The 55,899-nt window shown below is 70.3% G+C and carries 60 protein-coding genes and 1 pseudogene (2 of these 61 only partly in view); 17 read left to right on the forward strand and 44 right to left on the reverse strand.

The annotated features are described in order from the left end of the window. Positions 1 to 148, reverse strand: partial view of a DUF4229 domain-containing protein gene (locus FKO37_RS00595; RefSeq protein WP_037818858.1) — the 5' portion only. 143 nt of this gene lie to the left of the window's left edge; 148 of the gene's 291 nt are visible here — the first part of the coding sequence; its start codon is at positions 146 to 148; its stop codon lies beyond the left edge, outside the window. A gap of 11 nt (positions 149 to 159) precedes the next feature. Then, entirely contained in the window at positions 160 to 633 is a 474-nt protein-coding gene (locus tag FKO37_RS00600) for an Lrp/AsnC family transcriptional regulator (RefSeq protein ID WP_009072012.1), read from the reverse strand. Between the two features lie 362 nt (positions 634 to 995). Here FKO37_RS00600 and FKO37_RS00605 point away from each other — a divergent pair, with 362 nt between their 5' ends. Continuing rightward, positions 996 to 1,208 (forward strand): BldC family transcriptional regulator, encoded by a 213-nt coding sequence (locus tag FKO37_RS00605; RefSeq protein ID WP_009072010.1) that lies wholly within the window; start codon positions 996 to 998, stop codon positions 1,206 to 1,208. Positions 1,209 to 1,380: 172 nt separating this feature from the next. After that, the gene (locus tag FKO37_RS00610) at positions 1,381 to 1,563 is read left to right on the forward strand and encodes a hypothetical protein (protein ID WP_037818857.1); all 183 of its coding nucleotides are present in this window, start codon (positions 1,381 to 1,383) and stop codon (positions 1,561 to 1,563) included. Positions 1,564 to 1,706: 143 nt separating this feature from the next. Here the strand turns inward: FKO37_RS00610 and FKO37_RS00615 are convergent, their stop codons facing one another. The 7 genes from FKO37_RS00615 to hemL form a co-directional block, all read right to left on the reverse strand. Then, positions 1,707 to 2,984, reverse strand: coding sequence for a MinD/ParA family protein (locus FKO37_RS00615; RefSeq protein ID WP_134663681.1), 1,278 nt, complete (start codon positions 2,982 to 2,984; stop codon positions 1,707 to 1,709). Positions 2,985 to 3,069: 85 nt separating this feature from the next. Further along, positions 3,070 to 4,062 carry a c-type cytochrome biogenesis protein CcsB gene (gene ccsB, locus FKO37_RS00620; protein ID WP_037818853.1) on the reverse strand — a complete coding sequence of 331 codons (993 nt, stop codon included), beginning with the start codon at positions 4,060 to 4,062 and terminating at the stop codon, positions 3,070 to 3,072. A gap of 3 nt (positions 4,063 to 4,065) precedes the next feature. Beyond that, entirely contained in the window at positions 4,066 to 5,670 is a 1,605-nt protein-coding gene (locus tag FKO37_RS00625; protein WP_238603459.1) for a cytochrome c biogenesis protein ResB, read from the reverse strand. Then, on the reverse strand, positions 5,667 to 6,440 hold the full coding sequence (locus FKO37_RS00630; RefSeq protein ID WP_134663678.1) for a cytochrome c biogenesis CcdA family protein: 774 nt from the start codon (positions 6,438 to 6,440) through the stop codon (positions 5,667 to 5,669). The genes FKO37_RS00625 and FKO37_RS00630 overlap by 4 nt, the downstream gene beginning before the upstream one ends. Positions 6,441 to 7,042: 602 nt before the next feature. Continuing rightward, the gene (locus FKO37_RS00635; RefSeq protein WP_037818850.1) at positions 7,043 to 7,624 is read right to left on the reverse strand and encodes a TlpA disulfide reductase family protein; all 582 of its coding nucleotides are present in this window, start codon (positions 7,622 to 7,624) and stop codon (positions 7,043 to 7,045) included. Then, positions 7,621 to 8,247, reverse strand: a complete 627-nt coding sequence (locus tag FKO37_RS00640; protein WP_009071997.1) for a histidine phosphatase family protein — start codon at positions 8,245 to 8,247, stop codon at positions 7,621 to 7,623. Before FKO37_RS00640 ends, FKO37_RS00635 begins: the two co-directional genes overlap by 4 nt. Then, positions 8,244 to 9,548 carry a glutamate-1-semialdehyde 2,1-aminomutase gene (gene hemL, locus FKO37_RS00645; protein ID WP_037818849.1) on the reverse strand — a complete coding sequence of 435 codons (1,305 nt, stop codon included), beginning with the start codon at positions 9,546 to 9,548 and terminating at the stop codon, positions 8,244 to 8,246. The genes FKO37_RS00640 and hemL overlap by 4 nt, the downstream gene beginning before the upstream one ends. Positions 9,549 to 9,678: 130 nt before the next feature. Here hemL and FKO37_RS00650 point away from each other — a divergent pair, with 130 nt between their 5' ends. Next, a complete protein-coding gene (locus FKO37_RS00650; RefSeq protein WP_370318148.1) occupies positions 9,679 to 10,164 on the forward strand; it encodes a TspO/MBR family protein in 486 nt (161 codons plus the stop codon). On the opposite strand, the gene FKO37_RS00655 is transcribed toward FKO37_RS00650, so the two are convergent. From FKO37_RS00655 to FKO37_RS00710, 12 genes are all read right to left on the reverse strand, one after another. Continuing rightward, complete coding sequence (locus FKO37_RS00655) at positions 10,161 to 10,694, reverse strand: DUF5666 domain-containing protein (protein ID WP_037818848.1); 534 nt, start codon at positions 10,692 to 10,694, stop codon at positions 10,161 to 10,163. The two genes, FKO37_RS00650 and FKO37_RS00655, sit on opposite strands and share 4 nt — an antisense overlap. A gap of 7 nt (positions 10,695 to 10,701) precedes the next feature. Next, positions 10,702 to 11,904, reverse strand: coding sequence for an ABC transporter permease (locus FKO37_RS00660; RefSeq protein WP_037818847.1), 1,203 nt, complete (start codon positions 11,902 to 11,904; stop codon positions 10,702 to 10,704). After that, complete coding sequence (locus FKO37_RS00665; RefSeq protein WP_037818846.1) at positions 11,901 to 12,599, reverse strand: ABC transporter ATP-binding protein; 699 nt, start codon at positions 12,597 to 12,599, stop codon at positions 11,901 to 11,903. Before FKO37_RS00665 ends, FKO37_RS00660 begins: the two co-directional genes overlap by 4 nt. Then, on the reverse strand, positions 12,596 to 13,843 hold the full coding sequence (locus FKO37_RS00670; protein ID WP_134734118.1) for an efflux RND transporter periplasmic adaptor subunit: 1,248 nt from the start codon (positions 13,841 to 13,843) through the stop codon (positions 12,596 to 12,598). The genes FKO37_RS00665 and FKO37_RS00670 overlap by 4 nt, the downstream gene beginning before the upstream one ends. 64 nt (positions 13,844 to 13,907) lie before the next feature. After that, positions 13,908 to 14,246, reverse strand: coding sequence for a hypothetical protein (locus FKO37_RS00675; RefSeq protein WP_037818917.1), 339 nt, complete (start codon positions 14,244 to 14,246; stop codon positions 13,908 to 13,910). 49 nt (positions 14,247 to 14,295) lie between these two features. Further along, the gene (locus tag FKO37_RS00680; protein WP_037818844.1) at positions 14,296 to 14,766 is read right to left on the reverse strand and encodes a hypothetical protein; all 471 of its coding nucleotides are present in this window, start codon (positions 14,764 to 14,766) and stop codon (positions 14,296 to 14,298) included. Further along, positions 14,766 to 15,335 (reverse strand): hypothetical protein, encoded by a 570-nt coding sequence (locus tag FKO37_RS00685; RefSeq protein WP_238603460.1) that lies wholly within the window; start codon positions 15,333 to 15,335, stop codon positions 14,766 to 14,768. The genes FKO37_RS00680 and FKO37_RS00685 overlap by 1 nt, the downstream gene beginning before the upstream one ends. Positions 15,336 to 15,355: 20 nt before the next feature. Next, positions 15,356 to 16,327: a porphobilinogen synthase gene (hemB, locus tag FKO37_RS00690; protein WP_078870729.1), complete on the reverse strand. Its 972-nt coding sequence runs from the start codon at positions 16,325 to 16,327 to the stop codon at positions 15,356 to 15,358. 93 nt (positions 16,328 to 16,420) lie between these two features. After that, positions 16,421 to 17,953, reverse strand: coding sequence for a bifunctional uroporphyrinogen-III C-methyltransferase/uroporphyrinogen-III synthase (locus FKO37_RS00695; RefSeq protein WP_037818842.1), 1,533 nt, complete (start codon positions 17,951 to 17,953; stop codon positions 16,421 to 16,423). 82 nt (positions 17,954 to 18,035) lie between these two features. Next, on the reverse strand, positions 18,036 to 18,983 hold the full coding sequence (hemC, locus tag FKO37_RS00700; RefSeq protein WP_238603461.1) for a hydroxymethylbilane synthase: 948 nt from the start codon (positions 18,981 to 18,983) through the stop codon (positions 18,036 to 18,038). Continuing rightward, entirely contained in the window at positions 18,984 to 20,297 is a 1,314-nt protein-coding gene (locus FKO37_RS00705) for a glutamyl-tRNA reductase (RefSeq protein WP_238603462.1), read from the reverse strand. Then, positions 20,298 to 21,086: a redox-sensing transcriptional repressor Rex gene (locus FKO37_RS00710; protein WP_037818914.1), complete on the reverse strand. Its 789-nt coding sequence runs from the start codon at positions 21,084 to 21,086 to the stop codon at positions 20,298 to 20,300. 893 nt (positions 21,087 to 21,979) lie between these two features. Here FKO37_RS00710 and FKO37_RS00715 point away from each other — a divergent pair. Further along, positions 21,980 to 22,630, forward strand: a complete 651-nt coding sequence (locus FKO37_RS00715) for a hypothetical protein (protein ID WP_037818839.1) — start codon at positions 21,980 to 21,982, stop codon at positions 22,628 to 22,630. 48 nt (positions 22,631 to 22,678) lie between these two features. Here FKO37_RS00715 and FKO37_RS00720 read toward each other — a convergent pair whose 3' ends face one another. Genes FKO37_RS00720 through FKO37_RS00730 form a run of 3 tightly spaced genes read right to left on the reverse strand, consistent with a single transcriptional unit; the run spans position 22,679 to position 26,037 of the window. Continuing rightward, a complete protein-coding gene (locus tag FKO37_RS00720) occupies positions 22,679 to 24,235 on the reverse strand; it encodes a molybdopterin-dependent oxidoreductase (RefSeq protein ID WP_051729647.1) in 1,557 nt (518 codons plus the stop codon). Positions 24,236 to 24,293: 58 nt separating this feature from the next. Then, complete coding sequence (locus FKO37_RS00725) at positions 24,294 to 24,509, reverse strand: glutaredoxin family protein (RefSeq protein WP_037818910.1); 216 nt, start codon at positions 24,507 to 24,509, stop codon at positions 24,294 to 24,296. 22 nt (positions 24,510 to 24,531) lie between these two features. Beyond that, complete coding sequence (locus FKO37_RS00730) at positions 24,532 to 26,037, reverse strand: AMP-binding protein (protein WP_037818838.1); 1,506 nt, start codon at positions 26,035 to 26,037, stop codon at positions 24,532 to 24,534. Positions 26,038 to 26,318: 281 nt separating this feature from the next. On the opposite strand from FKO37_RS00730, the gene FKO37_RS00735 reads away from it, so the two are divergent. The 3 genes from FKO37_RS00735 to FKO37_RS00745 all read left to right on the forward strand — a co-directional run bounded on the left by FKO37_RS00735 (position 26,319) and on the right by FKO37_RS00745 (position 29,264). Further along, positions 26,319 to 27,029 (forward strand): sigma-70 family RNA polymerase sigma factor, encoded by a 711-nt coding sequence (locus FKO37_RS00735; protein WP_199818095.1) that lies wholly within the window; start codon positions 26,319 to 26,321, stop codon positions 27,027 to 27,029. Between the two features lie 97 nt (positions 27,030 to 27,126). Beyond that, positions 27,127 to 28,215, forward strand: a complete 1,089-nt coding sequence (locus FKO37_RS00740) for a DUF5667 domain-containing protein (RefSeq protein ID WP_238603463.1) — start codon at positions 27,127 to 27,129, stop codon at positions 28,213 to 28,215. A 140-nt stretch (positions 28,216 to 28,355) separates the two neighbouring features. Further along, positions 28,356 to 29,264 (forward strand): HAD family phosphatase, encoded by a 909-nt coding sequence (locus FKO37_RS00745; RefSeq protein WP_051729659.1) that lies wholly within the window; start codon positions 28,356 to 28,358, stop codon positions 29,262 to 29,264. 7 nt (positions 29,265 to 29,271) lie between these two features. On the opposite strand, the gene FKO37_RS00750 is transcribed toward FKO37_RS00745, so the two are convergent. Further along, entirely contained in the window at positions 29,272 to 29,679 is a 408-nt protein-coding gene (locus FKO37_RS00750) for a RidA family protein (protein WP_037818834.1), read from the reverse strand. 61 nt (positions 29,680 to 29,740) lie between these two features. Here FKO37_RS00750 and FKO37_RS00755 point away from each other — a divergent pair, with 61 nt between their 5' ends. Then, complete coding sequence (locus FKO37_RS00755) at positions 29,741 to 30,352, forward strand: TetR/AcrR family transcriptional regulator (RefSeq protein WP_238603464.1); 612 nt, start codon at positions 29,741 to 29,743, stop codon at positions 30,350 to 30,352. Between the two features lie 3 nt (positions 30,353 to 30,355). On the opposite strand, the gene FKO37_RS00760 is transcribed toward FKO37_RS00755, so the two are convergent. The 4 genes from FKO37_RS00760 to FKO37_RS00775 form a co-directional block, all read right to left on the reverse strand. After that, positions 30,356 to 31,384: a lysophospholipid acyltransferase family protein gene (locus tag FKO37_RS00760; RefSeq protein WP_134734534.1), complete on the reverse strand. Its 1,029-nt coding sequence runs from the start codon at positions 31,382 to 31,384 to the stop codon at positions 30,356 to 30,358. After that, the gene (locus tag FKO37_RS00765) at positions 31,381 to 32,427 is read right to left on the reverse strand and encodes an NAD-dependent epimerase/dehydratase family protein (protein WP_134734535.1); all 1,047 of its coding nucleotides are present in this window, start codon (positions 32,425 to 32,427) and stop codon (positions 31,381 to 31,383) included. Before FKO37_RS00765 ends, FKO37_RS00760 begins: the two co-directional genes overlap by 4 nt. A gap of 261 nt (positions 32,428 to 32,688) precedes the next feature. Continuing rightward, positions 32,689 to 32,790 (reverse strand): 30S ribosomal protein bS22, encoded by a 102-nt coding sequence (locus FKO37_RS00770; RefSeq protein WP_007030867.1) that lies wholly within the window; start codon positions 32,788 to 32,790, stop codon positions 32,689 to 32,691. Between the two features lie 143 nt (positions 32,791 to 32,933). Further along, positions 32,934 to 33,149: a helix-turn-helix domain-containing protein gene (locus FKO37_RS00775; RefSeq protein WP_033291067.1), complete on the reverse strand. Its 216-nt coding sequence runs from the start codon at positions 33,147 to 33,149 to the stop codon at positions 32,934 to 32,936. Positions 33,150 to 34,006: 857 nt separating this feature from the next. Here FKO37_RS00775 and FKO37_RS00780 point away from each other — a divergent pair. Next, positions 34,007 to 34,849: a transposase family protein gene (locus tag FKO37_RS00780; protein WP_238603465.1), complete on the forward strand. Its 843-nt coding sequence runs from the start codon at positions 34,007 to 34,009 to the stop codon at positions 34,847 to 34,849. 46 nt (positions 34,850 to 34,895) lie between these two features. Here the strand turns inward: FKO37_RS00780 and proC are convergent, their stop codons facing one another. The 8 genes from proC to FKO37_RS00820 all read right to left on the reverse strand — a co-directional run bounded on the left by proC (position 34,896) and on the right by FKO37_RS00820 (position 43,584). Beyond that, positions 34,896 to 35,708 carry a pyrroline-5-carboxylate reductase gene (gene proC / locus FKO37_RS00785; RefSeq protein ID WP_037818829.1) on the reverse strand — a complete coding sequence of 271 codons (813 nt, stop codon included), beginning with the start codon at positions 35,706 to 35,708 and terminating at the stop codon, positions 34,896 to 34,898. 24 nt (positions 35,709 to 35,732) lie between these two features. Continuing rightward, entirely contained in the window at positions 35,733 to 36,563 is an 831-nt protein-coding gene (locus FKO37_RS00790; RefSeq protein ID WP_134663664.1) for a thioesterase family protein, read from the reverse strand. Positions 36,564 to 36,724: 161 nt separating this feature from the next. Continuing rightward, entirely contained in the window at positions 36,725 to 37,528 is an 804-nt protein-coding gene (locus FKO37_RS00795) for a sugar phosphate isomerase/epimerase (RefSeq protein WP_238603466.1), read from the reverse strand. Positions 37,529 to 37,562: 34 nt separating this feature from the next. Then, positions 37,563 to 39,278, reverse strand: a complete 1,716-nt coding sequence (locus tag FKO37_RS00800) for a phage holin family protein (RefSeq protein WP_238603467.1) — start codon at positions 39,276 to 39,278, stop codon at positions 37,563 to 37,565. Between the two features lie 148 nt (positions 39,279 to 39,426). Then, positions 39,427 to 40,410 carry a Ppx/GppA phosphatase family protein gene (locus tag FKO37_RS00805; RefSeq protein WP_238603468.1) on the reverse strand — a complete coding sequence of 328 codons (984 nt, stop codon included), beginning with the start codon at positions 40,408 to 40,410 and terminating at the stop codon, positions 39,427 to 39,429. A 211-nt stretch (positions 40,411 to 40,621) separates the two neighbouring features. Then, positions 40,622 to 41,311: a response regulator transcription factor gene (locus tag FKO37_RS00810; protein ID WP_009071942.1), complete on the reverse strand. Its 690-nt coding sequence runs from the start codon at positions 41,309 to 41,311 to the stop codon at positions 40,622 to 40,624. Then, positions 41,308 to 42,546, reverse strand: a complete 1,239-nt coding sequence (locus FKO37_RS00815) for a cell wall metabolism sensor histidine kinase WalK (protein WP_037818823.1) — start codon at positions 42,544 to 42,546, stop codon at positions 41,308 to 41,310. The genes FKO37_RS00810 and FKO37_RS00815 overlap by 4 nt, the downstream gene beginning before the upstream one ends. Before the next feature lie 150 nt (positions 42,547 to 42,696). Next, positions 42,697 to 43,584 (reverse strand): oxidoreductase, encoded by an 888-nt coding sequence (locus FKO37_RS00820; RefSeq protein ID WP_238603469.1) that lies wholly within the window; start codon positions 43,582 to 43,584, stop codon positions 42,697 to 42,699. Between the two features lie 75 nt (positions 43,585 to 43,659). Here FKO37_RS00820 and FKO37_RS00825 point away from each other — a divergent pair, with 75 nt between their 5' ends. Both FKO37_RS00825 and FKO37_RS00830 read left to right on the forward strand, forming a co-directional pair. Continuing rightward, positions 43,660 to 44,286: a response regulator transcription factor gene (locus FKO37_RS00825; protein WP_134733643.1), complete on the forward strand. Its 627-nt coding sequence runs from the start codon at positions 43,660 to 43,662 to the stop codon at positions 44,284 to 44,286. Then, entirely contained in the window at positions 44,283 to 45,188 is a 906-nt protein-coding gene (locus FKO37_RS00830; RefSeq protein ID WP_238603470.1) for a hypothetical protein, read from the forward strand. Before FKO37_RS00825 ends, FKO37_RS00830 begins: the two co-directional genes overlap by 4 nt. 99 nt (positions 45,189 to 45,287) lie before the next feature. Here FKO37_RS00830 and FKO37_RS00835 read toward each other — a convergent pair whose 3' ends face one another. The 7 genes from FKO37_RS00835 to FKO37_RS00865 form a co-directional block, all read right to left on the reverse strand. Continuing rightward, positions 45,288 to 46,037, reverse strand: a complete 750-nt coding sequence (locus FKO37_RS00835; RefSeq protein ID WP_037818901.1) for a phosphoglyceromutase — start codon at positions 46,035 to 46,037, stop codon at positions 45,288 to 45,290. A gap of 421 nt (positions 46,038 to 46,458) precedes the next feature. Beyond that, complete coding sequence (locus FKO37_RS00840) at positions 46,459 to 47,289, reverse strand: DUF4349 domain-containing protein (protein WP_037818820.1); 831 nt, start codon at positions 47,287 to 47,289, stop codon at positions 46,459 to 46,461. 66 nt (positions 47,290 to 47,355) lie between these two features. Then, positions 47,356 to 47,868: a YbjN domain-containing protein gene (locus tag FKO37_RS00845; RefSeq protein ID WP_037818819.1), complete on the reverse strand. Its 513-nt coding sequence runs from the start codon at positions 47,866 to 47,868 to the stop codon at positions 47,356 to 47,358. After that, entirely contained in the window at positions 47,865 to 49,163 is a 1,299-nt protein-coding gene (gene mshA, locus FKO37_RS00850; RefSeq protein ID WP_051729643.1) for a D-inositol-3-phosphate glycosyltransferase, read from the reverse strand. The genes FKO37_RS00845 and mshA overlap by 4 nt, the downstream gene beginning before the upstream one ends. A gap of 13 nt (positions 49,164 to 49,176) precedes the next feature. Further along, a complete protein-coding gene (locus FKO37_RS00855; RefSeq protein ID WP_238603471.1) occupies positions 49,177 to 49,998 on the reverse strand; it encodes an alpha/beta fold hydrolase in 822 nt (273 codons plus the stop codon). Between the two features lie 28 nt (positions 49,999 to 50,026). Next, on the reverse strand, positions 50,027 to 51,214 hold the full coding sequence (locus FKO37_RS00860; protein ID WP_037818816.1) for an Ig-like domain-containing protein: 1,188 nt from the start codon (positions 51,212 to 51,214) through the stop codon (positions 50,027 to 50,029). Between the two features lie 174 nt (positions 51,215 to 51,388). After that, positions 51,389 to 52,444: a UDP-N-acetylmuramate dehydrogenase gene (locus FKO37_RS00865; RefSeq protein WP_238603472.1), complete on the reverse strand. Its 1,056-nt coding sequence runs from the start codon at positions 52,442 to 52,444 to the stop codon at positions 51,389 to 51,391. Positions 52,445 to 52,848: 404 nt separating this feature from the next. On the opposite strand from FKO37_RS00865, the gene FKO37_RS00870 reads away from it, so the two are divergent. The 6 genes and pseudogenes from FKO37_RS00870 to purU form a co-directional block, all read left to right on the forward strand. Beyond that, positions 52,849 to 53,349 carry a DUF2505 domain-containing protein gene (locus FKO37_RS00870; protein WP_037807589.1) on the forward strand — a complete coding sequence of 167 codons (501 nt, stop codon included), beginning with the start codon at positions 52,849 to 52,851 and terminating at the stop codon, positions 53,347 to 53,349. Beyond that, complete coding sequence (locus FKO37_RS00875; RefSeq protein ID WP_134733629.1) at positions 53,328 to 54,128, forward strand: class I SAM-dependent methyltransferase; 801 nt, start codon at positions 53,328 to 53,330, stop codon at positions 54,126 to 54,128. The genes FKO37_RS00870 and FKO37_RS00875 overlap by 22 nt, the downstream gene beginning before the upstream one ends. A 69-nt stretch (positions 54,129 to 54,197) precedes the next feature. Continuing rightward, on the forward strand, positions 54,198 to 54,995 hold the full coding sequence (locus FKO37_RS00880) for a DedA family protein (protein ID WP_037807583.1): 798 nt from the start codon (positions 54,198 to 54,200) through the stop codon (positions 54,993 to 54,995). Continuing rightward, a pseudogene (locus tag FKO37_RS00885) lies at positions 54,892 to 55,125 on the forward strand (maleylpyruvate isomerase N-terminal domain-containing protein); the annotation flags it as partial. The gene FKO37_RS00880 and the pseudogene FKO37_RS00885, both read left to right, overlap by 104 nt. A gap of 69 nt (positions 55,126 to 55,194) precedes the next feature. After that, positions 55,195 to 55,503, forward strand: coding sequence for a hypothetical protein (locus tag FKO37_RS00890; RefSeq protein ID WP_255807074.1), 309 nt, complete (start codon positions 55,195 to 55,197; stop codon positions 55,501 to 55,503). A 45-nt stretch (positions 55,504 to 55,548) separates the two neighbouring features. Then, positions 55,549 to 55,899: the 5' end (the start) of a formyltetrahydrofolate deformylase gene (gene purU / locus FKO37_RS00895; RefSeq protein WP_238608199.1), read on the forward strand. Its footprint extends 501 nt past the window's final position; only the first 351 of its 852 coding nucleotides appear in the window; the start codon lies at positions 55,549 to 55,551; its stop codon lies beyond the right edge, outside the window.

A 55,899-nucleotide genomic window follows, 5' to 3' on the forward strand; every position in this document is an offset into this window, starting at 1 on the left:
GAAGGCCGACGACGAGCCCGATCAGCAAAGAGACCAGCAGCGGCACGCCGACCAGCGAAAGCACGACCGCGACCACCGCGACGAGCGCGAACCGCGCGATCAAGTACACCGTCAGGTCACGGGGAAGGTGGTCCGGTGTCTCGCTCACACCGAAACAGGCTACGCCCCGCTTGCCGGGTCCTCGTCCAGGCCCGCGTTGTTGGGGCGGCCCTCGAACCGGGTGGAGAGCACCACTGTCGTGTTGGTGCGGCCGACGCCGGGGATGCGGCGCAGCCTGCCGAGGGTGAGCTCCAGCTCGTCGACCGTCGAAACCCGCACCTTTACTACGAAGGCCTCGTCGCCCGCGACCGCGTAACAGCTTTCGACCTCGGGCAGTTCGCCGAGCGAAGCGGCGACGTCCTCGTCGGTGGCGGTGTCGGTGGGATGGATGCCGACCAGCGCGGTGACGCCGAGTCCGACCGTGTTCGGGTCGACCATCGCGTGGTACCCGGTGATCACGCCCGCCGCCTCGAGCTTCCCGACGCGTTCGTGCACCGACGACGCGGAGAGCCCCACCGTCCGGCCGAGGTCGGCGTAGGTAGCGCGGCCGTTGGCCCGCAGCTCGGCGATGATCTTCCGGTCCAGCTGATCCACCGGCTCATTATGCGGCGCGCCCGCGCGGGAGGCGCATCCCGGTAGGCCCCGGATTGTCTCCTGCGTCACAGCAACCTCGGCACCGGACGCCGCCCAGACGCGGCCTTTGCTCAGTCTTTACCCGAATCTCGGCGCAGCTGGTCAGAAAATGCCTGGTCAGCGAGGCGCGAACGGGCGCTGAGCGATCCTGAGAATCTGCTGAGTTATGTCCCTTTTGCACTTTAAGGGCTCTTTACCCAAGGACAACCGTTCGAGTACCCGACGGGTGAAGTGCCACGATTGCCGCGTTGGCCACCCGGGCGCGACGGGCGAAATCGCCCGATGCCCCCGGTATAGCAAGTTGGGCGTTAAGGAGGCGGAAAATGACCGCAACCATGGGCGGACGGTTGCTCACCCCGGGTGAGGTGGCCGCTCTGTTCCGGGTGGACCCGAAGACCGTGACCCGCTGGGCCACCGCGGGCCGCATCGGCTCGATCCGGACGCCGGGCGGACACCGCAGGTTCCGCGAGTCCGAGGTGAACGACCTTCTGGCCGAGCTCACCACGGACGCGAGCGAGCCGACCCGCAAGATCTGATCCGCGGGTCTCGAACACGCCGAAGGGTCGTGACTGGCAAGGGGTGCCTCCCGCATCGCTTGCCGGTCACGACCCTTCGCCGCGTTCCGGGCCGGGTCCGCGCGCGCACCGTCCCCCGGTCCGGCCCGTTTGCGGCTAATCTGGGTGGCCAGCACGACGGAAGGACCCGGGCATGATCCCTTTGCTCGCAGCGGTGGGCGCGATCACCATCGCCGTTCTGTTGTGGCGGGCACTCGGCGCGCAGCGGATCAGCGTCCCGCAGCGCCGCCCGGCCGTCGCTCCCGACGACGATCCCGAATTCCTGCGCAAGCTCTCCGAACAGCAGCGCAAACGCCCGGACGAAACCGACTCCTGAGCGTGTTTGATTGCCCCGGCTCCGCCGGGGCGCCGAGATCGCTGGGAAGCCGGTTTCGTCCCTCCCGATTTCAGTCCAGAAACCGGCGCGATCTCGGGTTGTGGTTGCGGAGCCCGCACGGTCAATCAAGCGCAGCCGCTTGGTTAAGCCCTGCCGTTAAAACCGTCCGCCACGGTCGCCGCCAGTTCCAGCAGCGCCAGCCGGGTGTCCCCGCCGAGACGCTCCAGTTCGATTTCCGCGCCCTCTTCCAGGTGCGCGTCGAACGGGATCCGGCACACCGAACGCACCTTCGCGCCGAAGTGCGCGGCCAGCTTGTCCAGGTCGACCGAACTGCCCTTCGGGCGCACCGAGTTGATCACCACGACCGAGCGTTTCACCAGGTCGCCGTAACCGTGCGCCTCGAGCCAGTCCAGCGTCGCCGAGGCGCTGCGGGCCCCGTCGACCGAACCTGAGGACACCACCACCAGCGAGTCCGCGACGTCGAGGACGCCCTTCATCGCCGAGTGCATCAAACCGGTGCCGCAGTCGGTGAGGACGATGTTGTAGAAGTGCTCGAGCAGGTTCACCGTGCGCCGGTAGTCGTTCTCGGAGAACGCCTCCGACACCGCCGGATCCTGTTCGCTGGCCAGGATTTCCAGCCGGCTCGACCCCTGCGACGTGTACGACCGGACGTCGCTGTAGCGCGTGATCTTGTCCGCGTCGCGCAGCAGGTGCCGCACGGTCGCGGTGGTTTCGATGGCGATCTTCTGCGACAGCGTCCCGCGGTCCGGGTTCGCGTCCACCGCCACCACGCGGTCGCCGCGCAGGGACGCGAACGTCGCGCCGAGCGTGGTCGTGGTCGTGGTCTTGCCGACGCCGCCCTTGAGGCTCAGCATCGCGATCTTGTAGCACCCGCGCAGCGGCTGGTTGACCCGGGCGATCAGCTCGCGCCGGCGCGTGTCCGCCGGGCTTTCCCCCGGGTTGAGCAGCTTGCCGCTGCCCAGGTACACCGCCTTGCGCCAGCCGGACTGCGGCGTGCGCTTCTGCTGTTTGACCAGGTGCGCGGTGGCCAGCTCGTCCGCGCTGGACGCCGGTTGCGGCAGCCCCTGCGCCGGAGCGCCCGGCACGGGAGCCACGCCCGGCGGAGCGACGGGCTGCTGCTGGTACCCCGGCGGGGCGGCGTGCTGCGGCTGGTGCTGCTGCGCGGGAGGCTGCAGCGGCGGCAGGTTCTGGTCGTAGTGCGGCTGGTAGCCGCCCGGCTGCGGCAGCGGCTGGTACGCGCCCTGCGGCGGCGGGTCGACGACCTGCGTCGGCTGCGCGTCGTACGGCCCGGTGCCGGGGTGCGGCGTCGAGTCGGTGCGTTCCTCGGAGAACATGGCAGCCGGTTCCTGGGCCTGCTCGGACTGCTGTTCGCCGGCAGTCTCTTCACTGGGTCCGGTCACCGTTGCCAACCTCCCGGGTACGTCGAAGGGCCCCTGGCGACGACGGTAGTCGCCCGAGGCCCGGTCCGGGCGGTGGACCCCCGGCTCAACTCACTCCGGCGTAGGAATGCAGTCCGGCGGTAACCAGGTTGACGAAGAACAGGTTGAAGATCGTCACCGAGAACCCGACGATGTTGATCACCGCCGCGCGCGTCCCGCGCCAGCCCGCGGTGGCGCGGGAGTGCAGGTATGCCGCGTAAACGACCCACGCGATGAACGCGACGGTCTCCTTCGGGTCCCAGCCCCAGAACCGGCCCCACGCGGCCTCGGCCCACACCGCGCCGCACAGCACGCCGAAAGTGAAGATCGGGAACGCCACGATCGTGGCGCGGTAGGCGATGCGGTCGAGGACGTCGGCGGAGGGCAGCTTCGGGCCGAAACCGGCGAACTTGGCCGGGTTGCGGTCGTGCGCGGTGCGGAAGAGGTACAGCACGCTCGCCACGCCCGGCACCAGGAACACGCCGGAGCCGATGATCGCGGCGGACACGTGGATGTAAAGCCAGTACGACTGCAGCGCGGGCACGACCGGCGCGGCGACCGTGTAGAGCATCGTGCCGTTGATGAACATCAGGATCACGACGGGCAGCAGCAGGAACCCGGTGAGGTGGCGGACCGGGAACTTCTTGATCACCACGAGCCACGCGACGACAGTGATGAAGGTGACCGCCATGCCGTACTCGTACATGTTGCCCCACGGCGCGCGGTGCACCGCGAGTCCGCGCAGCACGATCGCCGACAACTGCAGCAGCGCGCCCAGCACCAGCAGCGCCGCGCCCATCCGGCCGATCCGCTCCGCGCGGCCGACCGCACGCGGGGCCTCGGGCTCGGCCGGGACGTCGCCGTTTTCGATCGCGGCGTCGTCGGAGTCGGGTCCGCCCGCGCCGACCAGCACGCGCTTGCGGCTGCGCTCGGCGGCGAGACGGCCCTTCGCGCCGAACGCCTGCTCGAAGAGCGTGAACAGCAGCGCCAGCACGTAAATCGCCACTGTCGTCGTGTACAGCAGGTCGCTGTACTGCGAGAGAGTCTCGTTGATTTCCATGCCTCAGCTGCCCTTCCGGCCCGTGACCAGCCGTTCGCTGATCCGCTGGAATTCCTCGCCGTATCCGGCTTGATCCGTGCGCGCGAGCCCCGCGACCTCGATCACGGTACTCGCGCTCTCGTCCTTGCCCGGCCGCACCCGCACCCACACGCGACGCCGCTTGACCAGCAGCGACGCCCCGAGTCCGGCGAACATCACGATCGCGAAGCCGAGCACGTAGCCCTGCGTCGGATCGTGCGAGATCTGCAGGTTGACCCACTTGTTGACGCCGTCGAAGCGGACCTTGGTGCCGTCGTCGAGCGTCAGTTCCTGGCCGACCGCGAGGTTCTTGCGGGCGACCCGCTTGAGCCTGCCGTCCTGGACGCGGGACTGGTCGACCGAGAACACCGACTGGCCGCGGCCCGCGTCGAGACCGAGGTCGCCGCGCAGCACGTCGACGGCGACCATCGGGTTGTCCAGCTGCGGCGCGGTCGAGGTGAGGACGCCGCCGTGGATGAACGAGGACGGCGCGAAGAGGCCGGTGATCGCGAGCTGCTTGGTGCGTCGCTGGACCTCGTCGGTGACGCCGGGCTGGTCGAACTTCGTCGCGCCCTCGGACAGCATCGTCCCCGGGTTGGTGAACATCCACTGGGTGTTCTGGGTGCGCTTCTCGCCGTTCGGGAAGGTCACCGTGAACTGCGGCGAATAACCGTTGCCCAGCAGGTAAACCCGGTCGCCGACGGTGCGCAGCGGCTCGTTGACCTCGAGGTCGTACGGCTTCCACGTGCCGGTCTGCAGGTCCTGGCCGGACTGGTACTCGATGTGCGAGTGGTAGTAGTCGGCCTGGTTGGTGGCGGTGTAGCGGGCGGTGAAGTCGTTGACCTTCACGCAGAACGGGTCGAGGTCGGTGCCGTCGACGCGCAGGCCCGCCTCGAACGAGTCGTAGTTGTAGATGCCCGAATTGCAGAACTGGCCGCCGTTGGCCTGCACGATGACCTGGCCCTCGTAGCTGTAGAGCTTGCCGAGTGCGAAGAAAATGATCAGGCCGAGCATGCCGAAGTGGAAGAGCAGGTTGCCGGTCTCGCGCAGGTAGCCGCGTTCGGCCGAGACGCTGAACCCGCCGCCGTCCTCCTCGCGCTCGACGCGCCGCCAGCCGGACAGCTGCTTGCGCACGTCCTCGCGGATCGTCTCCGGCGTGCGCGCGGTGCGGGCGATCCGGTGGTGCGGCATGCGCGCGAGATTGCGCGGCGTCAGCACCGGCTTCGCGCGCATCTGCTTGAGATACTCGAAGCTGCGCGGCGTGAGACAGCCGATCAGCGAGATCATCAGCAGGATGTAGATCGCGGAGAACCAGACGCTGGAGTAGACGTCGTAGAACTCCAGCTTGTCGAGCAGCGATCCCCACCAGCCGTGCGCGCTGATGTACTCGTCGACCTTCGGCGCGTTCAGCCGCCGCTGCGGCAGCAACGCGCCGGGCAGCGCGGCGAGCGCCAGCAGGAACAGCAGCACCAGCGCGGTGCGCATGGACGTCAGGCCGCGCCAGGTGTTGCGCAGGAAAGCCAGGAACTGCTTGGCCGCGGACGGCCGGTACGGCTGAGGGTTCTTCGGGGGCGCTTCGGTAGTGGTCACAGCGGCAGCTCGAGATCGGAGGCGACGGAGTTGCGGAGCCAGCCCATGACGTCCCCCCACAGCCCGGTGACCAGCAGGATGCCGACCACCATCAGCAGCACCCCGCCGAAAATCTGCACGCGGCGGCCGTTGCGGCGAAGCCAGTCGGTGGCGCGCACGGCCCAGCGGGCGCCGAGCGCGATCAGCAGGAACGGGACGCCGAGGCCGAGGCAGTAAACGAGCACCAGCACGTACCCGCGGACCGCGGCCCCGCCGGTGGCGCTGGCGAGACTGGTGACGGCCGAGAGCGTCGGCCCGATGCAGGGCGTCCAGCCGAGCCCGAACACCGCGCCGAGCACCGGCGCGCCCCACAGCCCGCCGCCGGGCACGCGGTGCGAGCGGACCTCGCGCTGCAGCCCCGGGATCCAGCCGATGAAGACCAGGCTCATGAGGATGGTGAGGATGCCGCCGATGCGCTGCAGCAGATCCTCGTTGACCAGCAAGGTGTTCGCGAGCCAGACCAGCGTGCCCATGGTCGCGACGAACACCACGGTGAACCCGAGCACGAACAGCCCCGCCGCGCCCAGCACGGCGTAGCGGCCTTTCTTGCGCTCCTCGCCGTCGCGCACCGCCGGGGCGTCTGCGCCGACGAGAGCCGCGAGGTAGGCGAGATACCCGGGCACGAGCGGCACCACGCACGGCGACGCGAACGAGATGGCCCCGGCCACCAGCGCGACACCCGCGGCGAGCAGCAGCGGCCCGGAGAGCGCCAGCTCGGACACGGAGTTCACGCACTTGAGAGTAGGCAGTGAGCTGGACGTGAGGCGGGCGGGGCCCGCTCACAGGACCTACGCCACAGCGCGGGTGGGACCTTGGTCCTGTGCTCGTGAGCGGCTCAGCCGGTGAGAACCGGCGTAGGCACTCACGAGGAGGCCAGGCCGCAGAAGAACGCGCGACGCCGGGTTGGCAACGGCCTCCTGCACGGCTCGGCTCGGAGACCCCCAATGCCACTTTGGGTGCGTCGGACGCACCGAACGCCACATTGGGTGCGTCACATGCACCCAAAGTGGCATTGGGGACTTCTCTGCGACGCAGCCCGCGCCGCGGCAGGACCGAGAGGTCGTGAGGGTTCCCCTCACGGAATCTGATTCCGTCAGGGTTCCCCTCACGGACCTCCCCGGCGCGGAGCGAGCACCCGGCGGAGCGGGCCCCAGGCCGAGCGGAGCGCCCTCTCGCACGCGGAGCGTGCGGCGGAGCGAGCGCCCGGCGGAGCGAGCGCCCGGCGGAGCGGGCGCCGGGCCGAGTGGAGTGCGCCGGGCGGAGCGGAGCGCGCCCCCGGCCGAGCAGAGCGCGGGGTTCGGCGAGCGCTACTTCTCCGCGCTACTTCCCCCCGCTACTTCTCCGCACTGAGCCGCTGCACCACGGGAACCAGGTCCGAGGCCAGCACCTGCCGCAGGAACACCGCGGCCACCCGGTGCTGTTTGTCCAGCACCAGCGTCGACGGGATGATGTTGCGCGGATACCCGGCCAGCTGCAGCAGCACGCGGCCGGACGGGTCCCAGATCGACGGGTACGTCAGGCCGCGGTCGCGGACGAAGTCCTGTGCGACGTCGCGGGCCGGGTCGCGGACGTCGAGGCCGATGACCTGGGCGCCGAGCGGGGCGATCTGCTTGCTCGCGGTCTCCAGCTCGGGCGCTTCGGCGCGGCACGGGCCGCACCACTGGCCCCACAGGTTGATCACCAGCGCCTTGCCCGGGAAGTCCTCGATCGAGAGCTGTTTGCCCTCGTGCATGAGGTCGTCGCCGGCCAGCGTCGGGGCCTTCTGCCGTTCGTTCTCCGGGTAGCTGATGTCGACCTTGCCGCCGGGCGAGACGAAGGTGAAGGTGCCGCCCGAGACGACCGCGTCCTTGCCGGTCGAGCAGCCCGTCACGACCAGCGCGGCGGCCATCAGCATCCCGAGCAGCCGCCGTTTCATGCGCCGGTCACCTTGGGGTCGGTGGTGCCCGCGGGTTCGCTGTAGACGATCTCCAGCAGCTCTTCACCGTCGAAGACCAGGCTGGTGAGCGACGCGAGCGAGCACTGCCGCTGCCGCGGGTCGTGCCACAGTCGCTTCGCTTCCAAGAAGCGGCGAAGCGTCCAGATCGGCAGCTGGTGCGACACGCACAGCGCTTCGCGCCCTTCGGCCTTTACGCGCGCACGGTGCACCGCGCCGAGCATGCGGTGTGCGATCTCGACGTACGGCTCGCCCCACGACGGCTTGAACGGGTTCACCAGGTGCGGCCACGCTTTCGGCTGCCGCAATGCGCCGTCGCCCACGGCTACGCGCTGGCCCTCGAAGACGTTCGCCGCTTCGATGAGGCCTTCGTCAGTGGCGATGTCGAGACGGTGCGCGCCCGCGATGGGCGCCGCCGTCTCCTGCGCGCGCTGAAGCGGCGAAGCGACGACGTACGCGAGGTCGTGCCCGGCCACCGCTTCGGCGACAGTGAGCGCCTGACGCTGCCCGCGCTCCGACAGCCGGAAGTTCGGCAGCCGCCCGTAGAGGATCTTCTCCGGGTTATGGACTTCACCGTGCCGCAGCATGTGGACGACGGTGGTCATGGGCGAACCGCCTCAGCCGCCGCGCGCGCCGCCGCGGGCAACGCAGCTTCGATCACAGCGAACGCTTCGTCGTCCATCGCGGCGTTCACGAACCACGCCTCGTACGCGCTCGGCGGCGGGTACACGCCCGCTTCGAGGAGCGCGTGGAAGAACGCCGGGAAGCGCCACGTCTCAGTGGCCTGCGCGTCCGCGTAGTTGCGTACGGGCTTGTCGGTGAAGAAGACGCTCACCAGGTTGCCCGCGAACTGCACTGTGTGCGTGACGCCCGCTTCGCTGAGCGCCTTGTCGAAAAGCCCGCCGAGACGCTTCGCGTTGGCGTCGAGCTTCGCGTACACAGCGTCGTCCGCTTCGCGCAGCGCGGTGAGACCGGCGGCGACCGCCACCGGGTTCCCGGACAGCGTGCCTGCCTGATAGACGGGACCGCCGGGGGCGAGCTTCGCCATGATGTCCGCGCGACCGCCGAACGCCGCGGCGGGCAGTCCGCCCGACATCACCTTGCCGAACGTGTACAGGTCGCCAGCCACGCCTTCGAGGCCGAACCAGCCAGCGCGCGAAACGCGGAAGCCGGTCATCACTTCGTCCATGATCAGCAGCGCGCCGTTTTCGTGCGCGATGTCCCGCAACGCGGCGTTGAAGCCAGCGTCCGGCGGCACCGCGCCCATGTTGCCCGCGGCCGCTTCGGTGATCACCGCGGCGATCTGGCCCTCGTTCTCCGCGAAGGACTTCCGCAGCGCGTCAAGATCGTTGTACGGCAAGACAATCGTGTCCGCGGCCTGCGCGCCGGTGACGCCCGGCGAGGTCGGCAGGCCGAGCGTCGCGACGCCGGAACCCGCTTCGGCGAGCAGCGCGTCGACGTGCCCGTGGTAGCAACCGGCGAACTTGACGATCTTGGCGCGGCCGGTGAAACCGCGGGCGAGCCGGATGGCGCTCATCGTGGCTTCGGTGCCGGAGTTGACCAGCCGGACCTGCTCGACCGGGCCGACCCGGCCGATGATCTCCTCGGCGAGTTCGACCTCGCCGATCGTCGGCGTGCCGAAGGACAGCCCGTGCTCCGCGGCCGCGCGGGCGGCGGCCACCACCTTCGGGTGCGCGTGCCCGAGGATCATCGGGCCCCACGAGGAGACGAGGTCGACGTAGCGGTTGCCGTCGGCGTCCCACAGATACGGGCCCTCGCCGCGGACCATGAACCGCGGCGTGCCGCCGACCGAGTTGAAGGCGCGCACCGGCGAGTTCACCCCGCCCGGAACGGCCGCCTTGGCGCGTGCGAACCATGCTTTGGACTGCTCGGTGCCAGTGCTCACCGTCCCAGTCTTGCAAATCCTCCATCCGGGTGTCGGCGGCGCCCAAGCTGCCACCCGATTGCCACCCGGCACACCAGCGCAACCCCTCTTAAGATGGGCGCGCATGGACGGGGCGAGCCATGGAGGAGACGTGACGGCGCCCACACACCGCCGGAACCCGTGGCTGATGCTCGCGGTGTTCTTCGGGCTGGTCGGCGTCATCGCACTGGTCGGCGCGCTGGCGGCGACGACCGCGCCGGACGCCTACAACCGGTACGTGCTGCCGGAGTGGGCCCCGCCCTCGTCGCTGTTCAGTCCGGTGTGGACGGTCCTGTACATCGTGCTCGCCGTCGCGGGCTGGACTTATTGGCGCACCGACGGCGAGAACCAGGGCTTCGCCGCGTACGGCATCGGCCTGCTGTTCAACCTGATGTGGATCTCGCTGTTCTTCGCGGGCGGCTCCACGCAGGTCGCGTGCGTGGACATCGTGCTGCTCGATTTCACCGTGATCGTGACGATCGCGTTGTTCTACCGTCGCTCCCGCGTCGCCGCACTGCTGCTCGTGCCGTATCTGGCGTGGCTGCTGTACACGACGGCGCTGAACGTCGCGATCATCGCGCTCAACGACGTCCCCTAGCGGGCCGGCTGCGCCACGATCGCCTGCGCGGTCACCGAACCGTCCGTTCCGGTGCGCCCCTGGACAGTCACCGTCTGTCCCGGTTTGAGGTCGCTGAGCTTGCCGGGCTGAGTCACCCCGACCGTAGTACTGTCCGAAGTGGACACTGTGACTTCGCTGCCCTGCACGGTCTTCACCGTGACCGTGCTGCCGTCGACCTTCTCCACGGTGCCGACCGTCCCGCGACCTCCTCCCGCGCGTCCGCCGAAGCCGCCGCCCTGCTGCTGTCCTTCCGCCGGAGCGGTACGGGCGCTGGATGAACCGCTCGACGAGCCGAACGCCGCGTGCGTCCAAGCGCCGCCGGCGAACGCCAGCGCCAGCACGAGCAACCCCGCGAGCACCAGCGTCGGCTTGCCGAACGGCCGTGCGACCTGCTTCAACTCGGCGGTGAGATCGCCCTGGACGGCGGGCTCGGCGATGAGGTCTTCCGGACGCGACGCGGCGGGTTCCTCCGGCGGGGTCGGGATGGGCTGGGTGGTCGACGCGGACATGACGCTCCTACTCGTGCCGGAGGGCGTCGATCGGCCGCAGCCGCGAAGCCCGGTTCGCCGGGAAACTGCCGAAGAAAAGCCCGATCAGGGCGGACACCGCGAACGCGAGCGCGATCGACGACGGCACCACGACCGGCTGGATGCCCGCGATGCTGAACCGGCTGCCGACCACGCCGATCAGCACGCCGAGCAACCCGCCGAACAGGCTGAGCATGGTCGCCTCGGCGAGGAACTGGCCGAGGATCGCCGAGCGCGGCGCGCCGATCGCCTTGCGGATGCCGATTTCGCGGATCCGCTCGGTGACCGTGACGAGCATGATGTTCGTGACGCCGATCCCGCCGACCAGCAGCGAGATCGCCGCGACCGCGCCGAGCAGCACGGTAAACGTCTGGATCGCCGACGTCCGGGTCTGCAGCAGCTGCGCGGAGTTCTGGATCTGGAAGTCCGGATTGGCCGAGGCCTGGATGCCGTGCCGGGCGTCGAGGATCGCGGTGACCTCGGCCTGCGCCAGCCCGATCGCGTCGGCATTGGTCGCCTGCACGGCGATCTGATTCAGCCCGCCGTAGCCGGCGAGCGAGTTCTGCACCGCGCTGATCGGGGCGATCGCGACGTCGTCGGCGTTCTGCAGCCCGGTGCTGCCCTTCGTTTGCAGCACGCCGATCACGGTGAACTGGATGCTGTTGATCAGCACGTTCTTCCCGACCGGCTCGGCGGTGCCGAAGATCGACTGCGCGGTCGTCGGCCCGAGCACGACGACCTTGCGCGCCTGTGTCACGTCCTCGGCGCTGAACAGCTGACCGTCGGCGATCTGCCGGTTCGTGGTGGTGAAGTAGCTGGGTTCGGTGCCGACGACGCTCGACACGTCGTAGGAGGTCTGCCCGTACGTCGCGGTCGCGCTGGTGTTCACCACCGGAGCCGCCGCCTTGACGTCCGGCGCACCCACCGGGTCGACCAGCGCGTGCGCGTCCTGCACGGTGAGCGGCCGGACCTGGCTGGACTGCCCGCCGCCCCGAAGCGGCGACACGTTGACCACGTCGGTGCCGAGTCCCTGAATGCTCGCGGTGATCGCCGCCGAAGCACCGTTTCCCACTGCCACCAACAAGATCACCGACGCGACCCCGATGGTGATGCCGAGCGTGGTGAGCACCGAACGCAGTTTGTTCGACGCGAGACCGCGCACCGCGAACCGCATGATCTCCACGAAGTTCACGCGACCACCCCGGTGCGGACCTCGTCCGACACGATCCGTCCGTCGCTGACCCGCACGACGCGGTGCGCGTGCCGCGCGACCTCGTCCTCGTGCGTGATCACCACGACCGTGCGGCCGAGCGCGTTGAGCCGGTCGAACACGCCGAGGACGTCGACAGTGCTTGCGTGGTCGAGGTTTCCGGTCGGTTCGTCGGCGAGCAGCAACGCCGGTCCGCCGACCAGCGCCCGTGCCACCGCGACGCGCTGCTGCTGTCCGCCGGACAGTTCGTTCGGCAGATGTTTGGCCCGATCGGTCAGCCCGACCATCTCCAGCGCGGCGAGCGCGCGGCGGCGGCGCTCCCCTCGTTTGAGTCCGCTGTAGACCATCGGCAATTCCACATTGGACAACGCACTGGTGCGCGGCACGAGGTTGAAGGACTGGAAGATGAAGCCGATCTTTCGGTTGCGCAGCAAGGCAAGCTGGCGTTCGTTCAGATCGGCGACGGAGAACCCGTCCAGCAGGTAACGGCCGGAAGTGGGCGTGTCGAGGCAGCCGAGCATGTTCAGCAGCGTCGACTTCCCGGATCCGGACGCGCCCATGATCGCCACGTACTCGCCCGGCCACACCTGCAGATCGACCCCGCGCAACGCGTGCACCGCGGTTTCCCCGCTGCCGTAAGTCTTGCGCAGTCCGGAGACCGCGATCACCGGCTTCATCCCCGGCCCCCGCCGCCGACGCCGCCCTGGCGTCCACCGCCGAATCCGCCCTGCTGACCGCCGCCGAACCCGCCGAGACCGCCCGTCCGCTGCTGGCCGTTGGAGCCGCTCGACGTCGTCGGCGACGCGGCGGTGAGCACCACGCTGTCGCCCTCATTGAGCCCGGACTTGATCTCCACAGTGGACTCTCCGCGCACGCCGACCTCGACCTGACGCGAAACCGGCTGCCCGTTCTGCTCCACGGTGACCACGTTCGTCGTCCCGCTGGTCCGCACCGCCGCGGCCGGGACGCTCAGCACGCCGTCGGCTTCCGCGACCGTGATCACGACGCTCGCCGACTGTCCGGGCCGCAGCCCCGACGGCGGATTCGCCAACGTCAGCTTCGCGCCGTAACTGACGACGTTGCTGCTCGTGGTCGGCGTGAGGTCAATGCTGGAAACGGTCGCCTGCAACGGTTGATCCGGCGTCGCATTCAAAGTCACGGTGGCTTTCTGCCCGGTTTTCACCTTGCTCACGTCAATTTCCGCCACCGAAGTATTGACGACAAGACTGCCCATGTCGGTGATGTCGATAAAGCCCGTGCTGCTGCTGGACGAGGATTGCTGCCCGGACTGCCCGCCAGAGCCGGAACTGGAGCTGGAACTCGACGACGCCGCCGCCGAACTGTTGCTGGAATTGGACCCGCTGCCCGTTTGCTGCCCGACCGTCCCGTTGATCGCGGTCACCGTCCCCGCACCAGGCGCGGTCAAGGTCGTGGCGGCGAGCGCTGATTCCGCGTTGTCGACGTCCAGCTGCGCTTGATCCACTTTGGCCTGCAGCGACGTGGTGCTGCTCTGCGCCTGCGTCGCGGTCTGGTTCGCGGGCGGGTTGTCCTCCGCCGTCGTGAGGTTGTCCTCGGCGACCGCGAGATTGGCCTTAGCGACCTGAAGTTGTTTGCTCGCCTGGGAAGAGTCGATGGTGGCGAGCTTCTGCCCGGCGCTCACGACGTCGCCGACCTTCACGTCGATGCTCGTGACCTTGCCGGACGTCGTGAAGTTCGCGGCACCGGTGTACGTGCTCGCGATCGTGCCCGCCGCCGAAACGGTCTGGGAGACGTTCGCGCGCCGGACCGGCGTGGTCCGGGTTTGTGCCTGCGCGGTCGAACTGGCCGGCGAAAAGGCTTGGTAAATCCCGAAAGCCGCGCCGCCGAGCAGCACGACAAGGACTCCGTTGACCACCCAGGTTCGTGTGCGCAGCCGCGTCATGGCCGCAAGATTGCGGGGCCCGCTTAGCAGTGAGCTGTTGGTTCCCTGTGGGACAGCTGTGTAATCAGTCCTTCTTCTTTTTGTGCCGCGCCCGCACCGCGAGCAGCAATTGGCGGACCGCGTCCACCACCAAGACCGCGGACAGCGTGCCGAGCCCGAGCGCCCCGGCGATATGTCCGCCGAAGTACCGTTCCGAGGCCAATCGCGTGCCGTCGCCCGCCGTGGTGACGACCGTGACGACCCCGGCGTGCCACAGCGCGAACGCCGCCCACAGCGCCAATCCGGCCACCACGACCTCGCCGAGCGCGACGAACGCGCGCCACGGCTGGTTGAGCTTCGCCTGCGGCTGGGTTTCCTCCGGCGGCCAAAGCCCGGCTCCGGTCGGCTGGGGTAGGTCGATCACGGGATCCAGCCTTTCAGGTTCGCCGTCGTCGCGCGTCCCTCGTGCGGGTTCAGTTCCGGGAGTCATCGGCCTGCTCCTCGGGTTGGTTCTTCGCGGCCAGCTCCGCGAGCGCGGTTTTCAGCGCTTCGACGTCGCGGGCCCAGGCGAGCACCACCGTGCCGTCGTCCAGCTCGACCGGCAACTCGTCGTACTTGCGCGGCACCGACCAGCCGCCGCCGAGCACGCGCGTCCCGACCGGCGCGCCGACGTCGGTCACCGAGGCGATCCGCTCGGCGGCCACCGTCTCGCGGCCTTGCCGCAGCCCCTCGGTGGTGACCTCCAGCGAAAGGAACCGGCGCCGCGCGTAAACCCAGGGCAGGGTCAGCGCGACCAGCGCGACGCCGATCAGCACCCAGCCGACGACGTGCGTCGGCCCGCCGGTGGCCAGTTCGGCGAGCGCGCCCAGCAGCGCGAACAGCGGGCCCCAGATCAGCGCCGACCAGCCGACGCCCGGCTCGGAGTACAGCGTCCTGGCCGCCATTACAGCTTCTTGCCGACTTTCGGGAAGTAGTCCGCGACCTTCGGCAGGTACAGCAGGATCAGCATGACGACCAGCGTCAGCGACGACGCGAGCGCGTAGACATTGCGGGGCACCCCGAGTTCGAACACGATGGCGAGCACCGCCAGCAGCGCTGCGATGGTGCGCGCCGAACGCGTACCCTCGCGGGCCTTCCAGGCGAACAGCACAAGCAGGGCGCTGTAACACAGCGCGCCGATCAGCATGGCCCACACGAAGAAATTCGCGGTGGACTGAGCCTGCTCGAGGGTGATCGCTTGGCCAGGCTGCTGCTGCTTCATGATCGCGTCGGCGAACTGCTGCTTGACCGCGACGAGGACTACTTGACCGACCACGATGATGAGCGCCGCCACGATGGCGAGCACGAACGCGGCGTGCACCTCCAGCGGCGGCTTGGCCTTCGGCGCGGTCTCCCCCGGCAGCACCGGATCCGGCGCGCGCCCGCGTTTGCGGCGCTCGTCGTCGGTGAGCCCGGAAAGATCGTCCGAGGTCACGCTGGCTGGCTTCGGGGTGTTCTCGTCCTTCTCGGCCACCCGAAAGACCCTACCCGGGCTCAGTCCAGCCAGGCCGCGGCCTCGGCCGCCCAGTAGGTGAGGATCAGGTCCGCACCCGCGCGGCGGATGGAGGTGAGCACCTCGAGCACCGTGCGCTCGCGCTCGATCCAGCCGTTCGCCGCGGCCGCCTCGACCATCGCGTACTCGCCGGAGATGTTGTACGCCGCGACGGGAACCGGCGAAATGTCGGCGGCCGCCTTGATGATGTCCAAATAGGACAGTGCAGGCTTGACCATGACCATGTCCGCGCCCTCGGCCAGGTCGAGTTCGAGCTCGCGCATCGCCTCGCGGGCGTTGCCGAGGTCCTGCTGGTAGGTCTTGCGGTCGCCCTTGAGCTGGGAGTCGACGGCCTCGCGGAAGGGACCGTAGAACGCGCTGGCGTACTTGATCGAATAGGCGAGAATGGCGGTCTCGCTGTGCCCGACCTCGTCGAGCGCCCGGCGGATCACGCCGACCTGCCCGTCCATCATCCCGCTCGGCCCGAGCACGTGCGCGCCCGCTTCCGCCTGCGCGACCCCCATTTCGGCGTACAGCCGGAGCGTGGCGTCGTTGTCGACCACGCCGTCCGCGTCGAGAACGCCGCAGTGCCCGTGGTCGGTGAACTCGTCCAGGCAGGTGTCGGCCATCAGCACGGTGGAGTCGCCGAGTTCGCTGCGCAGATCCCGCAACGCGACGTTGAGGATGCCGTTCTCGTCGACCGCGCCGGACCCCTGCGCGTCCCGCTTCTCCGGAACGCCGAAGAGCATGATCCCGCCGACGCCGGCGTTGACCGCCTCGACCGCAGCCTTGCGAAGAGTGTCGCGAGTGTGCTGAACGACGCCCGGCATGCTGGCAATCGGCCGCGGTGCGTCAAGACCCTCGGCCACGAACATCGGCAGGATCAACTGCCGTGGCCGCAACGTGGTCTCACTGACCATCCTGCGCATTGCCGGAGTAGTACGAAGCCTGCGGGGTCGCTGCTCAGGGAACACGCATCCAAGGTACTCCCGCACTCATCCCGAAAGCCGTGAAGGGCTCCTTGAGGGAATCTGATTCCCTCAAGGAGCCCTTCACGGACCGAAACCTCAGCTGCGCCGAGTCCGCTTGGCCTTGCGCGGCGGCGGCAGCGCGCCCTCCGCCCGCAACCGAGCCGCGTGCTCGGCCAGCGCGTCCACCAGATGCGGCACATCAGCCTTCTCCGGCTGCACATCCACCCGCAGACCGAACTCCACCGCGGTCTCGGCGGTCTTCGGCCCAATGCACGCCACCAGCGTGCGCGTGTGCGGCTTCCCGGCAATCCCGACCAGGTTCCGCACGGTCGACGACGAGGTGAAACAGACCGCGTCGAACCCGCCGGTCTTGATCATCTCGCGGGTCTCGGCTGGCGGCGGCGCGGCCCGCACGGTCCGGTAAGCCGTGACGTCATCGACTTCCCAGCCCCGCTCGACCAGACCGGCCGACAGGATCTCGGTGGCGATGTCCGCGCGCGGCAGCAGGACGCGGTTGACCGGGTCCAGCACGTCGTCGTACGGCGGGAACTCGGCCAGCAGGCCCTCGGACGACTGCTCGCCGGTCGGGACCAGTTCCGGGATGATGCCGAACGAACGCACCTTCGCCGCGGTCGATTCGCCGACGCAGGCGATCTTCACGCCGGAGAACGCGCGCGCGTCGAGACCGAACTCCTCGAACTTCTCCCACACCGCGCGCACCGCGTTGGTGGAGGTGAAGACGATCCACTGGTAGCGGCCGTCGACCAGGCCCTTGACCGAGCGCTCCATCTGCGCCGGGCTGCGGGGCGGCTCGACCGAAATCGTCGGGACCTCGTGCGAGGTCGCGCCGTGGCCGCGCAGCCGCTCGGCCATCTCGCCAGCCTGCTCCTTGGTGCGCGGCACCAGGACCTTCCAGCCGTACAGCGCCCGCGACTCCCACCAGGACAGCTTCGACCGCTGCCCGGCGGCCTGCCCGACCGTCACGACCAGCGGGCCGACCAGCTCGCCCGCGTCGTTCGCGACCGAGGCCAGCGTGGTGTCCAGCGTGCGCTGGGTGTTGATGGTGCCGTTCGCGGTGACCGCGACCGGGGTGGTCGGGGGCAGCCCCTTCTCGGTGAGCTGGCTCGCCGCCTCGGCCAGGTGCGCCGAGGTCGCGTGCAGCACGATCGGGCCGGGGACCGCGGCCAGCGCGCCCCAGTCGACCTCGCCGCGGACGTCCGCCTCGGTGTAGGTGCCGCCGAGCGCGACCCCCGCGTACGCGGGCACCGCGGTGCCCGGCGCGACGCCCGGGATGACGTCGAACACGGCCGAGGTGCGGGCGACGGCCTGGACCTCGGCCACGACGGCCGGGCTGGTCAGCGGGTCGCCGGAGACCAGCCGCAGCGCGAGCCGGCCTGCCTTGGCCTCGGCGGTCAGGTCCTTCGCGACGTCGGACGGTTCGCCGACGGCGGGGCGGACCTCGGCGCCGGGGGCGGCGAAGGCGAGCACGCTGGCGGGCACGTCCGGGTCGGTCACCACGACCTCGGCCTTGGCCAGGAGTTCCTGGGCGCGGACGGTGAGCAGCCCGGCGTCCCCGGGGCCCGAGCCCACGAAGGCGACGCGCCCGGCGGTCTTGCGAGCAGGGGTCATCGTTGGTGTTCTTCTCCTCTTGGGCGGCCGGTGCTCCGGCCGCTGGTGTCGGGCAGGTCGTGCGGGTCGGTGACGGCTGGCGTCACAGCGCGGGGCCGAGCAGCGCCCCGGCTCCCAGGTCAAGCAGTTCGGCGGCCAGTTCCCGGCCGAGCTTCTCCGCCTCGCCGATCCCGGCGATCGCGGACGCCCGCACCACGTCGACGCCGCCGTTCTCGCCTTCGACGGCAGCGGTGCCGCGCAGCGAGATGCGTTCCACCACCGCGCCCTCGTCGTCGAGGTCCTCGACGATCTCGGCGAGCGCGCCCACCGGCGCGCTGCACCCGGCTTCGAGCGCGGCGAGCAGAGCCCGTTCGGCCGTCACCGCGACCCGCGTGCTCTCGTCGTCCACCGCGGACGCGAGCAGGTGCTCGATGTCCACGTCGGCGGCCCGGCACTCCAGCGCCAGCGCCCCCTGCGCGGGGGCGGGCAGCATCTGGATCGGGTCGAGGGTTTCGGTGATCTCGTCCACCCGGCCGACCCTGGCCAGTCCGGCACGCGCGAGCACCACGGCATCCAGCTCGCCGTCGGTCACCTTGCGCATGCGGGTATCGATATTGCCTCGGATCGGCACGATTTCCAAACCGAGACCCAGCGCGCGCAGCTGCGCCATCCGCCGGGCCGCGCCGGTGCCGACCTTCGCGCCCGGCGGAAGCTCGCCGAGGGTGAGGCCGTCGCGCGCGATCAGCGCGTCGCGCGGGTCCTCGCGCGGCGGCACCGCGGCCAGCACGAGGCCGTCCTCGGGCGCGGTGGGCAGGTCCTTGTACGAGTGCACGGCGACGTCGATCTCGTTGCGCAGCAACGCTTCCCGCAGCGCCGAGGTGAACACGCCGACCCCGATCTGCGAGATCGGGGCGCTGGAGAGGTCGCCGGGGGTGGTGACGGTGACGATCTCCACCTCCGCCCCGGTGGCGCGGATGGTGTCGGCGACGATGCCGGTCTGCGCGAGGGCGAGCTTGCTGCCCCGCGTGCCGATGCGAATGACTCTGGTCACTTACCGCTTCTTCTCGGATTCCGGCGCTGTCGGGCTCGCCACGGCCGCAGGAGCCTGCGGGTCGAGGCAGAACAGTTCCCGCAACGCGTTGGCGTAGTCGGTGTCGGCCGTCTCGGCGGCCAGCTGCTTGACCCGCACCGTCGGCGCGTGCAGCAGCTTGTCGACCACGCGGCGAACCGTGCGGCCGACCTCTTCGCGAACCTGGCTGTCGAGTTCCGGCAGCCGGTTGTCCAGGCGGAGCAGCTCCGCGTCCACGACCTCGGCCGCGCGCCTGCGCAGCGCGGTGACCGTGGGCGTGACCTCGGCACTGCGCTGTCCGGCGAGGTACTCGCGCACCTCGTCGAGCACGATGCCGTTGGCTTTGGCGGTCTGCCGCTCGGTGGTCGGGGCTCCGGCGTCGCGCATGCGGCGCTGGATCGTCTCCAGGTCGACCACGGTGACGTCGGCGAGTTCGGCGACCGCGGAGTCGACGTCCTTGGGCAGCCCGAGGTCGCAGACGACCAGCCGCCGGCCGGCGCGCGCGGGCACGTGCCCGGCGAGGAAGACCGCGTCCTGCGCACCGGTGCACGCCACGACGAGATCGGCCAGTTCGACCGCGTCCGCGAGTTCAGTCAGCGGCACCGAACGAGCCGGGATCCCCTCCGCGACGACCTTCTCGGCCAGCCGGGCGGCGTTGGCTTCGGTGCGGTTGGCCACGGTGATCTCGGCGATCCCGGCCTTGCGCAGCTGGGCGGCGGCGAGCGCGCCCATCGAACCGGCCCCGACGATCAGCGCGTGCTTGCCCGCGATGTCCCCCGCGGCGGCCAGCGCCTCGGACACGACGGACGCGCCGAGCTGGTCGAGCCCGGTCTCGGAGTGCACGCGCTTGCCGACGCGCAGCGTGGTCTGGATCAGCTCGTGCAGTGTGCGGCCGACGGTGCCGGCGTCGCGCGCGGTCGCGTACGAGGACCGGACCTGGCCGAGGATCTGCGTCTCGCCGACCACCATCGAGTCGAGGCCCGAGGCGACGGAGAACAGGTGCTCGACGGCCGCGCCCGCGTAGTGCACGTACAGGCTGTCGTACAGCTCGGCGGGCTCCATCCCGGCCTTGCGGGAGAGCACCTCCGAGACGTCGTTGACGCCGCCGTGGAACGTCTCGACCACGGCGTAGACCTCGATGCGGTTGCACGTCGAGACGAGCATGACCTCGCTGATGTGCTCCGCCTGCTGCAGGTCGTGCAGGACCTTGGTCAGCTCGTCCGCGGGGATCGCCGCGCGCTCGAGCGTGCCGAGATCCGCACTGCGATGGGAGAGCCCGACCGCCAACACGCTCATTCAGCGCACCACCATTCCGAGACCGCCGTCCGTACCGGCGCCGTTTCGTCCGCTCCCATTGTCGGCGGGCCCGCCGGCGCCGGGTAACCCGGTATTCCCCCGGTTTTCCCCGGCGGATGCCGCGCTGTCGGCGCGCCGAGCCACGTGGAACGAGAGGATCTGCAGCTCGACGGCCAGGTCGACCTTGCGGACCTCGACGTGTGCCGGCACCTGGAGCACTACCGGCGCGAAGTTGAGGATGCACTGGACGCCGCCTGCTACCAGCCTGTCGCACACCGACTGCGCGGCGGTAGGAGGTGTGGCGATGATCCCCACGGAAATCTCCCTTTCGGAGCAAACGCGAGGAATGTCGTCCATGTGGGAGACCGGGAGACCCCCTACGGGAACGCCGATCAGATCGGGGTCGAGGTCGAAGAGCGCTTCGACCGGGAAGCCGCGGCCGGGGAAGCCGCCGTAGTTGGCGAGCGCGTGGCCGAGGTTGCCGATCCCGACCACCGCGACCCGGTGCTGCCGGGTGAGGCCGAGGATCCGCTCGATCTGGCTGACGAGCACCTGCACCTCGTAGCCGACGCCGCGGGTGCCGTACGAGCCCAGGTAGGAGAGGTCTTTGCGGAGCTTGGCGGAGTTCACGCCCGCCGCGGCGGAGAGTTCCTCGCTGGAGACGGTGGTCGCGCCCTGTTCGGCCAATCCGGAGAGGATCCGCAGGTAGACGGCCAGCCGGGCGACGGCGGCCTCCGGAATCTGCTTCGCGCGGACCGCGGTGTCCTCCGCATCGGAGACGGCGGGCATCTCGGCGGTAGGCGCGTTGTCGGCGTCCGGGGCGGGGCGGGAGGTGCGGGCGGCGCGACGGGTGCGGGGTTTGGCGTCGCTCTCCGCTTCGGCCTGGGTTTCGGCGGCGGCCCGGGTGCTCGCCCGACTGGCGCGGCCGTTGCTCTCGGAATGCTCGCCAGCGGATGCTCGGCTAGCGCGGCCGTTGCCATTGCTGGACCCGGCCCGGCCGTTCCCGGAGACGCGGCCGTTGCCAGCGGCGTGCTCGCCACCGCCAGCGACCTGGTCGTCCCCGTTCTCCGCACCAGTCGCCGAGTTTCCGTTGCGCGCCAAACCATTCTCGCTCACCGTGGCCCGACGGCGGCTGCCCGCGGCGTGCCGTCCACCGGACCGGCGCGCGGTCGGCGGAGCGGATTCGGCGGCGTCGGATTCGTCGCGGGGAGGCGTGGCCGGCGGTTCGGCACCGCTGCGCCCGCCCCGCTGTGTCACCACGCTGACTTCTCCTCAATCCGGCTTCGTGCCCGCGCTGTCCCCCACCTGCCTTGACCGGCAGTGGAAAACCAACCCTTGACCCCACGGCTTCCGTCCGGTTCGATGCCGGTCCTCGCGGGGACGGGTTCCTACGGTAGTCCACTTGTGAACGCATGCACAAAGTCACTGGTCATCCGCATGACCAGAAGCACAACGAAGCCTGCGGTCCGCCTGTAAGCGCACTTCCGATGACGATCTTCAGTTGCCTCGCCATCGGCCCGCCGAACGGCCAGCACCAACCTGCTGCGAGGCAGACTCAGCAGCCGCAAGCTGCGGCACGCCCGCACCCCGCGTTAAGACGCAACCCCTTCGGGTAGCGGCTAAGTTATCCAGTCGTTGCCGGGATAACAGCCACCAACCATCACCTTATTCGGGAGCAACTCGTGAGTCAGTGGCTGCTAGGCATCCCTTCCGTAGTTTTGATCGGCGGTTACGCGTACTGGTACTTCCGCAACTACCGCAAACGCCGCGACCAGTACGCCGCCGCGGCGGCCGAGCATGGTTGGGCCTACCAAGAGCGGGACCGCGACCTTCTCGGCCGTTGTCACGGGTATCCGTTCAACGATGGGCGGCGTCCTCGGGCTTGGCACGTCGTCACCGGAACGAACGGCGATCGCGAATTCACGTCGTTCGAGTACAGCGCCGTCTTTGGCCATGACGACGCTGAGTCAAGCGATCGCGCCGAGCGGCAGTTCACTCAGGTCTTCGCCCTCCAGTTACCTGGGGCGGCACCAGACCTGACCGTCCGGCCGCGCGGCATGCTCGGGCAGTTGGCCCATGGCCTCAAGACCAGCTCCAGCGGCGGTTCCGACTTCGATCGGAGTTGGGCGGTCGATGGGGCGCCTGCCGACCTCACCCCGCAGGTCCGGAGCTGGGTCACCACACACCGCCAGCCGTTCCGGCTTGTCGCGGGCCAGTTGTGGACGTGGGCAGACGGTCGCATGGACCTCGCCCGCATCGAACCGGCTCTCAATGACCTACACCAGCTCGCCGACGCGCTCAGCCGCCAACTGCCTCCGCCCCGCATCAGCTAGCGGCGGGCACCACGTCTGAGGCTGTCCCGGCTCTTCGCAGGTCTGGGTTCACACCGCGGTGAACGGCACCTTGTGCCATCCGGTCGCACCGTCCGGCACTGGGTCCGCAGGATGGTCGGTCTGCGTGTACCCGGACTGGTCCGTCGCCCGCACCGTCACCGTGTGGCTGCCCGGCGGCACCGGCACCTCGGCCCACCACATCCGCCACGTGTCCTTGTTGACCTCGGCCGAAAGCGTCGCCGGGACCCACGCGCCCTGGTCCACGCGTACTTCGACCTTCGCGATCCCGACGTGCTGCGCCCACGCCGTCCCCGCGACGCGGACCTTGCCCGCGCGCACCGACGTGCCGTCGCCCGGTGCGTCGATCCGCGATTCGGTCTTGATCGGGGCCTGTTCCGCCCAGCCGCGCTGCAGCCAGTACGCCTGCCGCGCGTCCCAGGTCGTGAACTCCAGGTCAGTGACCCATTTGGTCGCCGAGACGTAGCCGTACAGCCCGGGGATCACGATCCGCGCCGGGAAACCGTGCTCGACCGGCAGCGGCTCGCCGTTCATGCCGATCGCGAGCATCGCGCCGCGCGCCGGGTCGAGCGCGACGTTGGCCGGGGTGCCGCAGGTGAACCCGTCGACGCTGGTCGCGTACATCTGCTGCGCGCCCGCTTGCACGCCCGCCGCGTCCAGCAGGTCGACCAGGTCGACGCCGATGAAGTTCGCGGTGGAGATCAGGTCGCCGCCGACCTCGTTGGAGACGCAGGTGAGCGTCACCGTCCGCTCGATCAGCGGCCGGTTCCGGATGTCCGCGTAGGAGAAGCTCACCTCGCGGTCGACCATGCCGTGGATCTTGAGAGTCCAGTCCTCGGCCCGCACCTGCGGCACGACGAACGCGGTGTCGATCCGGTAGAAACTCCCGTTCGGCGTGATGAACGGCGGCGAGCCGAGCTTGTGGAAATCCGCGTCCGGCGGCAGCGGCGGGGCCTTCTTCGCGGCGACCAGCGGACCGATCGACGCGCGCGAACCGGTCGCGCTGCTGGTGGTGGACACGACCTCGCCGACGATCGCCGCCACCCCGGCGCCGGCCGCGATTCCCGCGCCGCGCTGCAGGACCTGGCGACGACTGAGCCCTTGCCGCGGTTCGGTTTCCGCAGGCAGCGCGCGTTTGTGCAGCCAGCTGAACACCAGCAGCGAAGCGCCCAGCGCCAGCACCGGAGACAGCAACGCGAGCTGTCCGACGTCCGTGCGCTCGAACACCGCGAAAATCCCGAACGCGCCGACCAGGACCACCAGCAACTGGCCAGGCAGCGCACGGCGGCGCGAAAGCTGTCCGGCAAGCACCGCGAACGCCAGCAGCACCACGGCCAGGCCGATCTTGAGCACGGTCTTGTCGGCGGTCCCGATCGTCTGCTCCGCCCACACCACGACGGCGTGCGGGCTGTGCGCGATGACGAAGTCCGCGACCGCGACGAACGGCGACGCGTTGTACCCGACAAATCCGGCAATCAGATGCCCCGCGCCCAGCGCGACGGCCAGCGAGACCAGCCCGATAAAGGTCGCGATGCCCAGCGACAGGCGCGGCCGGACGGTCGGCGGGGCTTCTTTCAACGCACTCACCCCACCATCTTCGGCGGGTCCGGGCGGGTCCGGCCCGTTCAAAGCGCTTACGGGTTGCTTACCGCAGTGCCGCGCGCAGCCGTTCTTCCTCGACGCGCCAGTACCCGTGCTCGACCCCGTCGATGAGGATCACCGGCACCTGGTCGCCGTATTCGGCCCGCCATTCCGGGTCGCTGTCGACGTCCGCGGTCTCCCACGGCACACCCAGCTCGCCGCAGATCCGCGCGACGTCCGCCTCGGCCACGTCGCACAGGTGACATCCTTCGCGGCTCATCACGGTCACTTTGTGCACAGGATCAGCGTAGCTTCAGCCGGCGCAGCTTCCCGGTCGCCGAATGCGGCAGCGTCTCGGCGAACTCGACGGTGTGCGGCACCTTGTACCCGGCGAGATGCGCGGTGCACTGGTCCACCACCTGCTGCTCCGACAACGCCGCGCCCTCGGCAGGCACCACGACCGCCTTCACCGCTTCGCCGCTGCGCTCGTCGACCACGCCCACGATGGCCGCCTCAGCCACCCCGGGCAGCTGCGAGATCACTTCCTCGACCTCGTGCGGGAAGACGTTGAAGCCGTTGACGATGATCAAGTCGTTGGCCCGGTCGACCAGGTGCAGATCGCCGTCGGAGTCGAGGTAGCCGACATCGCCGGTCCGGAACCAGCCCTCGGCGTCCGGGCCGTGCGCACCGTCCGGCCAGTACCCGGAGAACAGGTTCGCCCCGCGCACCGACACCAGCCCGGTGCTGCCGCCCGCCTCGAACACGTCGTCCGGCTCCTCCGGATCGAGCGGCAACTCGTCCGCGGACCCGTCCGACTCCACCAGCCGCAGTTCGATCCCGGGCAGCGGCCGTCCGACCGATCCGGGCTTCGGATAGCCGGTGACCAGCGTCGACGTCACCACCGGCGCGCATTCGGTGAGCCCGTAGCCCTCGTACACGTCGACCCCGGCGGCCTCCCGGATCGCGGCGAGCACCTTGGGGTGCAACGGCGCGGCACCGGACGTCAGCCGTTTCACGGTCGCCAGACCGTGCGCCAGTTCTTCGGGGTCGAGCGCGGCGAATTCGTTGTACATAGCGGGCACGCCGGTGATCGCCGTGACGCCATGCTCGGCGCAGTCCTGGAGCGTCCGCCGGGCTTCGAAGCGCTCGGACAGCACCAGCGTCGCGCCGACTGCCGTGGCCATGAGCAGGCCGGGGCCGAGGCCGTAGACGTGGAAGAGCGGGATCGACACCAGCACCCGGTCGTCGTGCTCGGTCACGCCGTCCACTTGGGACAGCTGATCGAGGTTCGCCAGCAACGCGCGGTGCGACAGCAGCACTCCGCGCGGCGGACCGGTCGTGCCGGAGGTGTACGAGATGACCGCGATGTCCTCGCCGGAACGGCCGAGGTCGACCGGGTCGCCCGGCTCGTCGCCGCGCGGCGGCAGTCCGGCGATGCCGTCGGGCAACTCCGACTCGTCGCGCTGCACCACGCGTTTCGCACCGCAGTGCTCCAGCAGCCGTTCCAGTTCGGGCGCGGGGGCTTGCGGAGAGAGCGGCACGGCGATCGCGCCCGCGCGCAGCACCGCGAACAGGGCGACCGCGAAGTCAGCCGACGTCGGGAGCCGCAGCACCACCGGGTCGCCCGGCGCGACGCCGGCGGACACCAGCCGGCGTGCTTGCGCGTGCGCCGCTTCGTCGAGCTCTCGCCAGGTCAGCGTGGCACCCGTGCCCGTCTCGATGATCGCTGTGCGATCCGGCCAGCGGCTGGCCGCTTCGGCGAGCAGGCCGGCGACGCCGTGGGCGGTGCTGATCCGGTCCACCCCCACCCCTCTCGTTCCGTTGCGGATTCGTCATCTTGTCACCCGTAATGGGGATGCTGCGCGATCGTCGCACCTCTGCCTGACCGGGACACTACCTACTTCGCGGTAACAACACGTATGCTGCACTGCGTCGCCGGGTGGCGTTGATCACTACCGGGTGACCCGAGCAAGGGAGTCGTCGTGCCGAAGCCGCCGGTCCACGAGGGTGTGGGACACGCGCCGAGGCACGCCCGCACGCCCTCGGGTACGCGCCCGGCCGCACCAGGGACCGCCGGAGGTGCCGCCCGATGAGCCGTCCGATCACCCTGTCCGCCGCACCGCACCGCGGTCCGGTCTCGATGTTCGCCGACCGCGTGTTCGGCTCGCCCGCGGCCGCCGTGCCGCTGCCCAAGGCCGACGCCGAACCGGATCCCGCCGAGGTCGCGAAGGCCGAGGCGTGGGAACTGGTGCGGGCCGCGCAAGCGGGCGAGTCCTCCGCGTTCGGCCAGCTGTACGACCGGTACGTCGACGTCGTCTACCGCTACGCGCTCTTCCGCCTCGGCGACCGCGACCTGGCCGAGGACGTCACCAGCGAGACCTTCCTGCGCGCGCTGCGCCGGATCACGTCGGTCAGCTACCAGGGCCGCGACGTCGGCGCGTGGTTCGTCACCATCGCCCGCAACCTGATCCTCGACCACGTGAAGTCCAGCCGGTTCCGGCTCGAGGTCGTCACCGACGAGGTCGCCGAACCGGGCGGCGTGCCCGGCGGACCGGTCGGCCCGGTCGCCCAGGCAGGGCCCGAACAGCAGGCGATCGCGGGCGCGACCAGGGCCGAACTGCTGCGCTGCGTCGCCGAACTGGGCGAGGACCAGCGCGAATGCATCGTGCTGCGGTTCCTCCAGGGGCTGTCGGTCGCGGAGACCGCGCAGATCATGGACCGCAACGAGGGCGCGGTGAAGGCACTGCAGCACCGGGCGGTCCGGCGGCTCGCGCAGCTGCTGCCCACCGGCTTGCGTTGATCGTTCAACGAACAGCCGTAACTTTTTCGGCTTCTTAATCGTTTCTCACCCAGACCGGCGGTCAGGGCCGGGCGTTGGGTGGAGACGGAGCAGCACCGTGGGCGTGCCCGGGTGGTTTTCGCGTGGTCGGACCGAGAGCGAACGGTTCGACGACGCGATCGATGCTTCCCCCGGACAGCGGCCGGAAGAATTCGCCGAAGAGCTGGCACTGGTCGGCGCCCTGCGCGAACTGGGCCAGGCAGGCGCCCCCGATCCCGCCACCCGAGCCCGGATCCGCGCCGAGATCGAAGGCCGCATCGGCGAACCGCTCCCCCGCCGTCGATGGCGGCCGCGAATGGCCGACCTCGCCGCCGCGGGCATCGCGCTGATCCTCGGCCTTGGCGGGCTCACGCTGCTGCTTTCGCGAGACGCCTTGCCCGGAGACGCGCTGTACAGCGTGAAGCGAGCCGGCGAAGTCACGTCGCTCGGCCTGACCTTCGGCGACGAAGCCAAGGCCGAGAAACACCTGAAGTTCGCCGCGAACCGCGTCACCGAACTGGGCCGGATGAGCGACGCCAGCCCGTCGGCGTACCAAACCGCGCTGCACGATTTCAGCAGCGACGTCCGCGCGGGCGTGTCCGAACTCACCGAGCTGGCGACGACGAGCGGCAACCGCACGCGGCTGACGTCACTGGAATCGTGGGCGCAGAGCCAGTCGCGGCAACTGGAGTCGGAGCAGGCCGACGTCCCGGCGTCCGCCCTCGCGGATCTCCAGCAGGCACGCCTCCTGCTCGACCGGGTACAGCAGCGGACTTCCGCGCTGGGCTCGCGGCTGAGCTGCTACCAGATCACCACCGGCACCACGGACGAACTCGGCCTCCTCCCGGCGCGCGGCGCGTGCACCCAGCAACCGCTGTCGCCCGGCGGCTCCACGCCGACCAGCCCGCCGCCTGCTGCCGGGACGAGCGTCCCGCCGACGGACTCCCCGCTGCCGGTGCGCTCGGTCTCGTCGCCGACGCTGAGCGACCCGAGCACGCCGACCCCGACGCCGACGTCGCCCCAGATCCCGCACCCGCCGGTCCCGCCGAGCGTCCCGCCGCCGATCACCGCCCCGACCACACCCCGGATCCCGACCCGACCCGCACCCCCGCCAGTCGTCTCGATCCCGCCGCTGCTCCCCGGGCTCCCGCCGATCGTCATCGGCTGACGCCAAGGTCAGCGACATGCGTCACCCCGGAACGCAACCCCTGTCCGAGGCGCGGGCCACATCTCCAACGGGTGAGTCGCACGGTCGCTACCCTGTGCTGCAGGACCCGGTCGGCGTCGTCCGCCGGGACGTGCCCGAACCTGGAGGCGGTGTGCGTGTCAGCTTGGCGTGGCAAGGATAAGAGTCAGGAACTGGAGCGGCTCGCCACGCTCGCCGGAGAAGCGTCGGCGGAGGCCGCGTCCTCCTCGGCGCAGCTGGCGACGACGGTTCCGCCCGCGCCGCCGGACCTCACCGCGGGCGCCTTCTTCGACGTGGACAACACGATGATGATGGGCGCGTCGATCTTCTACTTCGCCCGCGGGCTCGCCGCGCGCAAGTTCTTCACCTCGGCCGACCTCGCCGGTTTCGTGTGGGACCAGGTCAAGTTCCGCATCGGCGGGCGCGAGAACAAGGCCGACATCAAGACCCACCGCGAGCGCGCGCTGTCCTTTGTGGCCGGTCGCACGGTCGAGGAGCTCACCACGATGAGCGAGGAGATCTACGACGAGCTGATGGCGGACAAGATCTGGTCCGGCACCCGCGCGCTCGCGCAGATGCACCTCGACGCGGGCCAGCGCGTGTGGCTCGTCACGGCGACCCCGATCGAACTCGCCGCGATCATCTCCCGCCGCCTCGGCCTCACCGGCGCGCTCGGCACGGTCGCGGAAACCAAGGACGGCGTCTACACCGGACGGTTGGTCGGCGACATGCTGCACGGCCGCGCGAAGGCCCACGCGGTCCGCGCGCTCGCGTCGCGGGAGGGCCTGAACCTCAAGCGCTGCACGGCTTATTCGGATTCGCAGAACGACGTGCCGATGCTGTCGGTCGTCGGCACCGCGGTCGCGGTGAACCCGGACAGCGGCCTGCGCGACGTCGCCCGCGCCCGCGGCTGGGAGATCCGCGACTTCCGCACCGGCCGCAAAGCCGCCCGCATCGGCGTCCCGTCCGTGCTCGGCGCGGGCGCGGTCGCGGGGGCGGTCGCCGCGGGGATGGCGTACCGCCGCCGCTGAAACCGGATCAGTCCAGCACCGCGGTCGCCTCGACCTCGACCAGCAGGTCCGGTTCGGCCAGGAACGCCACGCCGATCCCGGTCAACGGGGCCTGAATGCTGACGCCCAGCTTCTTCTCCGCCCGCTGCACGCCCTCGACGAACTCGCCCATCTTCTCCGGCGACCACTCGACGAAATACACGGTCAGCCGCGCGACATCCGCGAACGTGGCGCCCACCTCGGCCAGCGCCGCGGCCACGTTCAGGTAAGCCTGCTCGACCTGCGCGGCCAGGTCCCCTTCCCCGACGTGCCCGCCGTCCGCGGTTCGCGCGACCTGCCCGGCGAGGTACACCGTCCGCGAGCCGGTCGCGACGGACACCTGCCGGTAGAGGCCGACCTGCGGCAGCGAAGCGGGATTGACCAGGGTGACGGCCATGTTTCCTCCTGAAGATCCTCGGTCTTCAAAACATAGCATTGCAATGCTATAGAATGCCGCCATGGCGAGGGCGAAAGATCCGGCAGTGCGCACCTTGCTGCTCGAACGGGCAGCGCAGATGCTCCGCACCCGCGAACCGATCACCCTGCGCTCGCTCGTGACCGGCACCGGAGTGTCGACGATGGCCGTCTACACGCACTTCGACAGCATGGACGGGCTGTGGAAAGCCTTGCGGCAGGAGGGTTTTACCCGGCTGGCGCACCGGATGGCCGAGGTCCGCCAGTCCACCGATCCGGTACGCGACCACGCCGCGCTGATCTCCGCGTACCTCGGCAACGCGCTGGCCCACCCGGACCTGTACCGCGTGATGTTCGACGCCAACTTCGACCTGGAAGACGCCCAAGCCGCCGACGACACCCTCGAGTACCTGGTGCAAGCCGCCGCCCGCGGCCGCGACACGGGCCGGTACCGCGAAGGCCTCGACGCGCTCGAACTCGCCACGCAAAGCTGGGCCATCGCGCACGGCCTGGTCTCGCTGGTCGCGAACGGCCCCCTGCCGCGCGGCACGCTCGACCACGGCGCGGCCTTGCTGACCGCGCTGTTCGTCAGCGTCGGCGACGAACCGCGGCGCTGCGAACGCTCAGTGCGCCGGGGCTGGCGCCTGCCCGGCTGATGCTCAACCCCGGAAAACGCTGCGGCGCTGGGAAAGCCTGCGGTACAGCGAGTGCTGGATCGACTCGCGGACCTGGTCGGTGAGCGTGAACACCAGCATCGGATCGTCGACCGCTTCCGGGCCGTACTCGTCGGTGCGGATCGGTTCGCCGAACTCGATGGTCCACTTCGTCGGCAGCGGCACCGCGCCGAGCGGGCCCAGCAGCGGGAAGAACGGCGTGACCGGGAAGTACGGCAGTCCGAGCAGCCGGGCCAGCACCTTGAGCTCGCCGATCTTCGGATACGTCTCCTCGGCCCCTACCACCGACACCGGGATGATCGGCACGCCCGCGCGCATCGCCGCGGACACGAACCCGCCGCGGCCGAAGCGCTGCAGCTTGTACCGCGCGGAGAACGGCTTCCCGACGCCCTTGAAGCCTTCCGGCCACACGCCGACCAGTTCGCCGTTGGTCAGCAGGCGTTCGGCGTCGGCGTTGCAGGCGAGCGTCTGCCCTGACTTGCGGGCGAACGACCCGACCAGCGGCAGCTTGAACACCAGGTCCGCGCCGAGGCCGCGCAGATGCCGTCCGCCGGTCTCGTCGTGCACCGCGACCGCGGTCATCAGCGCGTCGAGCGGCAAGGTGCCGGAGTGGTTGGACACCAGCAGTGCGCCGCCCGCCTTCGGCAGGTTCTCGACGCCGAACGTGTCGACCCGGAACCACTTCTCGTACAGCGCGCGCAGCGGCGGCAGCACGAGCGTCTCGGTGAGCTCGGCGTCGAAGCCGAACTCGTCCACCTCGTAGTCGCCGGTGAGCCGGTGGCGCAGGAAGGTGAGCGCGCCGCGCACCGATTCCGACAGCGGATCGGCGGCCGGCTCGCGCACCGGACCGGACGGCTGCGCCGGGAACTCCACGACCGGCGCGTCCACCCGCTCCTCGACCGGAGCCGGGGCCTCGGCCGGCTTCTCCCGGCCGGGTCCATGCAGCGGAATGACCTGTGCCTCAGCACTGTTCACGGGATTCGCCTCGCTTCCGGCCCTCGTCGCGTGGTTCATCGGCGCGCCTGCCCGGTGGCGGCGGCCTCGAGCACCTTGCCCGCCAGCCCGGCCAGCGCACCGCCGTCGAGCACCGGACGCAGGCCGCGGCCGGCCACGTAGTCGTCGAACGCCTCGCGGGTGGTCCAGCGGGGCGTGTACCCGAATTCCTTCTTGAGCTTCGTGATGTCGACCGCGCGGCCGAAGTTCAGCAGCCGCACCTGGTCGGCGGAGAAATCGACCAGCCGGGCGCCGCGCAGCAGCTTCCCGACCGACGGCACCACGCCGCGCGGCATCGGCAGCCCGACCCGGCCCGCCCGGCGGATCGCCTGCGACAGGGTCAGCACGCCCTCGGACGCGACGTTGAAGACGCCCTGCCGGTCTTCCAGCGTCGCCATTTCGAGCACTGACAGCGCGTCTGACCCGTGCAGCAGCTGCAGCCGGGAGTCGTAGCCGAAGACGGTCGGCACGACCGGCAGCGAGAAGTACCGGGCCAGCACGGTGTCGACCTCGGGGCCGATGATGTTCGCGAACCGCAGGAGCGTGACGGTCAGGTCCGGGCGGCGGCGGGCGAGCCCGCGCACGTAGCCCTCCATCTCGACCGCGTCCTTCGCGTAGCCGCTGGTCGACGGCGGGATCAGCTCCGAATCCTCGGTGAACACCGCCTGCGAACGCGCGCCCGCGCCGTAGACCGCGGCACTCGACTTCACCACGAGCTTGCGCACCTTCGGCGCGCGCTGGCACGCGGCGAGCAGCCGCATGGTGCCGATGACGTTGACTTCCTTGACCGCGGCGCGCCGGCTCGGCCCGGCCGGATGCGCGGTGCACGAGGTGTGCACGACGGTGTCCACCTCGGCGCTGCTGATCACCTTCGCGATGAGCGGATTGCGGATGTCCGCGCGGACGAACTCGGCGCGGCCCATCCGCTGCTGGACGTCCTTGGACGGCGGGGCGGTGTCGACGCCGATCACCCGCTCGAGATCCGGATGCGCGCCGAGCCTGGCGAGCAGCTTCCCGCCGAGGTCGCCGGCGACTCCGGTGACGAGCACGATGTTCGAGGCCATGGAACTCCCTGATCGGCAGCAGTGTGCAAGACGGAGTGATCACTCGGGGTGCGCGAACCTGCACTCGCTGGAAGCATCGCGCTGATGCACCTGCCATGTTACCGGCCCCGGACACCCTGCTGACCAGGTCTTACCTGGTATTTACGAGGGACGTCCGGATTGCGATACGCGCCTCACTCGATCGGGCGTAGGAGGGTCCGAACATGAGTGTGGCCCGTCCAGAGACTGGACGGGCCACGAAACTCTAGCCGCGCGGACGGCTCACTTGCCGGCCTTGCGCCGCTGCACGCGCGTACGGCGCAGCAGCTTGCGGTGCTTCTTCTTCGACATGCGCTTGCGGCGCTTCTTGATCACGGAACCCATGGGCGCTCCTCTTGGTCGTCGGTCACGCTGCCCGGCGCAGCGTCCAACGGGTGGAGCGCACAGGCACGAGCGGTTTACCAGGTTACTAGCGTCCCGGCGCGGGCTGGTCGGCGGGCATGGTCTGACGCATGCCCGCCGTCGGATCAGCCCACGTCGAAGTAAGCACCCTGCAGATACTCGTGCACCGCTTTTTCCGGCACCCGGAAGGACTTCCCGACTCTGACCGCGGGAAGTTCGCCCGAATGCACCAGGCGGTACACGGTCATCTTCGAGACCCGCATCAGCGTGGCCACTTCGGCGACTGTCAAAAACTGGACCTGCCCTACCGCGGGCAAATCCTCCCTCTTGTTCGGCGACATGTTTACCGCGTCCTTCGACACGTGTCGCGCCACGAGGCTTCCCCACCTGTGGTATCGACACGCACGTGCTCTTCCGAGGGTAGCGGGACAGGTGGGACTCGTGCGACGCCTGTCACCAGGATGGGCCCTCACCTGGGGCTTCGCGTAGCCCGGACGGCGCAGCAGTATCCGATTTGCCGGATTCGGTCCGGTGTAGTGCTACGACATCGGCACCGCTGAACGGAGCAGCGGGCCCGCCGACGCCCTCCTCCGGGCCCTGGCTCGAAGCGCCTCAATGCGGCATTGGGTGCATGCGACGCACCGAACGCCACGTTGGGTGCGTCAGACGCACCCATTGAGGTTTCTCAGTAGCGCGCGGTATGCGGTGGGTTCGTGGCAGCGATGCTGGTCAGGACGCTGCGGGCGTCGGCCGACTAGGCGCGCCGGGCGGCTCCTCTCCCGCCGAGGTCCGTGAAGGGCTCCTTGAGGGAATCAGATTCCCTCAAGGAGCCCTTCACGGACCTCTCCGCGCACCCACCCGCCGCCAGAGGGACGCAGCCATCCGCGAGCGCGGCGCGTGACGCTGCCCTCGGTCGAGGAGCGCGGTCGGGCTGGTGCGGAGGTCGTGAGGGGAACCCTGACGGAATCTGATTCCCTCAGGGTGCCCCTCACGGACATCAACCGGAGCGGAGAAGCAACGCGGCCCCGTCGACGCTGCGCCTCGCCGCACCAACGCCACCCGCCGCGCCACTGAGAAACCCCAATGAGGTTTTCTCAGTAGGGCTTGGTGGGGGTGTGTCGCCGAGGGGCGAGGCGTGGGGCCGCTGGTAGGACTGGATTTGCTGAAGATCAAGTCCGAGAGATTCCAGAGGCCCCACGTGATTGCCTATGGTGCCACGCTCGACGTGGCGCGCGAGCTGGCCCTGTTCGTCGCGCGTGTCCTGCACGCCGAACGCCGTCGCCGCGGCACCCGCCGCGGCCGGCGCGCGTTGACGCCGTTCGGGCAGGCGGTGCTGGCGCTGGCCTGGTTCCGCGACGCCGTCCCGGTGCACCGCCTCGCCGTCGGCCACGCCGTCAGCGTCGCGACCGCCTACCGGTACCTGCACGAAGCCATCACCGCCCTCGCCGCCCACGCCCCCGACCTGCACCAGGTCCTGGAACAACGCCGCAGCGCCGGGGACGCGCACGTCATCTTGGACGGCACCCTCATCGCCTGCGACCGGGTCGCGGCGACCACCGTCAAAACCAAAGGCCGCAACCGCGGCGCGACCGTCCATCTGTGGTATTCGGGCAAACACCGCTGTTTCGGCGGGAACATCCAGTTCCTCGCCACCGCCGACGGGTTCCCGCTCTGGGTCTCGCCCGTGCTGCCCGGCTCCCGCAACGACCTCGCCTCGGCCAGGCACCACGGCATCACCGGCGCCCTGACCGCAGTCGCGGCCCACGGCCTGAAAACCCTGGCCGACAAGGCCTACCACGCAGCCGGCATCGGCATCCTCACCCCGGTCAAGAAAACCACCGGCCGACCGCCGCTCACCCTCGACGAGCACGCCTTCAACCTGCTCCACACCCGGCTGCGCTGCCTCGGCGAACGCGCCGCCGCAATGTTGAAAACCCGCTGGCGAGCACTCCGACACGTCACCCTCTGCCCGAAACGCATCGGCCACATCACCCAAGCAGCCCTCGTCCTCACCCACCACGAACACCACGGACGCTACTGAGAAAACCTCAATGTGGCATTGGGGCGGTCCGACCGGAGGCGGACGATCAGTTCTCGTGGGCGCGCCCCAGCTCCTCCGAGCGGTCGCGGGCGGCCTCGATCGCGTCGAGCAAAGCCGCGCGCACGCCGTGCTTCTCCAGTTCGCGGATCGCGTTGATGGTGGTCCCGGCGGGGGACGTCACCGCCTCGCGCAGCAGTACCGGGTGGTCCTGGCCCTCGGCCAGCATCTTCGCCGCGCCGACCGCCGACTGGATGATCAGCTGTCCGGCCAGCGCGCGCGGCAGGCCGAGCAGGATGCCCGCGTCGATCATGGCCTCGACCAGGTAGAAGAAATACGCCGGGCCGGATCCGGACAGTGCGGTCACCGCGTCCTGCTGTCGCTCCGGCACCTCGACGACCTGGCCGACGTGCGACAGCAGTTCCTTGACCGTCGCGACGTGCGCGGGCGTCGCGTGCTGGCCGGGTGAGATCGCACTCATCGCCTCGCCGACCAGCATCGGGGTGTTCGGCATCACGCGGACCACCGGCACGCCCTCAGCGAGCCGGCGTTCGTACAGCGCGGTCGGCAGTCCCGCGCACAGCGACACCACCAGCGAGGACGGACCGAGCAGCGGGGCCAGCTCGTCCAGCACCGGCTCGATGTCCTGCGGCTTCACCGCGACCACGAGGATGTCCGCGCGCCGCGCCGCGTCCGCGACGGTCGCCGCTTTCATGCCCGGGTAGCGCGTTTCCAGCTCGCGCGCCCGCTCCTCGTACCGCTCGGTGAAGAGCAGGTCGCCTGGCTCGTGGCCACCGTTGAGCAGGCCCGACAGCAGGGCTTCGCCGATCTTTCCCGCACCCAGCACCGCGATCACACTCATGCGCTTCAGCGTGCCAAACGCGGCTCAGCCGCCCGGTGCCGGGGCGAGCGCCAGCTGCCGCACCTGCGCGACGAGCCTGCCTTGGGAGTCCACGACGGTCGCGTCCGAGTCGAACCACGGCTCGTGCACCGAGCGCGATTCGACGAGGATCCGCAGCCAGCCGGGGGCCGGGCGGGTGCGCAGCAGCGAGGTCAACTGGACCGTCGGGGCCCAGCCGTGCCTGCCGAGGTTCGCCACCACCGGCGGGTTGAGGTCGCCTGCCAGCAGCGAGAAGTACACGTCGGGCTGGCCCACGCGCGGGCGCGCCCACATCCGCAGCCGGGGCGGGTCGCCGGTGCGTCCGGTGAGGAATCCCGCGGTCGCCGCGTCCAGGCGGACGTCGCAGGCGGCGGACAGGTGGAACGGGCCTTCCGGGGTGTCCTTGCCGAGCTGCGGCGCGTTCGACGGCGGTTCGGCAGGCATCTGCGGCAGGTCCGTCCATTCGGAACGACGCATCGGCAACCGGCCGACCGTGACCCTCGCCTCGACGCAAGCCCGGCCGCGCTGTTCGAGCGACACCGCGACCACCGAAACCCGGCGGCCGACCTTGCGCACGTCCGCGCGCAGCAGCACCGGGCCGAGCGCGGGCGCGTGCAGGAATTCGGTGCTCACCGCGAGCGGATCGACGGTCGCGTCCCCGCGCTCGTGCAACGCGGCGGCGGCGGTTTTCGCCAGCAACGCCACCAGGAACCCGCCGTGCGGATGGACCCCGATCGACCATTCCGACCGCAACGTCGCGGTGAACGTGCCGTCTCCGAGCGACCGCACTGAGGTGGCCCCGTCGAAGGCGGTCGCGGTGTCGTCGGCCGCGCTCACGGACGACCGGCCACGGCGATACGGCGCGTGGAACCGGGTCCGGCGAAATCTGGAGACGGCGATGGCAACGAGGTCACGCCCGCACTTTACGGTGCCCGGCCGCCTTTGCGAGCCGAGCAGGGCAGGGACCGCCCGGACAGCCGAGCAAGATCACCCAGGGATCATTGCCCCAGATGCAACCGGGCGAACAACAGCGCCTCGGCCAACGCCCGCGCCCGCGCCGCCGCCCCCGTGGCATGCCGGGTGTTGACCTCCAGCACCACCTGCCCGGCGAACCCGTCACTGACCAGCTTCTCCAGCAACTCCGCACACGGCTGCCCGCCATGCCCCGGAATCAGGTGCTCGTCCTTCGGAATCCCCGTCCCGTCCGCCAAATGGACGTGGCTCAACCCCGTCCCCATCCGGTCCGCGAGCGCGAGCGCGTCCATCCGCGCCGCGGCCGAATGCGACAGATCCAAGGTGTAGTGCCGGAATCCGACGTCCGTGGGATCGATCGACGGCCGGAACGCCGACACCCGCGCATCCCGCGAACCGCCGGGCGGGCGGACCTTGAACATGTTCTCCACCGCGACATCCACGCCGCTGGCGTCCTCGAGCTCGTCTACAAGATCGCCGAACGCGTCGCCGTATCGCCGCTGCCATCGGAACGGCGGATGCACCACGACCGTGCGCGCGCCGAGTTCCAGCGCGGCGTCCACGGAGCGGCGCAGGCGCACCTCCGGATCCGGCGACCAGATCCGCTGTGTGATCAGCAGCGACGGCGAATGCACCGACAGCACCGGCATCCCGGTACGCCGCGACCAGCGCCGGATCGCCGAGACGTCCTGGCTGATCGGATCGGCCCAGACCATGACCTCGACGCCGTCGTAGCCGAGATCGGCGGCCAGCTCGAACGCCGCGCCCGCGCGCAGCGGCCACACCGAGGCGGTGCTCAGACCCACGGGGACGGGCGCGCTCTCACTCACGCGCCCATCCTGCCCCAGGGTCCTTCGCGGCGGACTACTTGGCCACCAGCAACAGCGCCGCGGGCGACACCGTCACCACCAACCCGACGAGAATCGCCAGCAGGGTCGTCTGCAGGTCCTCGGCACGGCGGATCTTCCGCACGATCCAGACCAGCGCGACGATCACCAGCAACGCGCCCACGAGCGCGGCGGGCGCGAGGTTGACCCACAGCCAGTTGAAGCCCAGCCACACGGCGGCGCCGCCGACGACGCCCAGCGCGAGCTGTCCGGCCAGCGTCAGCCACTGCTTGCCCGCGGACACCTCGGGTTCCGGCTCGGCTTCGGCCTCCGGAGCGTCCTCGGCGACGGCTTCCTCGGGGTAGTCGTCGTACTCGTCGCCTTCGGCGTAACCGTCGGCGTGCTCGTAGCCCTCGGCGTGCTCGTACCCGTAGCCGTCGTCGCCCTCGAAGTCCGGCTGGCCGTCGGGGTAACCGGACGGCTCGGCGAACTCGCGCTCGTACTCGGCCAGGTCGTCGTCGACCGGGTCCTTGGCGCCAGGGGCGAACGGCATCGGGGCCGGGTAGCCCGCGGTCGGCGGGCCCGCGTCGTAGTCCGCGGCGGCGGGCGGGTACTCGTCCTCGTAACCGTCGTCGACGTAGTCGTCCTCGGCGTACTCCTCGGCCGGTGCCGGCTCCGCACCAGCGGGCGGGACGGCCGGCATCATGCCGACCTCGGTGTCCTCCAGCTGTTCCGCCTGCCGACGCTGCCGCCAGCCGGCGAGACCCGCCGGCGGCGCGTCCTCGGCGACACCCTCAGCGGGTGGGCCGTCGATCGCGTCGAACTGCTCGGTGTGCGGCTCCTGCTTCGGTGCCGGACGGCGGGCCGGGGCACGCCGCGGCCGGTTCGGGGCCGGCGGGGCGCCAGGCGCGGGGAACGCACCGCTCGCCATCGGCGGCGCGGGCGGTTCCGGGGCGTCGCCGTCGAGACCGTCGAGCCGGGCAGCCAAGCCACCGTCCTGAGGCGGGGGCGGCGGAGCCTGCGGCGCCGGCCGACGGCGGACCGGCGGCACCGCGCCGCGGGTCTCCTCGTCGGCGGCCTGCGGACGCGGCGGACGGCCGCGCGGCGGCACCGGCATCTGCCCGGATTCCTGCGGCGGCGCGGGCGGACGCACGTAGCCGGAGTCTTGCGGCGCGGCGGGACGCAGGTAGCCGGTGCCCTGCGGGCCTGGCGCGGGCGGCGCGGGACGGGCGAACTGGCCCGACTCCTGCGGCGGCGCGGGCGGGCGCACGTAGGCCGAATCCTGCTGGCCGTTGGCAGGCCGCGGGTACTGCCCGGACTCCTGCGGCGGCGCCGGGGGACGCACGTACGCGGAGTCCTGCTGGCCGTTCGGAGCCGGGTACTGCCCCGAGGGCTGGCCGTTCATCGGCGGCGGCCCGGCGTCCTGCGGCGCGGGGTACTGCCCCGAAGGCTGCTGCCCGGGACGCGGGTACTGGCCCGATTCCTGCGGACCGGGCCGCGGGGCCGCGTCCGGACGGCGGCGGCCGCCAGAGGGACGCGAAGGAGGCGGCGGGGTGCCGCCCTCGGACGCCACCCGGTCGATGATCGCCTGCGGTCCGGTGTCGGTGAGGCCCGAGCGCCGCGGGGCGGCCTCGTCCTCGTCATCGGCCGCCCTGCGCCTGCGTCGCCGTCCGCCGTCGACCTGCTGCCCGTGCTGGGCGAGCAGTTCGGCCACGGTCTTCTGGGGCTGGTCGCCGCCGGTCTGGTCCGTCATACCGTGCTGTCCAAAGCGCGCTCGGGGTTGGTTGTGGTCACTCGGGCACACCCGCCTCCGGAGCCGCGCGCAATCGACACCGTGCAGTGCATGTCCGTCACCTCTTCACCGTGCCTGGTCTTCGTCGGCCAAGTCCAGTCCGCTGCTGTCACCGGTCCTCCCCGCTCGCCGAAACGCCGGAGATCGCGGTTCCAGTTTCGTCCGCACCGTTGGCGTGGTCCAACCGCCGCAGGATGACACCCTCTCGCAGCGCCCAGGGACAAATCTCCAACTCCGTGAGAGAGAGCGCCCGCATCGCGGCCTGCGCCACCAGCGCGCCCGCCACGAGCTGGTGCGACCGGCTCCCGCTGACGCCTTCCAGCTGGGCCAGATCAGCGGCGGTCATCCGCGAAATGAAGGCGATGAGCTGGCGAAGGGCAGTGTCGGTGAGCGTACGGCGCACGCGGGGGCCCGCCGCCGAGGGGGCCGCCCCGGTCAGCCGGGCGAGCGAGCGGAACGTCTTGGACGTCGCCACGACCCGGTCCGGAAGGCCCTGGCCGGCGACCTTTTTCGCGAGCCCGGCGAGCTGGTCCTCGAGCCAGGCCGACGTCGCGACGACCTCGGACCGGGTGGGCGGGTCGTTGCGGAAGCGGGTGCGGGTGGTGCGCCCGGCTCCCAGCGGAAGCGACTCGGCGAGTTCGGGTTCCTCGTCGCGGCCCATCGCGACCTCGAACGACCCGCCGCCGATGTCCAGCACCAGCAGTTTCCCCGCCGACCAGCCGTACCACCGGCGCACCGCCAGGAAGGTGAGCCGCGCCTCGTCCTCGCCGGACAGCACGCGCAGGTTGACGCCGGTCTCGGCGCCTACCCTGGCCAGCACCTTCGCCGAGTTCTTCGCCTCGCGCACCGCGGACGTCGCGAACGCCAGCACGTCCTCGCAGCCGAGCCGCGCGGCCGCGGCCTTGGCCGATTCGACCGCCCGGACCAGGCCGTCCTCGCCCGGACGGCTCAATTCGCCGGAGCCGGTGAGCTGTTCGGCCAGCCGCAGCATCGTCTTCTCGGAGTGCATCGGGGTCGGGTGGGCGCCACGGTGGGCGTCGACCACGAGCAAGTGGACGGTGTTGGAACCGACGTCGAGTACCCCTAGGCGCACGAGGATTCAGCGTACCGGTCCCAGCGCCAGGTCTCGAAACTGTAACCAACTCCACTCGGATCAACATCGACTCAGCGTGCGCGATCCGGCACGGTGTGCGCAGAAACCCGGACAAAAGCCGTGAAGGACTCCTTGCGGGAATCAGATTCGCGCAAGGAGCCCTTCACGGACCGGTTGTCCCGGCGGACCCCGCGTTCCGCCGGGAGACCGCTCAGGTCTCGAACTTGTAGCCGAGCCCGCGCACGGTCACCAGGTGCCGCGGCGAACCCGGGTCCGGCTCGATCTTCGAGCGGAGCCGCTTCACGTGGACGTCGAGCGTCTTGGTGTCGCCGACGTAGTCCGCGCCCCACACCCGGTCGATCAACTGGCCGCGGGTGAGCACCCGGCCGACGTTGCGCAGCAGGTACTCCAGCAGGTCGAACTCCTTGAGCGGCAACGAAACCTCGCCGCCGTCCACGGTCACCACGTGCCGTTCGACGTCCATCCGCACCGGTCCGGCCGACAGCACCAGCGGCGCGAGTTCGCCGTCGCTGCCCGGCTCGCCGCCGCGGCGCAGCACCGCGCGCACCCGCGCGATCAGCTCGCGCGCGGAGTACGGCTTGGTCACGTAGTCGTCGGCGCCGAGTTCCAGCCCGACGACCTTGTCGATCTCGCTGTCGCGCGCGGTCACCATGATCACCGGCACCGCGGAGCGCTGCCGCAGCTGCTTGCACACGTCGGTGCCGCTCATCCCGGGCAGCATCAGGTCGAGCAGCACGATGTCCGCGCCGTTGCGGTCGAACTCTTCCAGCGCCTGCTGGCCGGTCACCGCGACCGCCGCGGTGAAACCCTCCTTGCGCAGCAGGAAGGCGAGCGGGTCGGCGAAGGACTCTTCGTCCTCGACTATGAGAACCCTCGTCACAGGTTTCCTCCATGGTCTGGGCTGGAGACTTCCTGCCCGGTTGCCACGAGCCGGGGTGTCCGCTCGGGGGTCTTGTCCGGCCGCGCGGGCGCGGCCTTGCGTGCGGTGTCGGCGGGTTCGGTGCGCACGTGCGCCGGGATGCGCAGGGTGAACGTCGACCCGGTGCCGGGACGGCTCCACAGGCCGACCGAACCGCCGTGGTTGGCCGCGACGTGTTTCACGATCGCCAGCCCGAGGCCGGTGCCGCCGGTGGCGCGCGAACGGGCTTTGTCCGCCCGGTAGAAGCGTTCGAACACGCGCTGCTGCTCGTCCTCGGCGATGCCGATGCCGCGGTCGGTCACCGCGATCTCGACCATGCCGTCGGCGAGCCGGCGCGAGATCGACACCGGGCTGCCCGCCGACGAGTACGCGACGGCGTTCTCCAGCAGGTTCGACAATGCGGTGACCAGCAGCGTCCGGTCGCCCTCGATGAGCAGGCCGCTCGGGGTGTCGGTGGTGATGGTGATGTCGGCGGATTCCGCGGACAACGTGGTGCGCCCGAGCGCCTCGCGCACGACGGCGTCGACCTCGACCACGTTGAGGTCCGGCAGCCGTTCGGCGCCCTGGAGGCGGGACAGCGCGATGAGTTCGGTGACGAGCTGGCCGAGCCGGGTGGACTCGCGCAGGATCTTGCCGCCGAAGCGGCGGACCTCCTCCACGTCCTCGGCGGCGTCCAGCACGGCCTCGGTGAGCAGCGCGATCGCGCCGACCGGGGTCTTGAGCTCGTGGCTGACGTTCGCGACGAAATCGCGGCGGACCGCCTCCAGCCGGATCGCCTCGGAGTGGTCGACGGCCTCGACGACGGTGAACCCGTCGCCGAGCGGCCGGACCTCGCCGAGCACCGCCTCCGGCTGGCGGCGGCCGCGGCTCTCCAGCGGCGAGAGGTCGACCTCCATCGGCTCGTCGGTCTCGACCACCTGCTCGGCGGCCTTGCGCGCCCGCGGATCCGCCTGGTTGACGCGCACCAGGCCGAGTTCGTACGCCCGCGGGTTGTGCAGCACGAGGTCGCCGAACCGGTTGAGCACGATGACGCCGTTGTTGGACGAGCGGATCAGCCGTTCGAGGAGTTCGGCGACGGTCGGGCCGAGGGGCCGGGCCGCCTCGCGCCGGGCTCGCACCCTGGCCGCGAGGAAACCGGCGACCGCGCCGACGACAAGAGCGCCGATGGCCGTCAGCAGGACAACAGGCGTGGTCACGGGGGAATCGTAAGCATCCCGGTAGCCTTCCGGCCTAGTCCTGGAAGCCCTGTCGTGAGGCGAGTGACACCTGAGGGGTACATATTCGCCTCGGGGTCAGGCCCCGTTCACCCGATCGAGATCTTCCGGCCAAATCGACGCGCTCGGTGTTCAGCGTGCTGAATGGTCCTCGAGGGTTTTGAGGTCCTCGTCGGTCAGTTCGAGCGCCGCCGCGGCGACGTTCTGCTCCAGGTGTGCCGGGTCACCCGTGCCGGGGATCGCCAGCACGTGCGGGCCCTGCGCGAGCGTCCACGCCAGCCGCACCTGAGCGTCCGTCGCGTCGTGCCGCCGCGCGACCTCAGCGACCCGCTCGCCCGCGTCGGACTGTCCGCTCGCGACCGCGAAGAACGGCACGAACGCCACGCCCTGTTCGCCGCACAGCCGCAGCAGTTCGTCGTCCTCGCGGCGGGCGGACAGGCCGTACTGGTTCTGCACGCACACCACCGGCGCGATCGCCTGTGCCTCGGCGAGGTGTTCGGCGCTGACGTTGGAAATCCCCAGCTCGCCGATCAGCCCCTCGGCGCGCAGTTCGGCCAGCGCGCCGAAGTGCTCGGCGAGGGAACCGGTGCCGCGGTCGAGGCCGGTGCCGATGCGCAGGTTGACGACGTCGATGCGCTCGCGGCCGAGTTCGCGCAGGTTCTGCTCGACCTGGCCGCGCAGTTCGTCGGGGCGGGCGAACGGCCGGAACTGGCCGGATTCGTCGCGCGACGGGCCGACCTTGGTGGTCAGCACGAGGTCGTCGCCGTACGGGGCGAGCGCGGCCTTGATCAACGCGTTGGCCGACCAGGTGGCTCCGAAGTAGAACGCCGCGGTGTCGATGTGGTTCACGCCCAGTTCCACGGCCCGGCGCAGCACCGAAATCGCGCGGTCGGCGTCGACCGGTGCGTTCGGATCGAGCGAACCGCCGAGCCGCATCGAACCGAAGCCGAGCCGGTTGACGGTGCGGGAGCCGAGCTGCCAGGTGCCCGCGGCGGCGGCGGGAAGAGTCGTTTCGGTCATGTCTCCAGCGTGCTTCGCGGCCGGCCGCCGCGGCGGGTTTGGCAGCAAGCTGCCAACGCGGGAACACTGGACGACGTGCCCCGAGCCGAGGAAGTCGCGAGCATCCGCGACGAGCGAGAACTGGTCGAGCGCGCCGGACACCTGCTCGCCGGAGCCGACGAGTTCGCCTGCGCCGCGAACGACCTGCACACCTGGTCCGCGATGCAGAAATTCGCCCAGGAGCTGCCGAAAGAGCGGAAGCTGCGGGTTCGCAAGGTCTACCTGTCGCGAGTCATGCTCGACCCGGCGGGAGCCGAGCACCTGCGGATGCTGCAGCGGCTCGGCGCGGAAGTCCGGATCAGCGACCACGAGATCAACGAGACGATCCTGCTCGACGGCCGCGTCGCGATCCTCGCCGCCGGCCCCGGCTACAACGTCGTGACCGCCCCGGATCTGGTGCGGGGCATCTCGTCGCTGTTCGAGGCCGCCTGGCGCTCGTCGACCGCGATGGAGGCGTACGAAACGCGGTTCGCCGAGCTGCGGCAGTACACGCCGCAGCTGCTGGACCTGCTGTCTTCCGGTTCCACCGACGAGAAGGCGGCCCGGGCGATGGGCGTCGGGCTGCGGACGTACCGTCGGCGGGTGGCCGAATTGATGGATGTCCTGGGTGCGACGTCGCGGTTCCAAGCAGGCGCTCTCGCGAGGGAGGCGGGCCTGCTGTGAGGCGCGCCGTTCTCGCCGCGGCCTTGCTCACCGCCGGATGCTCCGCGTCCCAGCAACCCGCGTCGCCCGCGCCCGCTCCCGAACCGGCGAATGTGGCCTATGTGGACGCCAAAGCGACCAGCGACGCGGTGTCCGGCGTCAAAAAGGCCATGGAGACGGCGTTCAGTTACGACTCCACGAAGCCGGACGAGGTCGCGAAAACCGAGCAGGAATACCTGACCGGCGGGGCCCGCGCGCAGTTCGACAAGACCTTCGCCGAGGTCCGCACCGAGCCGGTCACCACGCAGACGCAGGTGCTCGAAACCGGTCTGGCCGAGCTGACCCCGGACCACGCGCGGATGCTGGTGGTGGCCGCGCAGCACAGCAAACGCCCCGACGGAGCCAAAAATCAGGGCGTCGCGCTCATCCTGGTCACCGCGGGCAAGGCGAACGGGCACTGGCAGCTGCAGGATCTGAACTTCGATCCGCGCGGAAAGCTCACCGCCGCGCCCAGCCCCGCGGACGGCCTCGCTACGACCCGGGACGCCGCAGTCGACGCGGCCGTCCGGGAGGGCGGGATCCTGATGACCATCGACCCGAAGGACATCGACGGCAGCTACGCGAAGTGGGAAAAGGTGGCCGCCGACCCGCTGCTGTCGCAGTTCCGGCAGAGCCGTCAGGAAACCGTGGACAGCATCCGCAAGACCGGGAAGAAGGCGGCCTTCGGCGCGGATTCAACCGCCGCGCTGACCGAACTCAGCCAGGACGGCACCAAGGCGTCGGCGGTGCTGTCGGCGTTGGTGACGACGAGCGGCGGCCAGAACCCCGGAGAAAACCGGCTGCCGGTCCACCTCGACCTCGTCCGGCAGGGCACCGAGTGGAAGGTGTCCGGGATCCGGGCGCTATCCGGCGAGGGCTCGTGAGCGGCGGCTAGAAGCGGCCCCCGCCGCGCCGTGCTCGTGAGCGGCAAGTCCGGTTCTCACCGGCAACGCCACTCACGAGCAGGCCAGCAGCGGAAGGGCTCAACGCCCCTGGTTCGCGACCGCGGCGGCGGCTTCCTTCGCCGCCTCCGGGTCCAGGTACTCGCCGCCCGCCTTGACCGGCTTGAGGTCCGCGGTCAGGTCGTAGCGCAGCGGGATGCCGGTCGGGATGTTCAGCGCGGCGATGGCGTCGTCGGAGATCCCGTCAAGGTGCTTGACCAGCGCGCGCAGCGAGTTGCCGTGCGCGGCCACCAGCACCGTGCGGCCGGCCTTGAGGTCGGGGACGATCGCCGACTCCCAGTACGGCAGCAGCCGGGCCACGACGTCCTTCAGGCATTCCGTCAGCGGGGCCTGGTCGCCGAGGTCGGCGTACCGCGCGTCGCCGGACTGGCTGAACTCGTCCTTCGGGTCGATGGCGGGCGGCGGCGTGTCGTACGAGCGGCGCCAGAGCATGAACTGCTCCTCGCCGAACTCGTCCAGCGTCTGCTTCTTGTTCTTGCCCTGCAGCGCGCCGTAGTGCCGCTCGTTGAGCCGCCAGTCGCGCTTGACCGGGATCCAGTGCCGGTCGGCGGCGTCGAGGGCGATGTTCGCCGTGCTGATCGCCCGGCGCAGCAGCGACGTGTGCACCACGTCCGGCAGCAGCCCCGCCTCGGCGAGCAGCTGCCCGCCCTGGCGCGCTTCGCGCTCGCCGGTCTCCGAAAGGGGCACGTCCACCCAGCCGGTGAACAGGTTTTCCGCGTTCCACGTGCTCTGCCCGTGCCGCAGCAGCACCAGGGTCCCAAGTTCGGCCATGGCCATCAGCCTGCCAGAACGGGTCCGCGCCGCCAGTAGTGCGTCCACCCCTCTACCCAGAGTGCGTTACCCGGGAGTAACGCCTTCACCCGACGCGCAGCCGGGTTGCCGACAAGCAGGCCAAAGAGTGCAAGGCGCTGCACACTGTTATCCCCGTCAGCAAAGTTCACTCGAACGGAGTAACCAGTAGTCTTGTGATTACTGGTCGACATCTGACAGGTTGGGCATGTCCCGCTCAGCCGGATTCCACGCACTCCCGGCTGATCACGGGCAGTGACCGCGGCTCGTCTCCCCCCTGCCGAGCCGCGGCCCGCCGGCCCCGTTGGCATCCCCCTCGTCACCGGGTCCAGCAAGGCGGGACCTGCAGCGGGACGGCTCGAGATCGCGACTCCCCCCTCCCTCGAGCCGTTCCGCCAGCCCCTCACTCCGCGGGCCTGGCCTTCCGCCGCCGCAGCCACCAGAACACCGCGCCCGCCGGGATCCCGAACGCGATCAAGAACGGCAGCAAAACTCCGAGCACGCGCACGAGCCCGCTGCAGAAGACGACGAACGCGTCCCATCCCCCGGACAGCCCGGCGAGGAAGCCGCCCGTCTCCTCCGCCGCCGCGGCCGCCTGCTTCGTCACCGACAGCGACACGGTCGCCATCGCGACCTTCCCGGCCAGCGACGCCTGCTGCCGCTCCAGCGACTCCAGCGTGGCCTGCCTGCTGGTCAGCTCGCTCTCGACGGACGCGATCTCGGACACCGACTGCGCCTTCGCCAGCAGCGCGCGGATCCGCTCGACGCTCGCCCGCTGGGTCGCCAGCCGCGCGTCCACGTCGACCACCTGCGAGGTCACGTCCTGCGCGCTGATTTCCCGCCGCTTCATCTGGCCGAGCCCGCCCAGTTGCTCCAGCACGCCGTCGAGTTTCTCCGCGGGCACGGACAAGGTCAGCGACGCGGAATCGTCCGTCGCGCTCTCCTGCCCGGCGTAGCCTCCCGCGCCGGTCGCGATCGCCTTGGCGCGGGACACGACGTCGTCGGTCTTCGGGGTGGTCAGTTCCAGCCGTGCGCTGCGCGCCAGCTTGCGATCAGTCGCGCCCGGCTCGGGCACCGACGCCTGCGCGTTGCCCTGCTTCGGCGCCGCCCCCTGCTCCTGCCGCTGCGCGGGCGCGACAGCCGACCTCGCCGAATCCGCGCTGGTGCCGCCGCTGCATCCGGCCAGCAGCAGCACCGCGGCTCCCGCGAGCACGTATCTCCATCGAGTCCGCATTCCCGTCTCCCTCCAGTCGTTGGCGGTGAGACGAAGCGACCGGGCGGACCCGTTGCACGGAATCGGTTACGACTCGGTCAACCCCGGTTCGTGCCCTCCGGCGGGTTCGGCGAGGTGTTTGAACGCCTCGAGGTTCGCCAGCGATTCGCCGCGCGAAACCCGCCAGTCCCATTCGCGCTTGATGGAGGTGGCGAACCCGATTTCCAGCAGGATGTTGAAATCGCCGTCGGCGGCCTCGAGCACCTGACCGAGGATCTTGTCCAGTTCGGACTCGGTCACCGTCTCCTTGCCGAAGCGGCCGACCAGGTAGATGTCGCCGAGACTGTCCACTGTGTAGTGCACGCCGTAGAGCCGGGCGTTGCGCTGCAACAGGAACCGGTACACGTCCTCGTGCCGCTCGTCCGGACGGCGGCACACGAACGCCTCCACCGAGAACGCGTGGTCGCCGTCCACGAGCCAGCAGTTGGTCTGCAGCTTCTTGGTTCCCGGCAACGTCACGAAATAACGGCCTTCGCCGCGACGGTCGTAGTTGAGCCCACTTGAGTCCAAAGTGGACTTGATAGTCGCGTCAAGGCTCACACTGCCACCTCCGCCCGCAGTTCCAGCGCCTGCCGGAACGCTCTGGTCGCTTGAGCATAGATGTCCAGCAGCGAATCCGTGGTGCGCCGCCAGGAAAACCGCTGCGCGTGCCGCACCGCGTTGGCCGCCAGTTCGGCCCGCCGGTCCGGCCGCAGCGCGACCGCGGCGAGCGCGTCGGCCCATTCCGCCGCGCCGTGCGACGGGACCAGCAGCCCGGAAACCCCGTGCGGCACCGCGACCGGCAGCCCGCCGACCTCCGCCGCCACCACCGGCGTACCGCACGCCTGTGCTTCGAGCGCGACCAAACCGAAGGATTCGTTGTAGCTCGGCACCGCGACGACGTCGGCCGCGCGGAACACCGTGCGCAGCTTCAGTCCAGTCTGCGGCGGCAGGAACCGCACCTGCTCGGCAATGCCCAGCGACACCGCCAGTTCCCGCAACGCCTGCGGCTGCTCCAACCCGGTCCCGGACGGTCCGCCGACGACCAAAACCACCAGCCGCGACGCCAATTCCGGCCGCTGCCGCAGCATTTCCGCCGCCGCGTGCAACAGGACGTCCGGAGCCTTGAGCGGCTGAATCCGTCCGGCGAAGGCGAGCACCACAGCGTCCGGCGACAGGTTCAACTCGCGCCGCGCGTCCAGCTGCGAGCCGGGCGTGAACCGCTCGAGGTCGACGCCCGGCGGTACGGCGTGCACCGCGTGCGTGGCGGCCCCGTAGAGATCGACCAGCTGCCGCGCCTCGACCTGCGTGTTCGCGACAAGGCAGTCCGCCTCCGCGACGACCTGCTCCTCGCCCATCACTCGCGTCCGCGGCTCGGGCTTGTCCCCCTCGGCGAGCAACGCGTTCTTGACCTTCGCCAGCGTGTGCGCGGTGTGCACGAGCGGCACGCCCCACCGGTCGCGGGCGAGCCAGCCGACCTGTCCGGACAGCCAGTAGTGCGAGTGGATCAGGTCGTAGTAGCCCGGCTCGTGAAACGCCTCCGCGCGCAGCACGCCCGAGGTGAACGCGCACAGCTGCGCGGGCAGCTCGTCGCGCGCCAGCGGCTCGAACGGCCCGGCCGGCACGTGCCGCACCGTGACGCCGGGAGCCAGCTCGGCCAGCGGCGGCTGCTCCGACGAGGTCGCCCTCGTGAAGACCTCGACCTCGATGCCGCGCCGCGCCATCTCCTGCGCGGTCTGGCTGACGTACACGTTCATCCCCCCGGCGTCGCCGGTGCCCGGCTGCTCGAGCGGGGAGGTGTGCACGGACAAGACCGCGATCCGGCGCGGCTCAGCGATGAATCCCTTGAGGGTCACCTGGTCACTCCTGCTACTCGGCTGCGTCCCCGGCGAACCGCCGCAGCACGGAGTTGAAGTCCTCCGGCTCCTCGACGAACGGCAGATGCCCGGCCTCAACGAACCAACGCAGGACCGCCCCCGGAATCTTCCCGGCCGAATACTCTGCCGCCGAAGGATCCACCACACCGTCGGCCGAACCGTGCACCACGAGCGCCGGCTTGTCGACCGCGGCAAGCACGTCACCACTGCCGATGTCCCGCCGGAACAGCGCGCCGCGCACCGCAGGCGGCACCGAAAGCGAACTGCCGAGCATCGCCTGCGCGTACGCGCCAGGCACCTTTGGAGTGGCCTGGGCCCGGGTGAACTCGACCAGCGCGGGGATCGCCACCTCGGCGTCGTCCGAGAGCGCGGCGGGCAGCGCGGCCCGCATGATCGGCCCGGTCGCGCCGCCTTCGCGCTTGCGGCCGATCTCGGTGATCGCGCCCACCAGCACGATGCCGCCGAGCCGTGCGGTGCCGTGCTCGCGGAGGTAGTCGGCGATCACCAGCCCGCCGTAGGACCAGCCGACGACGATCGCGTCCGGGCCGGCGAAGTCGAGCACCGCGGCGAGGTCGCCCGCCCACTGCGCGGGATCGTCGTAACCGCTGTCGGGCACGTCGGAGCCGCCGTGCCCGCGCAGGTCCATCGCGACGAGCCGGAATTGCCCGCTCAGCGCCGGATCGGCCAGCTGAGCGGACCAGGCCGCGGCGGACTGGGCCCAGCCGTGCACGAAGACGATCGGACGCGCGTTCTCCGGGCCTTCGACGCGCAGTGCGATCCGCACGCCGCCTGCCCCGGTTACCTCAGTGTTCACTTCTACTTGTTAGCAGACGGCTAGTGGATCACTTCGCGGCCGAGAGCGACTTCCACGTCGACCAGTCGTAGAACCAGTCCTTGACGTCGGAGTTGGTCGGGCTGCCCAGCCGCGAACCGGTGACCTCGACCGGGTCGCCGATCATCGCCGTGTCGAAGTAGGCCTTGGCGTCCGCCTCGAGCAGGTTGACGCAGCCGTGCGAGTTGTTCGTCTTGCCGATCGCGGCCGCGTTGTCCTGGTTCTCGTGGATGAACTCGCCGTGGTTGGAGAACCGGCAGGCCCACTTCTTGTTGACGTTGGTGTAGCCGTAGCGGGCGTTGTCGAAGACCGCGTGCGGCTCCTTCGACATGATGATGAAGGTGCCGTTCGGGGTGTTGCGCTGGACGTCCGAGTCGAGCCCGTTGGAGCACGGGTAGCTCGCGCTCTCCGCACCGCCGCGGTAGACCTTCATCACATGGTCCGGGGTGTGGATCTTCACGACCTGGTTGCGGCCGATCTTGAACTTGGTGCTGACGTCCGATTTCACGTAGACGCCCCCGCCGAGGTCGACGCCGTACAGGTTCGCCTCGACCTCGACGGTCGTGTTGGCGGGCCAGTACTCCTTGGGCCGCCAGTCCACCTGGTTAGCCGACAGCCAGGCCCACGAGCCCTCGACGTCCTTGCTGGTCTTGACCTTGAGCGCCTTCTCGACGGCGGCGCGGTCCTTCGGGGCGGCCCCGTTGAACTTCACGCTGATCGGCATCGCGACGCCGACCTCGGCGTCGTCGCCCGGGTTCAGCGTGGCGCGCACCGTCTTGGCCGGGCTGACCGTGGCGAAGGACCCCTTGAGCTCGGCGGGCCGCTGGTCGCTGCCGGTCGCCTTGGCCGCGTAGTTGTAGGTCTTGCCGTAGCCGAGCGGTTCGGAACTGGTCCAGGACAGGCCGTCGGGCGCGATCTCGCCCTTTATCTCGTCGCCGCCCTCGTTGGTGAGCTTGACCTCGGTCAGCTTGCCTTCGGTGACCTTCACCACCACCGGCTCGCGCACGCTCGCGTCCTTGGCCCCGACGGCCGGGGTCGCGGTGAGCTTCGCCACCGGGGCGACCGGCTTGCCGCCGTTGTCGCCGCTCCCGCCCTGCGGCACCGCGGTGCCGTCGTTGCTGCCGCCCGAGCACGCGGCGGCCAGCGCCGCCGCGCCGGTCGCGAGAACGGCCTTGAACACCGTACGGCGCTCGATCACGGTCTTACCTCCACTTGTCCCCCGCACCGGCTTCTCCCACGCAGAACAGCGCCGGTGAGCGATTCGACGTTACCTGCGAACCGGAAATTCCTCTTCACCCCGCAAGACGTTTCACCCGGTGTCCGGTTGCTGCCGGTTTACTGTCGATTGCTCACCCGGGTTACCCCGGATGCTTCAGAGCGAACAGTTGATCAGCAGTGGTTCCGGATACAGCCGCACCCCGAACCGAGCCTCGACCCCGTCGCGGACCTCGCGGGCCAGCGCGAGCAGATCCGCCGTACTGGCCCCACCACGGTTGGTAAGCGCGAGAGTGTGCTTGGTAGAAAGCGAAACCCGACCCCCCGGCCCCGGGTACCCCTTGCCGAACCCGGCCCGCTCGATCAGCCACGCAGCGGACAACTTCACCCCGCCGCTCGCCGGATACTGCGGGATCTTCCCCTCAGCCGACTCCGCGATCCGGCTCAGCACCGCCGCCGCGTCTTCCTCGGGAACGATCGGATTGGTGAAGAACGACCCCGCACTCCAGGTGTCGTGATCGACCGGATCGAGCACCATCCCCTTGCCGCGCCGCAGCCCAAGCACCGCTTCCCGAGCCCGCGCGGCGGGGACCTTCGCATCGATCTCGACACCCAGCGTGCGCGCCAACTCGGCGTACCGAATCGGCGCGGACTGCCCACTCGGATCGACCCGGAACCGCACACTCAGCACCACGCCCCGGTCGGTGCCCTTGAGCACACTGGTGCGATAAGCGAAGCCGAGCTCGTCAGCCTTGACCGTCCGCACCTCCTTCGCGCCCCGGTCGTACAACTCGACGGAGACGATCGACTCAGCCACCTCGCCGCCATACGCACCGACGTTCTGGATCGGCGTCGCCCCCACCGACCCCGGAATGCCGGAGAGACACTCGAGCCCACCGAGGCCGTCGTCGACGAGCGCAGCGACGAACGCGTCCCACTCCTGCCCGGCCGCCACCTCGACGATGTCGCCATCACGGGTCCACCCGGTGTTGGCGATCCGCACGAGGGTGCCGTCGAAGCCTTCGTCACCGACGACGAGATTCGACCCGCCACCGAGCAGCAGGACGGGCTCACCTGCGTCGTCAGCGCCACGAACGGCGGCAACGAGTTCCGCGGCGGTGGTCGCAGTGACGAACCGGCGAACCGGCCCACCGAGACGGAGGGTGGTGAAGTCGGCGAGGCAAGCCCGACCAGGCGTTTCAGCGATGTCCACAGAGCTTGACGGTACTGCCCCGCCCCTCCCGCCCCCGTCGACCCATCCGTGAGGGCCACCCTCATTGACTCTGATTCCCTCAGGGTTCCCCTCACGACCCGCCACCGCCAACCGCAGCCGCCAGCCGCAACGCCGCCCGTGATGCCGCCCGCCCGAACCGCAGCCGGTGCACCCAACGAGCCAGGCACTCTGCCCTTCCCCCGCAGGGGATGCACCCAACGAGCCAGGCACCCAGCCCTCCCCCAACCCCGATACGAAGCCTCCCTGCGGTTCGGGGGTGCTTGTCAAGGCATCTTTCCCGCCTTGACAAGCACCCCCGAACCGTCAGCACAATTGGGCTTCGGGGTGCCCCACGCAACCCTCTTTCCGCGGCGAAGCCGCGGCCTCCCGGTACTGTCCGTCACATGGGATCCCGGATCGAGCACCGCGGCGAATTCACCGGCTCGCTCGAAAACGTCTTCACCGCAGTCGCAGGCAAGGACGCCCTCCAAGCCCGCCTAGCCGCCCTAGGCGGCGACGACGCGAAACTCCTCGCCTACACCGCCGAAGGCGACTCCGTCCGCTACGAACTCCAGCACGGCATCAAAGCGGCCAAACTCCCGCAAGCCGTCCGTGCCCTGCACAAGGGCGACATCATCGTCAACCGCACGCAGACCTGGAAGCGGTCCGGCGACGAGTACACCGGCCGGTCCGACGTCAGCGTCGGCGGCGTGCCCGGCGAGATCGGCGCCTCGACCTACCTCAGCCCGAAGGACGGCAAGGTCCTCCTCCGCACCACGGGCGAGGTCGTCGTGCGCATCCCCCTCTTCGGCGGCCGGATCGAGGAGTTCGTCTCCGAGCAGGTGGTCAACCTGCTGCGGCACGAGGACGAGTTCACCGCGCAGTGGCTGGCCGAGCACGCCTGACCCCGGTGGGAGCCCCGACCAGGGGCACCACCAATCCCAACCGGTTGCGCCGGGTCGACCGCTGGCTCGCGAGCGACCCGGGCGTCACGCGGCTGCTGCGGCGCGGCGAAAGTCCCCTTGTCGTCGATCTCGGCTACGGAGCGTCGCCGGTCACGACGGTCGAACTGGCTCGCTGGCTGGCGCGCGTGCGGCCGGACGTCCGGGTGCTCGGGCTCGAACTCGACCCGGAGCGCGTCGCCGCCGCCCTTCCCGCTGCTGATCCGCCCCGGCTCGACTTCCGGCGCGGCGGGTTCGAGCTGGCCGGGACGCGGCCGGTTCTGGTGCGCGCGTTCAACGTGCTCCGCCAATACGCCGAGGACGAGGTCCCGGGCGCGTGGCAGCTGATGCTCGACGCGATGCCGCCGGAGGGCCTGCTCGTGGAAGGCACCTGCGACGAGATCGGCAGGCTGGTCACGTGGGTCGCGGTCGGAGCGGACGGTCCGCGCACGCTGACCCTGTCGCTGCGGCTTGCCGAACTCGACCGTCCGTCCACAGTGGCCGAACGGTTGCCGAAGATCCTCATCCACCGCAACGTTCCCGGCGAACGCGTGCACGCCCTGATGTCCACTTTGGACGAATGCTGGGCGGCCGCGGCACCGCACCGTTCCTTCGGCGTTCGCGCCCGCTGGACCACCACCGTCGCCATGCTCGCCGACCGCGGCTGGCCGGTCATCGGCAATCCGGACCGGCGCCGGCTCGGCGAGCTGACCGTGTCCTGGGACAGCGTCGCGCCGCGCTGAACCCACCTGTTCACCACCCGCACCCCGCTGGGTCACCCCTTGGTGACCTTCAGTGCTGACGATGAGCGAGTGGAACTGCTGGAACACGTCACCGAGCTGATCCGGGGCACGCTCGGCTCGCCCTGGCTGTGGGTGCTCGTGTTCGCGATCGCCGGCCTGGACGCGCTGCTCCCGTTCATGCCGAGCGAAACGACCGTGGTGACCGTCGCCGTCCTGATCGGACCGGACCCGGGCAGGCTCGCGCTGCTGGTCGTCGTGTCCGCCGCCGGGGCGTGGGCGGGCGACTGTCTCGGCTACGCGGTCGGCCGCGCCGCCGGTCCGCGCGCCGTCGCCTGGCTGCAGCGCGGACCGTCCGGGCGGCAACGCTACGAATGGGCCCGCGACCAGGTCCGCAGGCAAGCACCGCTGCTGATCGTCGCCGCGCGCTACCTGCCCGGCGGCCGCGTCGCGAGCGCGCTGGCCAACGGAAGCCTCGGCTATCCCCTGCGCCGGTTCGTTCCGCTCGACGCCGCGGGCGCGGCGCTGTGGTCGGTGTACAGCGCGCTGATCGGGCTCGCCGGCGGGGCCGCGTTCGCCGACCGTCCGGCGTACGGCCTGCTGCTGTCGCTCCTGCTCGGGCTGCTGCTGGTCGTGCTCATCGAATTCGGCCGCCGGGTCCGGGTGCGCAGGCTACGGTCAGTGCATGGACGCGCCACGGCTGCTGGAAGCGATCGACATCCACGCCGACCGGATCAAGGCCGCGACGCTCGCCGCGGGTCCGGCCGCGCCGGTCCGGAACTGTCCGGAGTGGACAGTGCTGGACCTGGTGACGCATCTGACGACGGTGCTCTCGTACACGGTCGCTGCGATCACCGACCAGAAGGCTGAGCCGCAGCGCGCGACCACCTGGGAGGACGCGCTCGGCCGCTGGGACGGCGAACGCATGGCCGTCCGCGAAGCCCTGCGGCGTCCGGCGGACACCCCGCTGCGCTCGCCGTTCCCGCACGGCGGCTCGATCACCGTCGGTGACTGGACGCGCCGGCTCGCGCACGAGTTCGCCATCCACCGGCTCGACGCGGAAAGCGCCCTGCCCGAGCCGCCGGTCACCCGGTACCGCACGGAATTCGCCGAGGACGGCATCGACGAGTTCCTCGCCTTCCTGACCCCGCGCCGCGCCCGGCCGAGCGGCCGCGAGGGGATCGTCCAGGTCAGCACCGACACCCGGACGTGGACCGTGCTGCTGCAGCCGGATGAGCCGCCGATGCTGGGCGAAGGCGTCCCGGACCTCACGCTCGCCGGTCCGGCCGACGAGGTGTACCGCGCGTTGTGGGGCCGTCCAAGCCACGCCGAGAACGTCGGCGACGCCACCCTTCTGGAGCCCCTCGCCGCGCCCTGACCAGCGGCCGGTGAGAATGGGCGCGTGTCAGAACCCCAGCGTTACGTGCTCACCTTCGGCTGCCCCGACCGCACCGGCATCATCGCCCGCATCTCGGGCTTCCTCGCCGACCACGGCGGAATGATCGTCGAGGCCGCGTACCACACCGATCCCGACTCGGGCTGGTTCTTCACCCGCCAGGTCGTGCGCGCCGATTCGCTGCCGTTCGACGCCGAGGGATTGCGCGAGCGGTTCAGCGCGGTCGCGAACGAACTGTCCGCGGAGTCGAGCTGGCAGGTGCGCGACACCGGCGAGCGCCCGCGCGCGGTGGTGCTGGTGTCGAAGGCCGGGCACTGCCTCTACGACCTGCTGGGCCGGGTCGCCTCCGGTGAGCTGGACGTCGACATCGCCGCGGTG

Origin of the sequence: Amycolatopsis sp. Poz14, from assembly GCF_006704225.1 — a bacterium.
In the GTDB taxonomy this organism is placed as follows: Bacteria; Actinomycetota; Actinomycetes; order Mycobacteriales; family Pseudonocardiaceae; genus Amycolatopsis; species Amycolatopsis nivea.

Excerpts from the sequence above, each read along its gene's own strand:
- FKO37_RS00800 (WP_238603467.1), bottom strand. The coding sequence starts at position 39,278 with ATGACGGACCAGACCGGCGGCGACCAGCCCCAGAAGACCGTGGCCGAA.
- FKO37_RS00705 (WP_238603462.1), bottom strand. The coding sequence starts at position 20,297 with ATGAGCGTGTTGGCGGTCGGGCTCTCCCATCGCAGTGCGGATCTCGGC.
- FKO37_RS00775 (WP_033291067.1), bottom strand. The coding sequence starts at position 33,149 with ATGTCGCCGAACAAGAGGGAGGATTTGCCCGCGGTAGGGCAGGTCCAG.
- FKO37_RS00840 (WP_037818820.1), bottom strand. The coding sequence starts at position 47,289 with ATGCGGACTCGATGGAGATACGTGCTCGCGGGAGCCGCGGTGCTGCTG.
- FKO37_RS00870 (WP_037807589.1), top strand. The coding sequence starts at position 52,849 with ATGGGATCCCGGATCGAGCACCGCGGCGAATTCACCGGCTCGCTCGAA.
- FKO37_RS00750 (WP_037818834.1), bottom strand. The coding sequence starts at position 29,679 with ATGGCCGTCACCCTGGTCAATCCCGCTTCGCTGCCGCAGGTCGGCCTC.
- FKO37_RS00605 (WP_009072010.1), top strand. The coding sequence starts at position 996 with ATGACCGCAACCATGGGCGGACGGTTGCTCACCCCGGGTGAGGTGGCC.
- proC (WP_037818829.1), bottom strand. The coding sequence starts at position 35,708 with ATGAGTGTGATCGCGGTGCTGGGTGCGGGAAAGATCGGCGAAGCCCTG.
- FKO37_RS00710 (WP_037818914.1), bottom strand. The coding sequence starts at position 21,086 with ATGCCCGCCGTCTCCGATGCGGAGGACACCGCGGTCCGCGCGAAGCAG.
- FKO37_RS00820 (WP_238603469.1), bottom strand. The coding sequence starts at position 43,584 with ATGACCGAAACGACTCTTCCCGCCGCCGCCGCGGGCACCTGGCAGCTC.
- FKO37_RS00735 (WP_199818095.1), top strand. The coding sequence starts at position 26,319 with ATGAGCCGTCCGATCACCCTGTCCGCCGCACCGCACCGCGGTCCGGTC.
- FKO37_RS00770 (WP_007030867.1), bottom strand. The coding sequence starts at position 32,790 with ATGGGTTCCGTGATCAAGAAGCGCCGCAAGCGCATGTCGAAGAAGAAG.
- FKO37_RS00760 (WP_134734534.1), bottom strand. The coding sequence starts at position 31,384 with ATGAACCACGCGACGAGGGCCGGAAGCGAGGCGAATCCCGTGAACAGT.
- FKO37_RS00640 (WP_009071997.1), bottom strand. The coding sequence starts at position 8,247 with ATGACCACCGTCGTCCACATGCTGCGGCACGGTGAAGTCCATAACCCG.
- FKO37_RS00655 (WP_037818848.1), bottom strand. The coding sequence starts at position 10,694 with ATGTCCGCGTCGACCACCCAGCCCATCCCGACCCCGCCGGAGGAACCC.
- FKO37_RS00835 (WP_037818901.1), bottom strand. The coding sequence starts at position 46,037 with ATGGCCGAACTTGGGACCCTGGTGCTGCTGCGGCACGGGCAGAGCACG.
- FKO37_RS00695 (WP_037818842.1), bottom strand. The coding sequence starts at position 17,953 with ATGACCCCTGCTCGCAAGACCGCCGGGCGCGTCGCCTTCGTGGGCTCG.
- ccsB (WP_037818853.1), bottom strand. The coding sequence starts at position 4,062 with ATGGAAATCAACGAGACTCTCTCGCAGTACAGCGACCTGCTGTACACG.
- FKO37_RS00665 (WP_037818846.1), bottom strand. The coding sequence starts at position 12,599 with ATGAAGCCGGTGATCGCGGTCTCCGGACTGCGCAAGACTTACGGCAGC.
- FKO37_RS00610 (WP_037818857.1), top strand. The coding sequence starts at position 1,381 with ATGATCCCTTTGCTCGCAGCGGTGGGCGCGATCACCATCGCCGTTCTG.
- FKO37_RS00670 (WP_134734118.1), bottom strand. The coding sequence starts at position 13,843 with ATGACGCGGCTGCGCACACGAACCTGGGTGGTCAACGGAGTCCTTGTC.
- FKO37_RS00765 (WP_134734535.1), bottom strand. The coding sequence starts at position 32,427 with ATGGCCTCGAACATCGTGCTCGTCACCGGAGTCGCCGGCGACCTCGGC.
- FKO37_RS00755 (WP_238603464.1), top strand. The coding sequence starts at position 29,741 with ATGGCGAGGGCGAAAGATCCGGCAGTGCGCACCTTGCTGCTCGAACGG.
- FKO37_RS00635 (WP_037818850.1), bottom strand. The coding sequence starts at position 7,624 with ATGAAACGGCGGCTGCTCGGGATGCTGATGGCCGCCGCGCTGGTCGTG.
- FKO37_RS00680 (WP_037818844.1), bottom strand. The coding sequence starts at position 14,766 with ATGGCGGCCAGGACGCTGTACTCCGAGCCGGGCGTCGGCTGGTCGGCG.
- FKO37_RS00725 (WP_037818910.1), bottom strand. The coding sequence starts at position 24,509 with ATGAGCCGCGAAGGATGTCACCTGTGCGACGTGGCCGAGGCGGACGTC.